This window comes from Vibrio sp. QJM3NY_39 (assembly GCF_057785895.1).
The window spans coordinates 977691-1035361 of sequence record NZ_CM173505.1 but is presented as its reverse complement, the minus strand read 5'-3'; the positions used below and the strand labels follow the sequence as shown (position 1 = coordinate 1035361).

Sequence of the window (57671 nt, the reverse complement as noted above, 5' to 3'; positions counted from 1 at the left end):
GGAGCTCTTAAGCCCGCTTTGATGATGTTTTCTAACGCCACACCTTCAGGTGCTGGATCAGAGAGTTTTGCGATTGAGCGTCTGTTGAGCAATAGATCCAAAGCATCCATTTGAAGTCCTTACTAATTTTATTGTTTGTATAGTTGAACTGTAGCACAAAACACAAACGATAATAAATCTCAACAGCTGTCCATTTAAAGCCATATTTGAAACGACACTAGAAACAATAAAGGCTCCTAAATCTATGACTTAGGAGCCTTGTTTAATAGTCTAGTTCAACGGATTGAACGAGCGTGTCTATCGATATAATTACAGTTTAATCGCTGATTCTATAACTTGATCGCTAACTCAACACCTTGACGGATAGCACGTACTGCATCCAGTTCACCCGCGTAATCGGCACCGCCTATCACGTGCAGTTTGCCACCAAACTCTTGCCACATGTCTTCGAATGGACGAACTGAAACCTGACCCGCACACACGATAACGGAATCGGCATCGAGTACCTGATCTTTCTTACCAACGCTGATGTGCAGACCTTGGTCGTCAATCTTGTTGTAGCTCACGCCACCAAGTAAATTCACACCACGTTTTTCTAATGTGCGTTTATGAATCCAACCTGTAGTTTTGCCCGGGCCTTTACCGACACGACCTGCTTTACGCTGCATCACCCAAACCGTTTTATCACTGAACGAATCAGGGTAAGGATAAAGTCCACCAGGGTGTTCCATATTTTTATCAATGCCCCACTCATGCAGCCAGTCATCCAAGCTGTGAGAGGTCGGCTCTGTCAGCATAGTTGCCACATCAATACCAATACCACCGGCACCAACAATCGCGACTTTTTCGCCTACTGGTGTCTTTTCGCGAATCAAGGTTTGATAGTCGACTACGTTTTCTTGATCTATCCCTTCAATATCAAGCTTTCGAGGTTCAACACCGGCCGCCATTACGACTTCATCGTACTTCAACAACATCTCAAACGTCGCTTCAGTATCCAGTTTTAAGTTCACGCCTGATGCATCTATTTGGTTAGCAAAGTAACGAATGGTTTCTCTGAACTCTTCTTTACCCGGAATCTGCATTGCCAATCTAAATTGTCCACCGATACGGTCATTTTTCTCAATCAGATCAACATTATGACCACGCTGTGCCAACGTCGTCGCACAGGCTAAACCAGCAGGCCCAGCGCCAACAACAGCAATAGTTTTGGTCGCTTCGGCAGGTTGCACAACAATTTCAGTTTCGTAACAAGCTCGAGGGTTCACCAAACAGCTCGCTCTTTTGCCTTTGAATACGTTATCAAGACAAGCTTGGTTACAACCGATACAGGTGTTAATGAACTGAGCTTGGTCTTGAGCCGCTTTATTTACGAAATCAGGGTCAGCCAAAAATGGACGAGCCATTGATACCATGTCGGCCTGTCCTGAGCTGAGGATACGTTCGGCCTCTTCTGGCGTGTTGATACGGTTACATGTCACCACTGGGATAGACACGTATGGTTTAACTTTTTCCGTCACCCAAGAGAATGCCCCTCTTGGAACTTGTGTCGCAATCGTAGGAACACGAGCTTCATGCCAACCAATACCAGTATTGATAATGGTCACGCCCGCTTCTTCTAGCTTCTGAGCCAGAAGTACAACATCTTCGAACGTGCTACCTTGCTCAACCAAATCCAGCATCGATAAGCGGAAAATAATGATGAAATCTTTACCCACCGCTTCGCGAATCGATTTAACGATCTCTAATGGGAAACGCATGCGCTTCTCATAAGAACCGCCCCATTCGTCATAACGCATGTTGGTACGTTTACAGATAAATTGGTTAATCAAGTAGCCTTCAGAGCCCATAATCTCAATGCCGTCATAGCCAGCAACCTGAGCTAGCTCTGCACTGTTGGCAAAAGCACCGATGGTCTTTTTAATTTGACGAGGGCTCATCTCACTCGGTGCAAACTTAGCGATTGGTGCTTTGATGCCCGAAGCACTTTGCGCGAATGGGTGCATTGCATAGCGGCCAGCATGCAGCAACTGAAGGGCAATTTTACCGCCATGCTTATGCACGGCCTCGGTAACAACTTGGTGAGCTTTTGCGTGCTTAACTTTACTGAACTCAGCACTAAATGGGGTCAATCTGCCACGTAAATTAGGAGAGAAACCACCGGTAACAATAAGGCCAACGCCTCCTTTTGCTCGCTCTTCATAAAACGCGGCAAGCTTGTGGAGGCCTTCTTTATTTTCTTCTAAACCCGTATGCATTGATCCCATCAATACACGGTTACGTAACTGAGTAAATCCAAGATCGAGTGGTTCGAGTAAATGTGGGTACATGGCAGACATCACTTCTATTATTATATCCTTGTGGTCTGACCACAATATAACTCAATCACCAAAAGTTCAAACAACCGTTTACATTTTTGTAACACTGATCATAATGCTGAAGGTATTAATCGTTCAGAAACCCTTAATTTGTCTACACTTAATGAGAATATATATCGATTAACAATTCTTGGTGTAGTTTGAGCTAGGGAATTATCGTAGGATACTAAGCAGTTCATATTATTGAGATTAATAGTACTGTTGCTTGTTAAAGCCACGTGATCTCACTGCGGAGACATAATGAAAAAGATATTCAAATTTATAGGTATGATCTTTAAAGGGATTTGGAAGCTCATCACGTTTGTGCGTCTTGCGCTCGTTAACCTCTTCTTTTTACTCAGTATCGCCATCATCTACTTTGTATACTTCCACTCAGACACAGCTCAGCCCACCGTTCCACAGGAATCGGCTTTAGTACTTAACCTGTCTGGTCCTATCGTGGAGCAAAGTCGCTATATCAACCCGATGGATTCGGTCACGGGTTCACTGCTTGGCAAAGACCTTCCAAAAGAGAACGTCCTGTTTGATATTGTTGAAACGATTCGCTACGCCAAAGACGATGACAACGTTACTGGTATCGTTTTAGCACTCAAAGAACTGCCAGAAACCAATCTAACCAAGCTTCGCTACATTGCTAAAGCACTCAACGAGTTCAAAGCAACTGGCAAACCAATTTATGCGGTGGGTGACTTTTACAACCAAAGCCAATACTACCTAGCCAGCTACGCAACTAAAGTCTTCCTATCACCAGATGGTGGGGTTCTTCTTAAAGGCTACAGCGCTTATTCGCTTTACTACAAAACGTTATTAGAGAAGCTAGACGTCAACACGCACGTTTTCCGTGTTGGTACCTATAAGTCAGCTATCGAGCCTTTCATTCGTGACGACATGTCAGATGCAGCGAAAGAATCTGCTTCTCGTTGGTTAGGCCAATTATGGGGCGCATACGTTGATGATGTGAGCAACAACCGTCAGATCGATGCTAAAACCTTGAACCCAAGCATGGACTCTTTCTTAAAAGACCTTGAGTCGGTTGATGGCGATATCGCAAAACTGGCAGAGAAGCTTGGTTTAGTTGACGAACTGGCAACTCGCCAGCAAGTACGACTAGAGCTTGCTGACGTCTTCGGCAGTGATGGTCAAGACAGCTATAACGCGTTTGGGTACTACGAGTACCGCACAACCATGCTTCCAGACCTAACAAGTGAATCGCACGATGTTGCTGTGATTGTTGCTAGCGGCGCAATTATGGATGGTAAGCAGCCACGTGGCACCGTTGGTGGTGATACGACAGCAGCACTACTTCGCCAAGCGCGCAACGACGACAAAGTAAAAGCCGTTGTACTTCGCGTAGACAGCCCGGGCGGCAGTGCCTTTGCTTCAGAAGTGATTCGCAATGAAATTGAAGCGATCAAGCAAGCGGGCAAGCCGGTTGTTGTGTCGATGTCTAGCCTTGCCGCTTCGGGTGGTTACTGGATCTCGATGGGTGCGGACAAGATCCTGGCTCAACCAACGACCTTAACTGGTTCGATTGGTATCTTTAGTGTTATCACAACTTTCGAAAAAGGGTTGAACGATATTGGTGTTTACACTGATGGCGTTGGTACGTCACCTTTCTCTGGTCTTGGTATTACGACTGGGCTTAGCGACGGCGCGAAAGATGCGTTCCAAATGGGCATTGAAAACGGTTACCGCCGATTCATCAGCCTAGTTGGAGAGAATCGCAGCATGGAAGTCGATGCTGTCGACAAGATCGCTCAAGGCCGAGTATGGACTGGCCAAGATGCAATCCAGAAAGGTCTAGTCGATGAAATTGGTGATTTTGATGATGCGATTGCGGCAGCGGCTTCACTTGCAGAGCTTGAAACCTACAACATCTACTGGGTAGAAGAACCACTTTCAACGACTGAACAATTTATTCAAGAGTTTATGAATCAAGTTCAGATGTCGATAGGCTTTGATATCCAATCAATGATTCCAAGCAGTTTACAACCTGTTACTCAACAGTTAGCTCAAGATAGCCAGCTGTTAGGCAACTTTAACGACCCACAAGGCCGATACGCTTTTTGCTTAAACTGCCAAGTTCAATAAGATAAGCTCAACGCTTTGTTATCAAGAGGCGCCTCTGTGTGAGGCGCCTCTTTTTATTGCATGATAATTCGCTATAATCGCCCCCCTGTTCCCTATATCACACTAAGTATTAATCGCCATGGAAAGAAAACACATCTATATCGCGTATACCGGCGGCACAATTGGCATGCAGAAGTCTTTGGACCACGGCTATGTCCCAGTCGCAGGTTTTATGGATAAACAGCTAGCTGGCATGCCTGAATTCCATCGCCCAGAAATGCCTGAGTACACCATTCATGAATACTCTCCATTGATGGACTCTTCAGATATGACGCCACTTGATTGGCAGACTATCGCTGATGATATTCGCGCGAACTACGATAAGTACGATGGTTTCGTTATCCTACACGGTACAGACACAATGGCTTACACCGCCTCTGCTCTGTCTTTCATGCTGGAAAACCTCGGCAAACCTGTGATTGTTACGGGCTCTCAGATCCCATTGGCAGAGTTACGTTCAGACGGACAAGCAAACCTGCTGAATGCTCTGCACATTGCAGCGAACTACCCGATCAACGAAGTGACACTGTTCTTCAACAACAAGTTGATGCGCGGTAACCGCAGCACAAAATCACACGCAGATGGCTTCAATGCGTTTACCTCTCCAAACCTAACCCCATTGCTAGAAGCGGGTATCAATATCCAGATCAGCAATAACGTAAAGGTAAACGAGCAACCTGAAGGTGCTTTCAAGGTTCATAACATTACTCCGCAACCCATCGGTGTAATCACTATGTATCCAGGCATCTCACATGAGGTGATTCGCAACACGCTACTACAACCTGTTAACGCAATGATTTTGCTTACGTTTGGTGTTGGTAACGCACCACAAAATCAAGAGCTACTTCAGCACTTAAAAGACGCATCAGAACGAGGTGTGATTGTAGTGAACCTAACCCAGTGTTTGGCGGGTAAAGTCAATATGGGTGGTTACGCGACGGGTTGTGCACTAGCAGAATCTGGAGTTGTCAGTGGTTACGATATGACACCAGAAGCGGCACTGGCGAAGTTACATTACCTGTTGAGCCAAAACTTAAGCTACGAACAAGTGAAGGATCAAATGCAACAAGTGTTGCGCGGTGAGATGAGTTTATAAGCTTGTTTAGCTATAGGTTTAGAGGTTTAGAGCTATAGGTTCAGAGGTGTAGCTATAGGTTCAGAGGTGTAGCTATAGGTTTAGCTATACGTTTAACCAAAACCTTCGCATTAACCCAGTCGTTTTATGGGAATCGCAGGCGTTTAACGTGAACTAAATCGTTTTATTGCTTATAAATAAACGGCTTAACAGCTAAAGGGGTGGCACAGTGCCGCCCCTTTGTTGTAATTTAAGCTTAATGATTCGGGTTAACCCTAACAATATCTTCTTGGTCTGACTTAAATTGCTTCTTAAGCTCAGACTTAGATTTAAAGCTAATATCACCACCAGCTGCAACTGTCATATGTTGAGCTTCGGAGTTATGTTTAGATTGATATAACATAACGGCTTGCATACACGAGTCGCGCTGTTCTTTAGAGAGCGCCGTACCTTCTGGCCATTTACCCGTCTCAACGGCGTAAGTTAAACGTTCGTAGACCTCGGGTGTCATTGCGCTAAGAAGTTGTTCTGCATCCATGATAAAGCCTTAGTTTTAACAATTTTCACCAGAAAATAACCCGTAACAGAATTGAGTCAAGAACCTGACCGATAATAAGTGCATTCGATCACAAGTGAAGGAATATGAAAATGATGAAACGGTTGGCAATTAGCCTATTACCTTTCACTCTGGTTGGGTGTCTTGAAGGAAATAAAAATACCGATCAACTCTGTCAAAGTAATCCGGGGCTGCAGTGTGAGGAATTGAACATGAACGATGGGCAATGTCGCGTCGCACGAACCGACCTCATCTGGCATCGATTTGAAGTTCAGAAGCAACCCTCAGAAGCCAATAAGATTAAAGAGTTCAAATTAGTCACGGCGTACAAAAAGTGCCTAGAGCTTGCGGCGCAGATCGAGACGATTGACCAATCTAAGCTGCAAGAGCGTCGCTTTACCTCTTTAATGCATAGCATCGAAGAGTCTGAGCGTATTGTAGATGAACTATCGCAATCCAATACACCGGAAACGCTTTACTTCTTGTGGTCGCAAACTGGGGATACCAATGCAAGGCGCAGTTTCTTACAGCTAGAAGGGAAAGAAGCGTTAAATACGGCAGAAATGCAATATGCCTTAGCCACCTTCTATACCACCCGTGATCATGCAAAAACGCTTAAGCTACTCAATAATGCGTTAACGCTTTCAAATGGTTCGGTCGTCAACACTGAAATCTTCAAGTCGATGGCCAGTATCAACCACAGCCTTGGTCATATGGAAAAAGCGTATGTGTGGGCAATGGTTGCCAAAGACTTTGATGTGCCCATTGCTTCTGAAGCTGAGCTCACTGTGCTGTATCGTTTCGACAAACCTCAATACAAACAATTCAATGATGATGCTGAAAAGATTGTCGAAGCCATTGAAGACGGCGTTTACACCGCGTCTATAGTGCCGAACTATTAGTTTTGATTTCTTAATGCATAAAAAAACAGCTACCGTCATGGTAGCTGTTTTTATTTGTACTAGAGTTAATTCTGAAATCTTGGGCTGTTCAGTAGTCCTTAATCGACAAGTACGACCTGTAAGGATTAAACAATAGTTACAAGTTATTTCGTACTTTTGTCATTTTTGTTGAAAATTAACGACACAGAATTAACACAGAATCGCTCACCTGTTGTCTGCGGGCCATCAGGAAAAACGTGACCTAAATGGCTATCACATGCAGTACAACGGATCTCCACACGCTTCATTCCGTGACTTAGATCCTCTATATAGCGTACCGCTTCATCACTTACTGGGGCATCAAAGCTTGGCCAACCGCACCCAGAGTCATATTTGTTATCCGACAGAAACAAAGGGCTTTCACAGCATGTGCAGCTATAGACACCAGTGTTATGGTTGTGCAGTAACTTACCGCTATATGGGGCTTCAGTACCACGTTCACGGCACACAGCAAATTCGTCGTCCGTTAGGCGCTCACGCCAGTATTCATCAGGCTTTATCATATTTCCTCCCTTTTGAACCACGTTAATATCTCTCCACATTCTCTGTTATTATATTTACTTTTTTCTATAAAGGCTTGCATATCAGTCGTTTTGTAGCACATACTTTCTCACCAGGAAACATTGTACATATACACTCATAAGTGAATCATCATTTAGGGGTATTTTACCCAACTGGAAGGGTACAGAGCCACTTGCAATGGTCAATTTTCAACCACTTACGCCCAATTGTTAAGAAAAGCGTCGCTTTTTTTTGACATTAAACAAGTTAAGTCGGATTATCTATTGCAGATGTATACTGGATTCTGTAATTTTACTACCAGTTATCTTTAATCAGAAATTAAGTTGTGGAGCAACTACAATGACTATCAAAGTAGGTATTAACGGTTTTGGCCGTATCGGCCGTTTCGTATTCCGCGCAGCTCAAGAGCGTGCAGACATCGAAGTAGTAGGTATTAACGATCTAATCGACGTAGAGTACATGGCATACATGCTTAAGTACGACTCAACTCACGGCCGTTTCAACGGTACTGTTGAAGTTGAAGGCGGTAACCTAATCGTTAACGGTAAAACTGTACGTGTTACAGCTGAGCGTAACCCAGAAGATCTTAAGTGGGATGCTATCGAAGTAGACGTAGTTGCTGAAGCAACTGGTCTTTTCCTAACTGACGAGACTGCACGTAAGCACATCACTGCTGGCGCTAAGAAAGTAGTTCTTACTGGTCCTTCGAAAGATGCAACTCCAATGTTCGTAATGGGCGTTAACCAAGCATCTTACGCTGGTCAAGACATCGTTTCTAACGCTTCTTGTACTACTAACTGTCTTGCACCTATCGCTAAAGTACTTAACGATAAGTGGGGCATTGAGTCTGGTCTTATGACTACAGTTCACGCTACTACAGCAACTCAAAAAACTGTAGATGGCCCTTCTGCTAAAGACTGGCGCGGTGGCCGTGGTGCTTCTCAAAACATCATCCCATCTTCAACTGGTGCTGCTAAAGCTGTAGGCGTTGTTCTTCCAGAACTAAACGGCCTTCTAACTGGTATGGCTTTCCGCGTACCAACTGCTAACGTATCTGTAGTTGACCTAACTGTTAACCTTAAAGCATCTGCATCTTACGAAGAAATTTGTGCTGCAATGAAAGAAGCTTCTGAAGGCGAAATGGCTGGCGTTCTTGGTTACACTGAAGACCAAGTAGTATCACAAGATTTCATCGGTGAAGTTCAAACTTCAGTATTCGATGCTAAAGCTGGTGTTGCTCTAACTGACAAATTCGTTAAAGTTGTATCTTGGTACGACAACGAAATCGGTTACTCAAACAAAGTTCTAGACCTAATCGCTCACATCTCTAAGTAATTTCTTTTTAGAAATAGCTTTAGATAAGCATTAGCGAAGACTGTTTTGAGCAGACTTTGAAAAAGGCGACCTTAGTGTCGCCTTTTTAATACCTGCTATCTTTTCGACGTCTTGTAAACAAAACAGTGAAGTTCAATTCCAATACTGTCTAAGCTTGTTAATCACCGACTCACAAGCATCACTCTAGTCAGCATTTGAATTCAATTTCCTTAGAAGGATCATGTAATGGATTTATCTACTCTACCTGCACTGACTGTACTTTCTGATAACGTGACTATCGTTGAACACGAAGATGTAAAACTGGTTCGCGTTATCCACGATAAAGCAAACGCAGCTATTTCATTGTTTGGCGGCCATGTGGTGTCATTCCAACCACAAGGCCAACAAGACCTTATTTGGATGAGCCAACAAGCTAAATTCGATGGAAAAACAGCCTTACGTGGTGGTATTCCAGTATGTTGGCCTTGGTTTGGTCGCATTGCTGCACCTGCTCATGGTTTTGCACGTTCAAGCGAATGGCAATTAATTGAGCACCGTGAAAGCGAAGCAGGCGTTATTGTAAGCCTAGGCCTAAAGCCTAGCGAAGCGACTCTGGCTGTGTGGCCGCATCAGTTCGATGCTCGACTGAATGTTGAAATTGGTGACCAACTAAAAGTAACGTTGGACGTGAAGAATACAGATTCACAACCATGGACTTTCTCTGGCGCACTGCACACTTACCTAAATGTAGGTGATATTCAAAACACAACCACAACCGGTATGGGTGCTGAGTACATTGATAGTCTGCAAGGTGGCAAGATCTGCCAAGGTGGTTCTGAACTGGTACTAACCGACACGATTGACCGCGTTTACACACAACCAGAAGCGCAAATCTTTGTTGCTGACAAAAAGCTGGATCGCACGCTAACCGTTGAGAACCACGGTCATAACTCTGCAGTATTGTGGAACCCGTGGGCGGAAGGCGCAACAGCTATGGGCGACATGCAAAACGACGGTTACCTAACCATGATGTGTGTAGAATCAACACTACACGCACCAAGCCTAGAAGCTGGTAAAACGCTGCAGCCTGGCGAGAGCCACCAGCTTATTACGGTTATCTCTTCGAACTAAGCTTCTAGCTAATCGAATTAAAAAAATGCAGCTCATAACGCTGCATTTTTTATTGCCCCGAACCTCACACGTACCGTCTAGTAATCAATGTCTTAACACAAGCCCGTAGTCCATCACCTCTTCGTTTAACTCCACGCCACATGGCTCTCATCACTCTAGTTTATAAATATAACTATCAATTCATTAATTATTATCAATTACTGCCGATAAATAAGTACCTATGATAGAAAGATCAATAACAAACTTCCTTAAAACCACTTAACAACACCTCAATGAAGACAGGATAGTGAATTCATGTTCGAGAAATACAAAAATCAAAGTGTTGGTTTCCAACTTAAGTTGGTCATTTTGCTGTGCTTGCTTATTGCCTTTGGCTCCATTGCAACACTCGTGTACCGCAATGCCTCACAGGTATTATTAGACAACACGTTAAAAGAACACCAATCCAAAGTAGAAGCGATGGCCAAAACCATCTCTGGTCAGTTTGATGCTTACCTGCATACCGCTAAAGTTTTAGAATCCACTTTTCGTAACGGTTACCTAGCAGGTGTTTATGTTGAAAGTTATGACGTTGAGTTCAACGGTCATTCAATTCCCAACATGACTCAATATGGTGAGAGCCTAATAAATGACACTAAACTCGTTGATAGCTTTACCCGCGACACCGGCGCCGTAGCAACCCTATTTGCCCCATTTGGCGACGACTTTATTCGTGTCTCTACTTCTCTTAAAAAACCTTCAGGCGAACGAGTCGTTGCGACCACGCTAGGGAAAAATCATCCAGGCTATAGCAAACTCAAAAATGGCCAGCCTTATTACTCTCAAGTTAAGCTCTTCGGTCAACGTTACATCACCTACTATGCGCCTTTGACCAATGCTCAAGGCAAAGTAAACGGTGTCTCTTTCATTGGTCTGCCAGTAGAAGAGGCGACTCAAAGCCTGTTTGAATCTCTACGCTCTGTTTCTTGGGGGGATACGGGATACACCATCATTGTTGATAACGAGAAAGAGCATCAAGGCCAGTACTTACTGCACCCTACTAACGTTGGCGGTGGTAAATCGATTGTTGATGTTGCTGACTACGACGGCAACAAACCTTTCTATCAGATCTTTGAACAGCAATCCGGTTTGATTCTCTACCCTTTTGAGTACCAAGGAACGGTAGGCGAAAAGTATCTCGTCTACACTGAAGTTCCTGGTTGGGATTGGAAACTACTTGGCGGTACTTTTATCAAGGAAGTGACCAAGGGCAGTGATGAATTACTCGAGCTCATCGCTATTATTGCTACCTTGATTGCTGCCGCTACCATCGTCGCGTTAACCTTCGTGTTAAACCGTACACTGACGCCACTAACGACGTTAAACGAGTACATGCTGCGTTTAGGAAAAGGCGAAGTAAGCCTGCATATCCCAAACAATGGCAAGCAAACAAAAAACGAGATCAGCAACCTAAATACCGGCGTTGCAAACATGGCTGCTCAATTGAATACACTCGTGGGCGAGATACGTACGACCAGTGATCAAGTTCAGAATAGCTCGAGCAGTGTGTCACAAGATGCCAGCCACAACCTGAGCCAGTCTGACCGCCAGCAAGCACAGGTTGAGCAAGTCGTTACGGCCATTGAAGAGATGGCCACCTCTGCTGAATCAGTGGCACAGCAAGTGAACAGCATTGCTGAAAATGTTCGCCTTGCCAATGAAGACAGCCAGAAAGGTTTAGAAGTCGTTGAAGGTGTGTGTATTGATGTTGCCCAGCTAAATGATCAATTAGACAAGTCAGCATCGGCCATCGAGCAAGTGAGTTCTGATAGCGAAAGCATTCAAACCGTCACCAAGATGATTGATGACATCGCAGAACAAACCAACTTACTTGCGTTGAACGCTGCGATAGAGGCTGCGCGTGCGGGTGATCAGGGTCGTGGTTTTGCCGTTGTCGCTGACGAAGTAAGAACATTGGCTCATCGTACACAAACGTCAGTGCAAGACGTAGTGAGCATCATCGAGAAGTTGAAATCTTCCACTAACAATGCCGTGAACCTGATGACACAAAGCCAATCGAATGCCAACCAAGTACTCGATAAAGCGCAAGAAGCAGGCACGGCTCTAGAGTCGATAGCCTCTCAAGTTGAGTCTATTGCTTCTCAAGCTGAAACCATCGCTGCGACATCAGAAGAGCAAGCTCAGGTTTCTCAAGAAATAGCAGCGAACGCGCATGCGATCAGCGATTTGAACCAACAAAGCCGTGAAACCAGCGCTAAGACTTCTCACAGTGCTGATGAACTTCAAAAACAAGCTGAGTCGTTAAAGAACCAAGTTAACTTCTTTAGCTAGAAACCGAGTTCACTGTTTCTATCAGTGACCTGCTCATAACCAATAGAGCCAGCCATACGTTGGCCCTATCTCTTCACTAACTGGCTCTACCTATTTACGGATTGCCGTTAGCCAAGACAACTGCGTTTATTCTAGCGCCCCACTATGCTTCCTGTTAAAATTTTGGACTTGAAATTTCTACCTCGAGTTTGCAATGACTTACCAATGCCCTTTGTGTCACCAACCTTTATCTCAAAACGATCGTACGTTTAAGTGTGAAAAGAACCATCAGTTCGACCTAGCGAAAGAAGGCTATGTCAATTTGATGCCAGCACACCACAAACGCTCAAAAGATCCAGGTGACAACAAAGAGATGATGCAGGCTCGTCGCCGCTTCCTTGAAGGCAACCACTACAATCCAATGCGCCAAGCCGTTGTTGGTTTATGCGCTAGCTATCTGCCAGAAACAGCCCCTAGCCTATTAGATATAGGTTGTGGTGAAGGTTATTACACCAATGAAATTGCGGTAAACCTTCAAGAAAAGAATGGCGCTACTTTTGGTCTAGATATCTCTAAGATTGCTATCAAATACGCCGCTAAACGCTACCCAGCGGTCGACTTCTCAGTCGCTTCTAGCCATCGCCTACCCTTTGCGGAAAATAGCTTAGACGGCATTCTACGCATTTACGCGCCTTGCAAGGCAGAAGAGCTGCAACGCACCATCAAAGACAATGGTGTGGTGGTCACCGTGACACCTGCTAGCCGACACCTTTATCAGCTGCGTGATGCGATTTATGATGGCGTTCGTTTGCACGATGAAGATCCAGAGATGATCGAAGGTTTTACTCTTGAGCACCAAGAGCAACTAAACTATATGATGGAACTATCGGGGTCAGACGCATTCGACCTGCTACAGATGACGCCGTTTGCTTGGAAAGCGAGTGAAGAATTTAAACAACAACTCACCGATTCAGAGCAATTCAACTGTGAAGCTGACTTTATGCTACGAGTGTACCGCAAACAACTTTAATTGATATTGATTATCGTTTGCATTGAAATCTCATCTTGCCTCCTTTAGTATGCGTGTTCTTCAAGGAGGCATTTCATGCAACGTATTATTCTTATCGGATTAGCTACCCTACTTACAGCTTGTGCTAATCAACCTTCAAACAGCACTTCTCAACAAGTGGCTAACACGCAAACGCAAGCCGTTTCCACATTCTACGACTACCAATTCGCGTCTCCACAAGGCGAAGCGCTTTCTCTCAATGCATTACCTAAACAGCTGATTGACGCTGATGTGGTTCTTATTGGCGAATGGCACACTCACTCGGCAATCCATCGCTTCCAAACCGATTTTTTAAAAGTGCGCCGCAACGCCACATCAAACATCGCGCTTTCAATGGAACAATTCACTCGAGAGCATCAAGACACATTAAACCGATACCTAAATGATGAGATTGGCGAACAAGTTCTTATGTCTCAAGCCGCTGCTTGGCCAAATTACGAAAGTGATTACCGCGCGTTAGTGGAGTTCGCTAAAACCAACGACGTCGATATCATTGCGGCAAACGCACCAAAACCCTTTGTACAGTGTATCGGCCGTAAAGGATTATCCTATCTAGATCAGCTAACGACGGAACAACGTCAATGGATTGCTTCAGAAGTGGATACTGGCGATAGCCCTTATAAAGAAAAGTTCATGGCTTCGATGCATCACGGAACACCAGAGCAAACAGAAAAACAGTTTGCGGCTCAAGTCACATGGGACGAAACCATGGCAGAATCGATTGTTGATTACCTCGCATCGAACCCAGACCAACAAGTGATTCATGTGGCCGGTAAGTTCCACACCGAAGGTGGTTTAGGCACTGCAGCATCGATTCTACGTCGTAACCCTGATTTGAAAATTGCCATCATCAGCCCAGTTGAAGAGATCTCATCGGATAGCAGTGACTATCAGCTTGAAGTTCTCGCGCCACCGGCTCGCTTTGTAAAGAAAGAGAACCGAATGAAGGCATATAAGCACCTATCTAAGCGCGGATCCGATCTCAAGTGCGACTAAACTCGCTATCCAGACTTAATCTTATTCAAGTTTAGGTCTGGCATGCTACAAGTCTGGCAAACTAAAAGCTTGTTCAATCGATCCCTAAGATAAATATTGATATCGGCATAGGAATTGCTTAATTACCAAGCAGTTTTGATTAAGCAGACGAAGATATATTGTGCGAATAAAAAAACATCACCACGGTGATTAAATGCACAAGTTTTTCACACCTCTGCCGATACTATATTTAAGGATAGGTAAGGAGAGCGATATGACGCCAGTAGGAACGAGTAACACTCAGCTGTATTCACCTTCGCAAATGAACGCACAAGCTAAAAGCATTGAAGCTGAAAAGCCTGCACCTCTTAAGGTTGAGCAAAACACCGTTAAACTTTCCGATGAGGGCAAAGCCCTATTATCTGCCCTTAAAGAAATCGATAAAGAAGCCAAGAAAGTCGAAGCTGAAAACGCGACCGTTACTGATAAGGTTGAGTCATTTGCTCACGGCGCATTAGGTATGGATCACCCAGATAAAATTGAAGAAGAGGACGATGGTTCTTATTCAGCAGGGCAATACTTATCCGCAGCGGCAACGGTTGGTGGTATTCTTCTCGCTCTTATATAGCCTTACTTTCCTTTACGGCATTACTTTCACTGCACCACGTGCATTGTTTGCACAGCACTGCTTACATTGACCCTATTGCTCTGAGCCTCTTTCATTGCAAAAAAGTGATTTATCGTCACGACAACACACCTGATTTGTCCTAAAAAACGAGTTCACGACATAATTCCGCTCTCATTTTAATGGAATAATACTCGTGAAAAACTCTTTTGCGCTTATTGATAAGCCAACCTTTTTTGGTGCGATAGCACTCCTACTCACGATCATCTTCCCGCTGATTATGTTCCCGACGCAAGGAGCAGACTGGATCGCGGTCGCTAAAACCTTTATGACAGACCAACTTGGTTTCTTGTACCTAGCGCTTGGACTCGCAGCTTGTGCCTTCATGGTTTACGTTGTGTTCAGTGATATGGGACAAATTAAACTGGGTGAAGCCGATGAAGAACCTGAATTTAAAACCGCTTCATGGGCAGCAATGCTTTTCTGTGGTGGTATCGGGGCAAGTATCTTGTACTGGGGCTGTATCGAGTGGGCTTACTACTACCAATCACCTCCTTTTCAACTAGAACCCGGCAGTGAAGAAGCCGTTCGTTGGGCTGCGACCTATGGTTTATTCCACTGGGGTCCAATTGCTTGGTCTATTTACCTAATCCCTGCTATTCCAATTGCTTACTTTTTCTATGTACGTAAACAACCTGTACTAAAAATTTCTAGTGCATTGATGCCAGTATTGGGTGAACACCATAGCCGCGGCGTTGCGGGTAAAGTTGTAGATATCCTATTCATTTTTGGCCTATTAGGTGGCGCAGCAACAACGTTAGGTTTAGCAGCACCTCTTATTACTGAAGGTCTTAACCACTTATTCGGCCTACCAAAAAATAACGTAACTCAAGTTATGGTGCTTCTGGTTTGTACTGCTATATTCGCATACTCATCGTATGCTGGTTTGGAAAAAGGCATCAAGATCCTCAGTAACATCAACTTCTGGGGCGCAATGGGACTATTGATATTCGTCCTAATCGCTGGCCCAACGATTTTCATGCTTGAGACGGGTCTAGACTCGATTGGTCGCCTATTGTCTAACTTCTTTGTGATGGCAACGTGGGCAGAACCATTCGGCGGCTACGGTACGTTCGAAAATACGCATTTCCCACAAGATTGGACCATTTTCTACTGGGCATGGTGGCTAGTTTTTGCACCAAGCATGGGCCTGTTTGTTGCGCGCATCTCTCGCGGCAGAACCATTAAACAAATGGTGTCAGGCTCTATCTTCTTTGGTTCATTAGGCTGCTTCTTATTCTTCATGATTTTAGGTAACTACGGTTTATCCCTACAGTTATCTGGTGAACTCGATGTCGTTGCAATCCTAAACGAAGAAGGCGCAACCAAAGCTATCTTCTCGATGCTGGCACAACTGCCAATGAGCACGTTAGTGATCGCCGTATTTACACTGTTGTGTATTATTTTTACTGCGACAACCTTTGACTCTATATCTTACATTCTGGCTTCTGTGGTTCAGAACAACGTAACCGAAGAGCCAATGCGTTGGAACCGTATGTTCTGGGCATTCACACTATCATTCCTACCAACGATCCTGATGTTCTTGGGCGGTCTAAGCACGCTTCAAACGGCTGCGATTGTTGGTGGCTTACCGCTACTGGCTATCTCTGTGATGTTGATGATCTCAGCCGTTCGTGCAACGAGCCTCGATTTACGTCACCAAGAGAGTTACATCGAACCGACGATTAACATCGAAGAGCTGCCAGACATGGATCCATGGTCGGCAGAAGGGATGGCACTGGCACAGTTCGAGAAAGAGAAAGACGCAGCACAAGAAGCCGCAGAACTTGAACGTGAAGCTTATAAAGCCCTTGCCGATGTGAAGAAAGAAATCCGCGCTTATGTTCTTGAACAGGGTGCACAAATGGAAACACATGAGCTTCCTGAAAACCTACAACAAGCACTTGAGCAGGCTGAAAACAACCTAAGCACAGCTCAAGCGAAAAAAGTTGAGTTATCAGAGCAAGCTCAGAAAGCTCGAGTCGCGTTCAATCAGGTGGTTGCAGAACTGCCACTTGCTTGACATTAGCCATGACACAGTCCATTTATTTGGACTCTCCTAAATACGACAAAGGCTCGCAGAAATGTGAGCCTTTTTTTATGCTTTTCTAAAAACTTGAGTTATTGCTCAATTTCATATTGATGAAACAAATATGAAACGACTTTGACACAAATCGGTGTTCTAATCATCCCGCTTATATAAAAAGGGATAACTAATGAAGCACTTTATGAAACCAATTGTTACCGCAGTGGTAACCTCTACACTCTCATTCAACGTACTTTCAGCAGAAATCAAAAATGTCATTCTGATGATCGGCGACGGCATGGGACCTCAGCAAGTTGGCTTATTGGAAACCTACGCAAACCAAGCGCCAAATTCCATCTATAAAGGGAACAAAACGGCCATTTATCAACTTGCTCAAGAAGGGGTTATTGGTTCATCCCTAACGCATCCGGAAGACGCAATCGTAGTGGATTCAGCTTGCTCTGCGACCATGCTTGCAACGGGTATCTACAGCGGTTCAGAAGTGATCGGTATCGATTCACAGGGTAACCATGTTGAGACCGTACTTGAGAAAGCGAAAAAAGCAGGCAAAACGACCGGCTTAGTTTCCGACACGCGCTTAACTCACGCGACCCCTGCTTCTTTCGCAGCTCACCAACCTCACCGCTCTTTAGAGAATCAAATTGCATCTGATATGTTAGCAACGGGCGCTGATGTGATGCTCTCTGGAGGGCTACGTCATTGGATTCCTAAATCGACCAACGACAAAGGTGAAACCTATAAGCAACTTGAGAAACTGACTCAAGGTGATGTTTATCTCAAATCGAAGCGTAAAGACGACCGTAACCTGCTGACTGAAGCAGAGAAAGACGGCTACCAACTGGCGTTTAATCGCAACATGCTAGACGACGCTAAGGGCGATAAACTACTTGGCCTATTCGCCTACTCAGGCATGGATGATGGCATCGCTTACAGCAACAAGAAAAAGAGTGGCGAACGAACTCAGCCAAGCCTGAAAGAGATGACACAAAAAGCGCTCAACATCCTATCCAAAAATGAAGATGGCTTTTTCCTAATGGTCGAAGGTGGCCAAATCGACTGGGCGGGACACAGTAACGATGCAGGCACTATGCTGCATGAACTGCTCAAGTTTGATGAAGCGATCCAAACGGTGTATGAATGGGCAAAAAATCGTGAAGACACGATCGTGATTGTGACCGCAGACCACGAAACAGGCTCTTTCGGTTTCAGCTACTCTTCTAACGACCTACCAAAACCACAGAAACGTTCTGGCGAAGCCTTCGCCGATCGCGACTATGCACCCAACTTTAACTTTGGCGCATTCGATATTCTTGATGGTCTATACAATCAAAAGCAAAGCTACTACGGCATGATCAGCGAATTTCAGAAGCTGGATAAAGCACTGCAAACACCTGAGAAGCTGACTGAGATCGTCAACAAAAACAGTGAGTTCCCTATCACAGCGGAACAAGCGAGAAACGTATTAGCCAGTAAGCCGAACCCATACCGATTGGCTCAGCACAAATACTTGTCGGCAGAAGAAGTGCCTGCTATCAACGATTTCGATGCTTTCTTCCCATATAACGACCGTGGCAACCTACTTGCTCGTGAACAAGCAACAGGCCAAAACATCGTTTGGGGCACAGGCACACACACTCATACACCAGTGAACGTGTTTGCTTGGGGTCCTGCTGAAAAGATACTGCCAGTTTCGAAAATCATGCACCACTCAGAACTGGGTGAGTACATAAAACAACAAGTAAACTAGCCTGAATCTTTTTTACTCGTTTCACTTAGCGCCCTTCGGGGCGTTTTTTGTTTTAAGTTTTTAAATCTTTTAGTCTTTAAGTTAAGCAAGTAAGCAAGTAAGTTTTAAACTTAGGCGACGCCAAATAACAAAACAGCCGCTCAAGAGCGACTGTTTTAGAATAATTAGCGATTCGGATGATTCAAAATGTGGTCTTCCCAATCCACCACATCGATTTCGTATACCACTTTGTTACGAACGCTTTCACCTGCAGCGTGCATCTCGGCTTTAGAACCCGTAATCAATGGGTGCCACTCAGGAATCGGCTTGGATTCTGATAGAAGGCGGTAAGCACAAGTGTCTGGTAGCCAATGGAATTCATGAATCTTGTCACGAGTAAGCTTCAAACACTCTTCACCTGAAGTGAAGCGGTTCGGGTAGTCTTTACACGAACATGTTTTGTCGTTTAACCAGCTGCACGCCACGTTGGTGTAGTAAACTTCATCGCTATCTTCATCCATTAGTTTATGTAGGCAACACTTACCACAACCGTCACACAGTGATTCCCACTCGTTCTCGGTCATTTGCTCTAGTGTCTTTTCTTGCCAAAATGGATTCGTCATAGGATTACTTCTTACTCTTTTACTGGGGTGCGTGTTATACCGCTAGCCCATAAAAAGTTCAAGGATAATAATTGTTCATTCTTTGATTCAATCAACAGCTGTCACTCTCATCATTTTTTGCTACTATCGCGCACCCTGTTATTTAGTGAGTTTGATTTGATGGAATGTCGCCTAGGTTGTGGAGCTTGTTGTATCGCTCCAAGTATTACATCTGCTATTCCTGGAATGCCTAATGGCAAGCCTGCGGGCGTGCGTTGCATTCAATTAAATGAACAAAATCTTTGCCAGCTATTTGGCCTAGCTTCACGCCCTAAAGTCTGTCACCAATTCAAAGCCTGTCCTGTCATTTGTGGCAAAACCGACCAAGAAGCACTTGATAACCTGATCGAATTAGAAGCCATTACTTAAGAGTATTTGCCCTTTTCTATCACCTATATGCCCAAGATCTCACAACTTCGTTAAATCTCAACTATCTTATTGATACTGGTAAAGATTAATAAGGATAGTTATGAATAGATATATCGCAGAGATGTTTGGTACATTCTGGTTGGTGTTAGGTGGGTGTGGTAGTGCCGTCTTGGCAGCTGGTTTCCCCGATGTTGGTATCGGTTTACTTGGCGTTTCTCTTGCCTTTGGTTTAACGGTATTAACCATGGCTTTCGCCCTTGGGCATATATCCGGCTGCCACTTAAACCCTGCCATTACTATTGGACTTTGGAGCGGTGGACGCTTCGATGCCAAAGACGTTGCCCCTTACATCATCGCTCAAGTGATTGGCGGCCTCATTGCTGGGGGAGTTTTATACGTTATCGCATCTGGGCAAGCTGGATTCGACGTAGTTGGCTCTGGTTTCGCGGCTAATGGTTATGGTGAACACTCTCCTGGTGGTTATTCGCTAACAGCTGCTCTGGTCTGTGAAGTGGTCATGACCATGGTATTCCTGTTCGTGATTATGGGAGCAACCGATTCAAAAGCACCAGCCGGGTTTGCACCTATCGCGATTGGTCTTTGTTTAACTCTAATTCACCTTATTAGTATCCCCGTGACGAATACCTCTGTAAATCCTGCGCGAAGTACCGGCGTAGCTGTGTTTGTCGGTGATTGGGCTGTGTCACAGTTATGGTTATTCTGGGTCGCACCGATTATTGGTGCCGTGATTGGCGCTGCGATTTACAAAGCCGTGCGTGGCTCTGATTAATCGTTTAAAAAGGTTTTAGAGTAGACGCGTTTCAGAATAGAGCTTTATAACAAAAAAGAAAAAGCCGCTTAGTGATTATTCACCAAGCGGCTTTTTTAGATCTTATGACGACCGAGTAAGGAGTGCGAAAGCGTGGTGCCATCCACCAGCTCTAGCTCACCACCGACGGGAACACCATGGGCGATACGGCTAGCGTTCACTTCATGGGCATTACATAGCTCAGCAATGTAATGCGCTGTTGCTTCCCCTTCTACTGTCGGGTTAGTCGCTAGAATTACTTCAGTGATATCACCACGACGTAAACGGTAATCCAAGACATCGAGACCGATATCACTTGGACCGATACCATCAAGTGGTGAAAGATGCCCCATAAGCACAAAGTAACGACCTGAATATTGGCCAGTTGCTTCAATGGCTGCAATGTCTGCAGGGCTCTCTACTACACAAATTTGACCGTTGTCCTGACGTTTAGGATTGGTACAAATGTGGCAAGTATCTTCTTCAGTAAAAGTACGGCACTCATTACAATGACCAATTTCGGTCATTGCTTGGCTAAGAGCTTCAGCCAACTGTAGGCCGCCTTTTCTATCGCGCTGTAACAAATGAAAGGCCATACGCTGCGCCGACTTGGGGCCAACCCCAGGTAGACAACGTAAGGCCTCCATCAAATGCTCCAGCATATGACTGGTACGCATATTTAACCGTTCTAACTTTTAAAGTAACGGCCTATTCAAAATAGGCCGTTGATCGAGACAAGTCTCTTATAAATAAGTCGCTTAGAAAGGCATTTTCATACCTGGTGGAAGTTGCATCCCACCAGTTACGCCAGCCATTTTCTCTTTTTGAGTCTCTTCAACACGACGAGCTGCATCGTTGAAAGCGGCTGCGATAAGATCTTCAAGCATCTCTTTATCGTCTTCCATTAGGCTTTCATCGATATCAACGCGACGAACACTGTGACTACCAGTAATCGTAATTTTTACAAGGCCAGCACCTGACTCACCTGTAACTTCCATATTTGCGATTTCTTCTTGAAGCTTTTGCATGCGCTCTTGCATTTGCTGGGCTTGCTTCATCATGTTGCCCATACCGCCTTTACCAAACATGTTATTACTCTCTGGTCTAATTGGTTTATTAAAATCATTTAAGCTACTAAGGGCTTAAATGGGGGTTAAAACACTGTGATTCAACCCCCACGAGTTCAGTTCTCTGATTTGCTTTCCAAGGATGATATGTCCATCACTAAATGAAAGGCATATCGATATTGGACGAACGCTATATTGGACGAACGCTATCTCTATCCAACTCGGCAGCAAAACGTCTTTCGATAAACTGTACGTTGGCATCGTTTTCCAAACTGGTAAACGCGTCTTTCAACTTGCTTTGATACAATCTTTCTCGCAGTTCTAGCGGTGTTTCTCCACCATCACCAATTTCAACACTCAAATGACACTCTTCTCCAAGCACAGTATTGAGAGACTGTAATAGCTCACTCTGTGCACGGTCCGTATTCAAGTGAGCCTGGCTCGCTCTTAACGTTAAGGTGATTGATGTGTCAATCTTAGTAAATACTGAGTTCAATGCTAACTGTTCAACAAGCTTAGCTGTCTCTAGCTTTTGAATCGTGGCGGACCATTCATCTTGAACAATCGACTCTTGAAGCAATTTATCGACCATTTCTGGTGTCTTAATATGCTCTAACGCACGCTTGATCTGAGTAGGTGTAAGCTCTTTGCTCACCTCTTTCACTACAGGTTTAGACGGTTTCCAGCGATAAGGTTCATTATCGTTGGTCACATTTTCTGTCGAAGAGGCTGATAAAGAAGCTGGCGACACCCGCTCAGAACCACCGTGTTGCTGAGCAACTCGGTCAAGAACTGAAGTTTTAGCTGGTGTCGCTTTAGCCTTTTTTGGCGCTGAACCTTTGTTTTCTGTTGCTGCACCACCTCTACGTTGAGAACGCAATTGGTGACGTAAACCACTCACAGGCGAAGTTGAACGCGCTGGTTGCTCTTGCGAAGCTGGTGAAACAGAAGGTGCAACGGGAGCAACATTTGGCTGCTTTTGATTCTGGTAATTCGTTTGCTGAGTCATGGGACTCATCGGCTGCTCCGCACCGTAGCTAGGACGTTCATCATAAGCAGGTGGAGCGTCATACTGACTGTGCGGGTAATCCTGTTCTGGATAACCTTGGTTGCCTGAATGATCAGCGTAACCTTGCGAATCTGAATATTGGTTCTGATTCTGCGGCGGTTGTTGTTGCACCGGCTGCTGAATAGGAGCTTGCTGAGGCACTTGAGGCTGTGAAACCGCTGGAGCCTGAGCTGACTGTCTCGGAGCTGCCATTGGCGCAGCTTGACTCACTGGCTGAGCAACACTCTGAACCGGATTCTGAGCTGCAGGAGCAGGCGCTGGGCTAGTCGACTCAGTCGAGATAGCCGTAGCAACAGTTTGTTCAGCAGGTCTGAATGCCAACATACGCAGAACCACCATCTCAATACCAACACGAGCGGTTGGCGATAATGGCAAGTCTTGACGCCCTTTCAGCACTATCTGGTAGTAGAGTTGGATATCTTGTGGGCTTAACGCTTTGCTCAACAGTTCTAGCCTTTCAGCGTCAGGCTGAGCCTTGTCTAAAGTAGACGGCAGAGCTTGATACATCGCCAAACGGTGTAATTGAGTCGCAAGTTGACTCAGCAATCCATCCCACTCAACGCCATTTTCAGCAAGAGCTTGAATGCAAGCCATCGCTAATTGTGGTTGTTTACTGCTAATCGCTTCAAGTAGATGAATCGCTTGGTCTGTATCCAGCGTTCCAAGCATGTGAGCAACAGTGTCTGTCACTACGTTGCCATTACCTAATGCGATAGCTTGGTCTGTTAGGCTCAGCGCGTCACGCATACTGCCATCAGCGGCATGAGCAATCATTCCAAGCGCACGAGATTCAGACGTCACATTTTCTTGTTCAAGAATATGATCGAGTTGCTCGTGGATATTATCAACGCTGATCGGCTTAAGATGGAATTGCAGACAACGCGACAATATCGTCACAGGAAGCTTTTGCGGATCCGTTGTTGCGAGCAAGAACTTCACATACTCAGGCGGCTCTTCTAAGGTCTTTAGAAGCGCATTAAAACTGTGCCTAGACAGCATGTGTACTTCATCGATTAGGTAAACCTTGAAGCGACCGCGTGCAGGCTTGTACTGAACATTGTCCAGAAGCTCGCGGGTATCTTCTACCTTAGTACGTGAGGCAGCATCGATCTCGAGCAGGTCAACAAAACGACCTTCATCGATCTCTTTACAGGTTGCACACTCACCACAAGGGGTTGCAGTAATGCCTGTTTCACAGTTGAGACCCTTAGCAAACAAACGGCCGATGGTCGTTTTACCGACACCTCGTGTACCGCTGAATAGGTAAGCGTGATGCAACCTATTTTGGCTAAGGGCATTCTCTAATGCTGTTAAAACATGGGCTTGACCAACCACTTCTTTGAATTTGGTTGGTCGCCATTTTCGCGCTAACGCAAGATAGCTCATGAATAATTCCGAAAAGGATTAGTGACCGTCGAATTCGCAGATGCTAAACACTTCTAGACCTAAGCCTTGTAAGCGCTTGTCACCACCGATTTCTGGAAGGTTAATAACAAATGCAGCGTGTTCTACCACACCACCAAGCTGACGAATCAGCTTTGTTGTCGCTTCAATCGTACCGCCTGTTGCTAGCAAGTCATCAACCATCAGCACTTTATCGCCTTCAACGATCGCATCGGTATGGATTTCTAGCGTATCAGTGCCGTACTCAAGCTCATAAGATTGTGCCACAGTTTGACGAGGCAACTTACCCGGTTTACGAACAGGGATAAAGCCGACACCTAGCTCAAGAGCAAGAGGCGCACCAAATAGGAAACCACGAGCTTCAGTACCAACGATCTTAGTAAAGCCCATGCCCTTGTATGTGTCCACTAACAGGTCAATTGTCGCTTTGTAAGCGGCAGGATCTTCCATCAAGCTTGTTACGTCACGGAACAAAATACCCGCTTTAGGGTAATCAGGAATGCTTTTGATGCTTGCTTTGATCAGAGAGATTTTTTCTGTGTTCATAATCTTATGCACTTCATTAGGCCGCTTTCCAAACTCTCGTTAGCGAATCAAACATCAACGCTCGGAATTAAGGAAAGGTACGATTGGTATTCATTGCAACGAGAGTCATAACTCTGATTGCTGAAATAATAAACGCCCGCTATACAAGCAGGCACACTGGCTTAATGGTAGTGATTTTCTTTGCTGTCAGCAACCAACTCATGGGTTGGAAGTCGCATAAACCATGTGAGAAGAATAACAAGTACACAAATTAGGAAAACCTTGACCCAAATGAGCGGGGCAAAGTAGATCGATAACGCAAAACTCAACAAGATAAAGAACACGCCACGCGTTTTAACTTGCTTGGTAACGGCACCGTGTTGATACCAATTGTTCAACAAGGGACCCAGCGTTTTATGCTCATGCATCCATTTGTGAACTTTGGGGTTGCTTCGCATGAAACATGCACTGGCAAGAAGGAGAAAAGGCGTGGTTGGCAGAACGGGTAAAACGATCCCTAGAACTGCAAGAATGATACAAAGGCCACCAGCAATATTGAGGCTTAAAACTCGAACGCTAATTGTGGCCTCCTTGAGTTAGCTATCACCAATCGGCGATGATAGCTTAACTAGAATGTTGCGTAACCATTGAATACTCGGATCAACGTAAGGGTTGCTGGTAGTAATGGAATCGCTAAAAATGCGGCTAAAAATCCTAAAAAATAGAATACATTAAACGGGTCTTGAAAGTCTTTGTTATCTGCCATGATTGCTTCTTGTTTTTGTTAGTAAAGGTAAGTATCTGGCGAACCAAACCCGCTTTGCTAAATCGACATTTAACAAAAAAGGCATAGCCACACCATTTGCGCAACTATACCTTAATCAATTATTCACAAAAACCGAGGAAATATAGGGTTAATCAGTGGACCCTTGGTGTATGTCTAAACTAAAACTGGCCGATCCAAGCAGGCTCAATGATAGCTGGCAGCCTTGTTCAATCGGAAGATCCCGTGTAATGAAGTTCTTCTTACAGTTCTCACCCAAGCGCTCGCCCGCCGCAATATGTTGATTCAATTCGCCATTTGACCATTGTCCATCTAAACCCGCAGGTAGAATAGAGATAGTTCCCACAGCAAGATCAGCAACACCAAACAAAGCATTCACAGGGGTCGAACATTTAGAGCAACGAATCCCCTTCTCCAAAATTTCCGCAATATCTTTGAGATCAACGTTAAAATCTTTTCTATTTCTGATGTAATCGTGGAATAACGCTCTCACCAACAATGTGGCCGCTGAGCCGCCGTTATCAGAAGACGACGAATCGACAAGGTAGAAAGCAAACTGCCCGTTCATCATCCACGCATAATCAAACACAAGCGGCATCATTTCTGTTGATTGCAGTAAACGGTAGCTGCAACGCCATGAGCCTTGTCGTGTGTCTTTCTCTGGAAGCAGCGCGTGCAATAAGTCTCTTGCAGCACTCGGGTTATCTTGCAGGTAGTTTAGATGCCAATGCAGCTCTTGGTCTTCAGGGATCTCGCCACCGTCATCAACACAGAACCATTGGCTTGAAAAATCTCGTTGGTCTGAAATGTTATCAAACGAATCTGTCAATGTATTCGCAATCGCACTTCCTAAGTGACCGTGATCCTCTAGAGGTTTCGCTAAAAAGTCTTTGATACCAAATCGTAATGCTTTCGCCACATCAGACATATCATCAGTGCCAGACACAACGATCATAGGCAGTGACGGATACTCTAAACTGAGCTCTTCTACAAGCTCAATGCCATCCAGTATCGGCATTGATAAGTCACACACAATTAAATCTGGCGCTGAGTCTCTAAGCTTTTGCAGAGCGTCCAGCCCATTTTCAGCCTCAACCACTTTATAACCAATCTTGTCTAAGTACGCGCTGGTTATCCGGCGAAAAATAGGATCATCATCAACCAACATAACGCATTTTTGATTGAGAACTTCCTGAGCCGAGGTCATAACTGGCTGACTATGAGTTTTGTACATAATCTCTAACCTCACAAAACTAAGTCGAATTATTATTGTTATCTGTTCTAAGAACTAATATAAAACTTAGTAATAAAATACTAAATACACAAATCTTCACTCTTTACTGGTAATTCGTGACAAGGGTTGGAATACTGGTAAATAGTGCAACGAGTTGACGTAACGCAAACATTGATCTCAATATTACGTATAAATTAGATGAGATTGTAAACAAATGTGTCTGGATTTATGAAATTAGATGATTTAAACCTCTTTCGACTTGTCGTTGAAAATGGGAGCTACACCGCAACATCGCGCAAGACTATGATTCCGGTTGCGACCATTACACGACGCATCCAAGCCCTAGAAGACTCTTTGAACCTAAGGCTTCTCAATAGACACGCGCGTAAACTCTCTTTGACAGAGGCTGGCGAACGTTTTTTCAATGAATGCTCACCGTTACTACAACGTCTATCTTCTACTGCAGAAGAACTCACTGACGTGTGTAAGGGTGCTTCAGGGAAGATTCGCATTACCGCCCCCTCAAACCTGACCAAGCGCATGATGATGCCGATGTTCAGTGAATTCATGACTCAATACCCTGATATCAATATTGAGCTGATGATGAACAACCAAGCTGATCAGCTTGATCCAACCGAGTGGGATGTCATTTTCAGAGTCGGCCCGCAGCGTGATTCAAGCTTAATCGCAAGAAAGATCAGTGAAGTGAAGGATATTCTTATCGCGAGTCCTGACTACTTAGCGAAGAACCCGGCACCGAGTCATGCAGAAGAGCTCGCGAATCATTCGCTACTTAAAGGCTATCCGCTGATTAAGTGGCAGCTGAGTAATTCGAATGAAGAGACGGTCGTGAATAGCGAGAAAGGTCGTTTCAATGCGAATGCGCTTAATGTCGTAAGACAAGCCTGTTCAGAAGGCCTAGGTATCACCCTAATGCCTGACGTGATGATCCGTGAATACATTGAAGATGGTAGCTTAGTGCAAGTCTTAGAAGACTGGAGTGCTAACCCTCGTGATATTTACATGCTTTATAACCACAAAGACCACCTGCCAGAGAAGGTTAGATTGTTTATCGATTTTGTGATCGCATACCATATTCACTAAGATTCAATCCCCTTCCCCCGCAAACAAAAAAGCCAGAGCCGATGCTCTGGTTTTTTATTACTCATTTTTTATGAGTACGCTAAGCGCCTTCGTTATGTAACTCTAGGTTCGCGAGATCTTGTTGGATCTCACGCTCAACCTTTGAATCGTCATTACGTAAAGAGTCTAGGAAATCTAGGTACGCTTGGTCGATATCGCCCGTTACATACTCGCCGTTGAATACAGATGTATCAAAACGAGAGATGTCTTGATTACCCATACCTACCGCCGAGATTAAATCTGGTAGCGTTTGGAAAATCAAAGCGTCTGCGCCGATCTGCTTACAAATCGTTTCGTTATCACGGCCATGAGCAATGAGCTCAGTCGCGCTTGGCATATCGATGCCGTAAACGTTCGGGAAACGAACCTCAGGAGCAGCAGAAACCATGAAGACTTTGCTTGCGCCAGAATCACGAGCCATCTCAATGATCTGCTCTGATGTCGTGCCACGAACAATAGAATCATCAACCAATAGAACGTTCTTACCTTTAAACTCAGAACGAATTGCGTTGAGCTTACGGCGAACCGACTTCTTACGCTGTTGTTGACCAGGCATGATGAACGTGCGGCCAACATAGCGGTTTTTCACGAAACCCTGACGGTATGGCTTATTGATCGCTTGAGCAATTCGTAGCGCAATATCATTCGATGTTTCAGGGATTGGAATTACCACGTCAATGTCTAGGTCTGCGTACTCTTCTTTAATACGCTTGCCTAACATCTCACCCATCTCAACGCGTGCGCTGTAAACCGAAATTTTATCGATGAATGAATCAGGACGAGCAAAATAAACAAACTCGAAAATACATGGGTTTAATTGTGGGTTATCTGCGCATTGTTTAGTGAAAAGCTCACCATTGAATGTTGCGTAGATAGCTTCACCAGGGGCAACATCGCGCATAAAATCAAAACCAACAGCGTCTAACGCTACCGATTCAGACGCAACCATGTACTCTGTTTTACCGTTAATTTCACGCTTACCAAGACACAGTGGACGAATACCATGTGGGTCGCGGAATGCGATCATACCGTGGCCGATGATCATCGCTGTCACTGCGTAAGCACCACGAATAGTACGGTGCACGTTTGCAACGGCGCGGAACACATCTTCTGAAGTCACATTACCTTTAACAGTATCGATTTCATGAGCCAATACGTTCAGTAGAACTTCAGAATCAGAGGTTGTATTGACATGACGACGGTCTTTTTCGAACAACTTCTCACGAACTTCACTTGCATTCGTTAGGTTGCCGTTGTGCGCCAACGTGATACCAAAAGGAGAGTTTACGTAGAAAGGCTGCGCTTCAGAAGCACTCGAGCTTCCCGCTGTAGGATAACGAACATGACCAATACCCACGTTACCTTGGAGGCGTTGCATGTGTTTTGCTTCAAAAACATCTTTAACTAAACCGTTCGCCTTACGCAGACGGAAACGATTGCTTTCTATGGTACAAATACCAGCGGCATCTTGGCCACGATGCTGCAATACCGTTAAAGCGTCATAAATAGATTGGTTTACAGGTGTTGAACCCACGATTCCAACAATACCACACATGTCCTAATCCTCGATTTTCGACATTAACTGGCGCTAAAGCGCGCCAGATAAGAAACTAGATGTTGCTTGTAAATGCTCAAAGAACGGCGCAATGATTCGGCTAAACTCCGGAACCAACTGCGAATTCTCCCACCACTCAGAACTTGGGAATGCAGTAAACGCATCCATGAAAAACAACACTGCAGAGACAATCAGAACACCACGTAAGCCGCCAAAGACGACACCGAGGATTCTGTCTGTACCCGACAGGCCTGTTTTCTGAACTAGCTGACCGATAACATAGTTAACTAAGGCACCGACAACTAACGTTGCAACAAATAATGCTGCTATCGCAGTTCCGTTTCGAAACATCTCATCTTCGATATTGGTGAAGTACATAGCTAATTTAGCGTAGTACTGGCTAGCAATAAAAAATGCTCCAAACCAAATAACAAGTGACAACGCTTCTTTAGCGAAACCGCGAACTAAACTGATCACGGCAGAGAAGCCGATCACGCCTAAAATGACAAAATCTAACCAATTCATGAATTCTTCATCTTAAGTTGGCGCGCATTTTAACAGAAAAAATGCTGACGCAAACGTTTTCTTATGGATTTAGCGGTTTAAATTTGAGCAATTGGCCTTTTGAACCCGTAATTTTTTCTAATTCCTTAATTTGTCGCTCAAGTTTGGATTTAGAGACATCCGGGCCAATAATTACTCGCGTAAACGTTTTTTCTTGCTTGGTGTGAGCCTGGTAACCACGCTTTTGTAAATCCTTAACAACGTTTTTTGCGTTGTCAGCATTCTTCAAAGCCATCAATTGAATAATCCAAGCACTGTCTTGGTATTCATTTTTTTCCGGTACGGGCTTAACCACCACTGCCACTTTATCCGCATCTTTGTTACTGGAAGCCGACGCAGTTTGCTTATCTGAATTATCAACACCACTTTCAACCACTCGCTCAACCGGAGAGTCCGGCAGTGCAATCTGATCTTCAACAGGGTCGAGTACTTCAAAAACTTCTACATTACTATCAAGCTCTGGCTTAATCGGAATGCTTGCAAACTCTTCTTTATAGTGGAGCTTCTTACCATCCAGCACATCGGGCAATACAATCACACCAATGGCCACTAAAATGATGGTACCGACTAATCGGCTTTGGAATTTACTTGCCATTTAGTTTCCTTTTTTCTGCCAATGCTCCAATACTTCACCCACAGTATGGAAAGAACCGACCACCAGTACAACATCGTCACCTTTAACAGAAGCTAAAGCCGCTTCAAACGCTGCTACAGGGTTTGAATGCTGCTCTACGCCTTGAGGTAAGCTTTGACACAATTCAGCAGCTGTTGCGGCTCGTGGGCCGTTCAGCGAAGCTGGGTACCAATGTGTTGTGATTGGTGCTAATACTTCCAATGTCGCAGGGATATCTTTGTCATGAAGCATGGCGACTACAACGTGTAAATTTTTACCTGCATACTTCTTCGTTACTTGCTGCGCAAAATATTCAGCCGAATGCGGGTTGTGCGCAACATCAAGCACAATCACGGGGTGTTTGCTAATTTGCTGCATACGCCCAGGAAGCTGTGCGTTCTTCATGCCATTAACGACGTTCACATCGCTAATGCTAAGTTCTGAAGTACCTAATGCCATCAATGCTGTTGCTGCGTTAGGTAGCGGTAGGCTTGGAATAGGCAGTGATTCTAGTTGGAATGCCCCACTGCGCCAGTTCCAAGTATCGCCGTCTACATCATAAGTGTATTGAATACCCACCTGATAGAACTCAGCCTTAATGTCATCAGCATGAGCAGCAACCGTAGCTGGTGGTTTAGGTTGACCACAGATAGCCGGCTTACCACTACGATAAATACCGGCTTTCTCAAAACCAATCACATTGATGTCATCACCTAGCCAATCAACATGATCGACAGCCAAGCTGGTAATCACAGAAACATCATGCTCAACGATATTCGTCGCATCTAGGCGTCCACCTAGACCCACTTCTAATAACACAACATCAACCGCTTCAATTTGAAAAGCACGTAACGCCGCTAAAGTCCCATATTCGAAAAAGCTAAGGCTGATCTCGCCGCGCTCTTTCTCAATGAAATTGAAAGACTGAACCATCTTTTCATCGGATAGATCTTGGCCGTTAATACGAACACGTTCGTTATAGCGAATTAAGTGAGGAGAACTGTAGACACCAACTGAGTAACCAGCATCCAACAGAATAGCTTCCATTAGTGCACACGTTGAGCCTTTACCATTAGTTCCGGCAACAGTAATAACGTGTTGAGCAGGTTTGGTGAGGTTTGCCTTAGAGGCGACGGCCTGAACTCGGTCTAATCCAAGATCAATAGCGCTTGTGTGGATGTTTGATAAATAATCAAGCCACATCTCCAAAGAGGATGTGGCTTGAGGAATAGGTTGTTGACTCATCTAACTCATAACCATGATTAAGTAGGTTTGTTAGAAGGTACTTTACCCTTTTTCTGGCGCTTCTGGTACTTCATAAGTAGCTTCATTCGGTGAATCGTTCACAGAAACTACTAATGGTGAAGGCTGGTTGGTCATTTTAGCAACAAGGCTTGCAACGCGCTGACGCATCTCACGACGGTCAACGATCATGTCGATAGCGCCGTGGTCGAGTAGGAACTCACTGCGTTGGAAACCTTCAGGAAGGTCTTCACGTACAGTTTGTTCGATTACACGACGTCCAGCAAAACCGATAAGCGCTTTTGGCTCACCGATGTTGATATCGCCAAGCATTGCCAAACTCGCAGAAACACCACCCATTGTTGGATCAGTCATGACTGAAACAAACGGTAGGCCTTTCGCAGATAAACGCTCTAGAGCAGCACTGGTTTTTGCCATTTGCATTAGAGACATCAATGCCTCTTGCATACGAGCACCACCACTTGCAGAGAAACAAACTAAACCACAGTTGTTCTCAATAGCCGCATCTACCGCTTTCACAAAACGAGCACCAACAACGGAGCCCATTGAACCACCCATAAATGAGAATTCAAAAGCACACGCTACGATTGGTAAACCTAGTAGTTCACCTTTCATTGCGATCAACGCGTCAGTTTCACCACTGTTCTTTTGAGCAGTAGAGATACGTTCTTTGTAACGCTTAGAATCTTTAAACTTCAGTTTGTCTTGTGGCTCAAGATCAGCACCTAGTTCAACGCGCTCACCTTTGTCTAGGAATGTATCCAGACGGCGACGTGCCTTCATGCGCATGTGATGGTCACATTTTGGACACACTTCTAGGTTACGCTCTAGTTCAGCATGGTAAAGAACCTGCTCACAAGAAGTACATTTAGTCCAAACACCCTCAGGGATAGACGCCTTACGAGATGTTACGATGTTGCTTTTTTCTAAAATCTTTTCAAGCCAACTCATGGAAGACCTTTTTGTTTCGATTCTTACGCTTGATTGCGAAAGAAATAAATTTGGGAATTATGCGTGGGAATTAAAGCACATAAAACAGCGACTGTAGATAAAAAACTGGTTGTACCTATTTTCTGGCACTATTTTACGCACGAAACCGTAATGTTTTTTGAACCTAAGTCTCACATTTAGTTCAAATTATCCGGTAAAAACAGAGGTCCAATTGGCTCTCGTGGTAACTCAAAATGTTCAGGATAATCAACATCTACCAGATACAAGCCTTCCGCTTTGGCGGTTGCGCCAGCCACTTTTCGATCTTTAGCCTCTAAAAGCCACTGGATCCACTCTGGTTTTTGCTCACCTTTACCTACTGCAATTAGGCTACCCGTAATATTCCTCACCATGTGGTGAACAAACGCATTCGCTTTAATATCGATCACTATGTAGTGTCCATGACGAGTCACGTTTAAGTGAATCATGTTTCTCCATGGACTACGAGATTGACAATGTGTCGCTCTGAATGAAGTGAAGTCGTTCTCGCCTAACAAGTACTGACCCGCTTCATGCATCTTTTTCTCATCAAGGTGACCATGGTAATGGCTCACGCCTGAATTCAGAATGCCAGGACGTAGTGCATGATTAAAGATAATGTAGCGATAACGGCGTGCAGTTGCAGAAAAACGAGCGTGGAAATCCTCATTCACTTCTGTCGCCCAACGAACCGCAATATCTTTTGGCATGTTGGCATTCGCGCCCATTGTCCAAGCAACCATTTTACGATCAACATTAGTTTCAAAGTGAACGACTTGTCCCGTACCGTGAACACCGGCATCTGTACGACCTGCGCACATAACCTCTACAGGATGATTCGCGACAACTGAAAGAGCCTTTTCCAATTCTTCTTGGACACTTTTCACGTCTCGTTGGCGCTGCCAACCAAAGTAGTGGGTACCGTTATATTCAATACCTAAAGCAATTTTCATGTTTTTGTTCTCTTTGAAAATGGGCAAGAAGTATATACGGAAATGAGTGCTAGCCCAAATAGGATGGGGCTAAAACTGCAATAAACAACCACTACCGCCCTAGACGGTGGTTTTAAGAAGCCAAATAAAACAAAGGCGCTTGGGCTCACCCCAAAATAAAGGGTAGCCAACGCTACCCTTTATGATTTTTTTAAACTTATCGACCGTTTAAGGTATCGATAAGATTCTTTGCCTCTCGACGAATATCATCGCTGCCGTCAACTATCGCCTCTTCTAGAAGCTTAATTGCACCTTGCGAATCACTCATCTCGATATAGATTTTAGCCAAATCGAGCTTACCAGCAGCTTCTGCATTGTTGTCGACATCATAGTTGCCGATATCACCAATAACATCAGGGAATTCATTGAGACCAACATCCAGCTTCAACTCTTCATCATCTGGATTAATGGCTTCTTCGCCTTCTTGCTCTACTTGAGCCATCAGTTCGTCAATCGTCATGTATTGCTTATCACGACTGTTACCTGACTCTGTTAGATTATCTTGTTGACCCCAATTCTCTTCTTTAATTTTAGGTTCAGCTTGTTTTTCAGCCGATGCCCAAATCTCTTGTTGATCGTCAGGTACACCATTGTGCATGCTTGATTGCTGCTCTGGAGCTAAGTTAAAGCCTTTCCAATCTTCACCGCCAACTTCAAGCATCGCATCGATATCGAGCCCTGCACTGTCAATCGATGTTGCATCTAGTGGCTTCTCAAACATATTGTCGACTGAGTCTTGGACATCTTCTGAAAGCAACTCAGCCAATGCTGTTTCATCAAAATCGTCAAAGCCTTCTAGTGGTTCGTCTTGAACCGCTGTAGGTGCTGAGTTTGATTCTAAAGGCGTTGAATTTAATCCTGAAGATGAACTCGGTGAATCATCTGGTTGTGCGAACGCTGCCAGTTCAGGTTCTTCTGTATCTGAGAGCCCTTCTTCGTCCGAGAAACCCTCTGTATCCGAGAAATCGTCAGCGTGACTAAAGCTTTGCGGGTTTGAGAACAAATCATGCAGCGCATCTTGCTCTTCACCTTGCGGACTAAAAGAAGTCAGTGGTGTCGGCTTCTCTGCAAACGCATCTGAGATGGCTTCGTCTTCACCGTATTCAGGCAAATCAAGCTCATCGAACTCGACGCCTTCTTCTTCCGCTACTGGCTCTGCGCTGCTTTGCTCAATATCATCTAAAACAGAGTCTGCTTTTGCGCTTTCTTCGTCATATTCAGGAAGGTCAAGATCATCGAACTCAAACTTGTCTGCCTCAGGAGCGAGATCTTGCTCTAACTGAGCTTCATCAGGCTCACTAACGACTTCCGCTAATGCATCTTCTTCACCAAACTCTGGCAGTTCGAAGTCATCAAACGAGAACTCGTCTTCTTGTCCTAGAACTTCAGCTTGCGGTGCCGATTCTGCTTGTGGCTCAGATGTTAATTGTGGTTCTAATACTGATTGAGGTTCAGCGTCTAGTTGAGGTTCAACAGCAGGAGTAATTGGTTCCGGTATTACTTCAACATCAGCTTCAACATCAGCTTCAACATCAGCTTCAGCATCGGCTTCTGCCAATGCGTCTTCTTCATTAAACTCAGGAAGTTCGAAGTCATCAAACGAGAACTCTTCTTCGCTGTCTTGTCCTAGAACTTCAGCTTGTCCCGTAGCGTCAACTTGCGGTGCCGATTCTACTTGAGGCTCAGCGTCTAGTTGAGAATCAACAGCAGGCGCTACTGGTTCTGGTATTACTTCAACATCAGCTTCAACATCGGCTTCTGCCAACGCGTCTTCTTCATTAAACTCAGGAAGTTCGAAGTCATCAAACGAGAACTCTTCTTCGCTGTCTTGTCCTAGAACTTCAGCTTGTTCCGTAGCTTCAATTTTCGGTGCCGTTTCTGCTTGAGGTTCAGTGTCTAGTTGAGGTTCAACAGCAGGAGTAACTGGGTCTGGTATTACTTCAACATCAGCTTCAGCGTCCACTTCTGCCAACGCATCTTCTTTAGCTGTATCGTCTCCAATCAGCCAATCATCGTCTTCTGGTACACCGAACTCATTTGGAATGATTTCTGGCATATGTGCAGCACGGGCTGGCTCTGGCTCTGGCTCTGGCTCTGGCTCTGGCTCTGGCTCTGGCTCTGGCTCTGGCTCTGGCAAGGATTCAACGATATTTTCAAGTTCATCGCTACCTTGAATTTTCGGTTCAAAGTCAAAATCAGAGTCTATATTCGCAGGAGATTCAACATCATCAATGGCTTCGGCTAACCAATCTTCTACCGTTTCTTCATCGTCTTCAGAGATATCATTCAAAGACGACGGCGAAGCTTGATCTTCAGTACTCGCAGCGATGTCTTCACGCTGATCTTGTACGTCAGCTTCTTCCGAATCTGATGCTTGTTGCTCAGTGTCTTCTTGAGTCGGCTCTTCAAAAGCTGGTTTGTCAAAGTCAGAATTCTCAGAGAGCAACGAGTCAACATCCAGTTCATCATCTTTAACAGACGACACCGCTTCTTCTGGTGATAATTCAGAACTATCAGAAAGAGACGTTTGTTCTGGTTCCAAAGCAATTTCAATTGATGCTTCAACTGGCTCTTCAGTAGCTTGCAACGAATCGTTGTCATCAGAAGTCATCAACTCATCAATCAATGCTTCATCTGTTGTTTCTAATGCGTCATCAAGCAACGCATCCGTTGCAGGCGCTACACCAAACAAGTCATCGATAAAGTCATCACGATTAAAGGCTTCATCATTTTCTGGCTTAACATCAGCACCGTCTTGAATCAGTTCTGAATCTAATGAAGCATCACCAACAAGTTCAGGTTGTGGTGTTTCAGTAATGTCCGTTATTTGCTCAGGCTCGACTTCAGAAGGCTCTGACGTTAATTGAGTATGTTCAACGTCTGAATCCTTGATAAGGTCGTCGTTGGTTTTATCAGAACCAAAGGCAACATCTAGATCTTTATCAAACGTCAGCTCTTCTGATTCAAGCTCGTCTTCAATGCCACTTGTCAGTAAATCATCAAACGGGTCTAAAGATTCCGATTTTGGTGAATTGGCTTGGTCCGCTGAAAGCGCATCATCCGATAGTTCACTATCAAGGAAATCATCAAGTAAGTCGGTGCTCTCTGCATCGAGTTCGAAGTCATCGTCAGAATCTCCGATTAATTCATCCAGAGTTTCCGTGCTGTCTTCTGCAATGTTTAGCTCATCATCAGTCGATAAACCAGAAAGCTCTTCAAGTTCGGATAAGGCATCAAAACCTAAAGGCTCACTTTCAAGCTCATCATCCGATTCATCGCCCAGCATTTCATCAAGGAGTTCGGTCGAGTTGCTTAGGTCAACGTCATCCCCTTCCAACTGCTCATCAAGTAGATCAACGCTGTCTTGAGTCTCTTCATCAACGATTGGCTTATCAAACTGAGACAAGATGTTTTCGATATCATCATCAGACGCCAAACCATTGTTTAGGTTCGTCGCTATCTCATCGTCGCTATCGAGGTTGAAAGGATCATTCGCTTGCTCGTTCTGAGCGGCAACCTGAGCAAAGATGTCATCAATATCATCCTCTACACTAGGAGCTGCAGATTGAGTGGTCTGTTGTTCAGAGATCAGAGCATCAATATCAAAGTCGTCATTGCTTATGTCCGAAGGTGTAGCATCGCTTTGTTGTTCTGAGATAAGCGCATCGATATCAAAATCATCGGTTATTGATGTGTCGGCACTAGAAGTAGAATCATTTTGCTCTTCCGAAATCAAAGCATCGATGTCGAAGCTATCATCATCTTCGTCATCAAGAGAAAACAGGTCATCTAATAGTGACTGGTCTAATTCGTTAGAGCCTAAATCTTCAGTCTCGGATTCTTTAGATAGCAGTGCTTCAATGTCATCAGCAGACATTGCGTTATCATCTGAGAGATCAAAATCGACTTCATCGGTATCAAGTGCGCTTTCTGCGCTTTTATCGAGCGCGCGCTCCATCTCTTCAAGGCCAAGCGCTTTATCTTCACCATTAACACTGATGCCGTTGCTGCTGTCCAAGTCCAGATCATCAAAGTTAGTGTCTAAATCACCATTTTCGCCAATGCTCGCAAATGGGTCATCATCTTCACCGTCGAGATTGAAATCGAGATCAGATTCATCCAATCCTGCAAATACATCATCTTCTTCAGCAAGAGCTTGGTCGTCAAACAACTTATTGGCATCGTCTTCAGTGCCAAACAAGTCATCGTCTAAAGACAGCTCGTTAAGGTCGTCCATCTCGTCGCCCAATGTAATAGGCGCGACGCTGCTTGGTTCAGGCTGAATCGGTTGTTCTTGAGTGGTTTGCTGTTGTTCTTCATTTTTAGAACGACGGCCTATCAGCATCACGATGATCAAGCCAAGTAGAAGACCCGGAATAATCGCAAGAGCCGCAACTAACCAACCATTAGATAACAGTTCATCCATGGCACTTGGTGCCATTTTTTCAATTTCGGCGTTCTTTCTACGCTCTTCATCAAGCAGCTTTTCCACTTCGCTACGAATGCGGTCTTCATCACTGAGCTCTGTTTTTAGCTCATCCACTTCCAATTGAACATTCGACAGCATCAAACGAAGTTGATGGTTTTTTTCTTCGAGTGACAGTAACTCAGTTTCTGAAAGCTCTAATTGCTTCTCAAGGTGGTTCATTTCCTTGGCACCGGTTAGCGGCTTGTTATTCACTATCTCTTGATTACCAATTATCGATTTATCGACAACTTTAGGTTCGCTAACCTTAGCTTTGGATTGTGCATTTTTAGGTGCTACATCTGGTCGACTTGACGCTTGCGCTACTTTAGGTTTTGAAGCGGTAGGCTTTGTCGCAGGAGCATCAAGCTTAGCAAGGTGCGAGTTCATGATGTTGATAGCTTGCTGCGTCGAACTTGCACGTGCTTGCTCTAAAGAAGGCACACGTAAATTACTGGCAGGCAGCAGGCTATGGATATTCTGATTTTCAAACGCTTGTGGGTTTAAGCGATAAATCGCCAACAATGTTTGTTGGACTGAAACGGAGTTATCAGGGCGTAACCTTGAAGCAATAGACCATAGCGTTTCTGAGCCACGAGTTGGACCATAGAAACGTGAAGGCTCAGCGCTATTCAATTGCGCTCTTTGAAGAGGTTCTGAAAACGTAGGCGCTGATTGTATCTGGCCATTAGGCCCTACAACTCGAATGGAATCTGCACGAACAACGGAAATCTGAGTCGCAATGATAAAGGCAAAAGGCATTAACCACGGCTTGAAAAATTGAAACATAAAAGGCTCAGCTAGGTGCTTAAATTCGGAAAAGTGATGATCTATTAAATATATCGGATAAATGACGTAAAACTATAGAGATGAAAACAAAAAATGTGTTGCAGCAACAATATTCGCAGCAATTTCACACAATTTGACTAACAATATTTTCAATCGATTAAAAAAGCCCCACTAAAGAGTGAGGCTTGATAATCAAAGCAATGAAGCTTAGAAGTAATCGCGAATCAGAACTTCAGCGATTTGAACTGCGTTCGTTGCTGCGCCTTTACGTACGTTATCAGCGACTACCCACATGTTCACGCCGCTGTGATGGCTGATGTCGCTACGAATACGACCAACCATTACGTGGTCTTTACCACCCGCATCACGAACCTGAGTTGGGAAGTCTAACGCTTGGAATACTTCAACGCCTTCCGTGTTCTCTAGAAGTTGAATAACTTGCTCTGCACCGATTGGCGCGCGAGTTTCAACGTGTAGGGATTCAGCGTGACCGTAGAACACAGGAACACGAACACAAGTCGGGTTCACCGTGATTGACGAATCAGCAAAGATTTTCTGAGTTTCCCAAACCATCTTCATTTCTTCACGTGTGTAGCCGTTCTCTGTAAATTCATCAATCTGAGGAATACAGTTGAACGCGATCTGCTGTGAGAATGCTGACTTGTCAGCTGGCATGCCGTTAAGAAGCTTAGCAGTTTGGCCTGCTAGCTCATCGATACCCGGCTTACCTGCACCAGACACAGATTGGTAAGTAGAAACGTTAATACGCTCAAGACCTACTTCATCGTGAATAGGTTTAAGTGCTACTACCATCTGAATAGTAGAACAGTTAGGGTTCGCGATGATGTTGCGGTTACGGAACTCAGCAATCGCTTCAGGGTTCACTTCTGGCACAACCAGAGGAACATCGTATTCATAACGGAAACGTGATGTGTTATCGATAACCACCACACCTTCGTCAGCCGCGATTGGAGCCCAACGCTCTGAAAGCTCGCTACCTGCAGAGAAAAACGCAATATGTACTTGAGACCAATCGAAGTCTTCTACATTTTGTACTTGTATTGTTTTGCCGTTAAAACGGGAAGTTTTGCCTTCACTACGTTCACTTGCTAGTAAGTGCATTTCACCGACAGGGAATTTACGCTCTTTAAGTACTTCAAGAATGGTTTCACCAACCGCACCAGTCGCACCTAAAATAGCAATATTAAATTCTTGGCTCATTGTTTCTCTCTTTTATAAAGTTGGCTTTACCATAAAACCGAGTTTAGATAACGGCGTTAAATTACAAGATTCATCGCCCGTTAACTCGACTGCACTGTACTCTCTACGGTCCCAATATTCTTTACGCATCTTGTCAAAAGAACCCGGCGTAGAGATATTGCGACGGAATAAGGCGTCGTCTTTGCGCACATCATAGATCAACTGAGTCAAATTGTGCAGTGTTGCTTCATCCCAAGCTCTATCTAATTTCATTTGAGGTACTGGGGCTGTCGGCAGAAGATCGCTTGCATAAGCACGCTGTTCAGTACCTAAAAACTCACAATAACTGTTGAAGATCATCGTGGTACCACGTGCTTTACCCTCTAAACCGTAGCCCGCTACGTGAGGAGTTGCAAAAGCAAGCAGTGGAAGCAGCTCAAAATCGACTTCAGGTTCAAACTCAAACACATCAAGAACGGCAGTAAAACCATCGGCTTTTTGCAAGCGAGCTTTTAACGCTTGGTTATCAACAACAGGACCACGAGCCGCATTAATCAAAATTTGATCAGCACGGAAGTTATTCAGCGCTTGCTCATTAATCAAGTGATGCGTTGGGAACTCACCCGTCTTAGTGATTGGCGTATGCAGAGTGATAACGTCTGACTGCTCAAGCAGTGTCTCTAATTCCGTAAACTCGCGAGTATCACCCTCTTGTTGTTTTAGAGGATCGTTCAGCAATACTTTAATGCCAATGCCTTCAAGGCACTTCGCTAAATAACTGCCCACTTGACCGCAACCGATAATACCGACCGTTTTGTCGAATACAGAGAAGCCTTGTTGCTGCGCAAGTACCATCATTGCGCTGAAGGCATACTCAGCGACACCCACCTTGTTACAGCCAGGCGCCGCAGTAAAGAAAATGCCACGCTCTTTCATCAATGCTTGGTCGACATGGTCCATACCAGCCGTTGCGGTTCCAACAAACTTAAGCTTGTTCGCTTTGCTGATCAGCGCTTCATTGACCTTAGTCACCGAACGAATCATCAGAGCATCTACGTCAACAAGATCGTCAGCGGTTAGCGTTCGACCGGACTTCATTGTCACTTCACCTAGTTGGCTAAAAAGCGCTTCAGCGTAAGGCATATTTTCATCGATTAAGATTTTCATTGGGAAGTTACTTTCGTTGGGGTCTGTCGACCTTAAATGTGAATTGAAATGATTGTGCAAAATTCCACACACGGTGTCGAGTCGCAATTGGAATACATTATAAATAAAGGGCTGAATCGCCTAGCCTACACATACAAGAACAGAACTAATGGTAAATACCCAAAATCACAAAGTTAAAAGCCAAAACGAAAAATGCCCGATTGAATAAACAATCGGGCAAACATCCAGAACAAAAGGATCCTATCTCGCTCTCCAGGAGACAGAGTCTTGCGTCTGTTCAACCAGTACTAACCAAAGTCACTACTGGTCAAGCTCTGGAAACCTTTTAATTTCTAAACCCAGATTTAAAAAGTCATGTTCAAAAAAACACGTATAAAACCTACATTTAAAAAGCTTTGTTCTGTTGGTCATGGTTAGTGGGCAACCTATGCGTGTTGAGTCTGCACTCACGTCACCCATTAACGATTAACCTTTATTAATTTAACCTTAGCTTCAATTAGCCTTGGTATTTTTTGATTACTAGCGTTGCGTTCGTACCGCCGAAACCAAAGCTGTTAGACATAACTGTCGTTAGCTCTTGCTCACGGGTTTCAGTTACGATGTCTAGGCCTGCGCCTGCTTCGTCTAGGTTTGCTACGTTAATGCTAGGTGCAATAAAGCCGTTATCAAGCATTAGCGTTGAGTAAATTGCTTCGTGTACACCAGCCGCACCTAGAGCGTGACCTGTCATCGCTTTAGTTGCTGAGATTGCTGGGCTGTTGCCGCCAAAGACTTCTTGGATTGCGCCAAGTTCTTTAACGTCACCAACAGGAGTTGAAGTACCGTGAGTGTTCACGTAGTCAACACCATCAACGTTTTGCATTGCCATCTTCATACAACGAACCGCGCCTTCACCAGAAGGAGCAACCATGTCGTAGCCATCTGAAGTTGCGCCGTAACCCACGATCTCGCCGTAGATTTTTGCGCCACGAGCAACTGCGTGCTCAAGCTCTTCGATAACTAGCATGCCGCCACCACCAGAGATAACGAAACCGTCACGGTCTGCATCGTAGGTACGAGAAGCCAATTCTGGAGTGTCGTTGTACTTAGTAGAAAGTGCGCCCATTGCGTCGAACATCATAGTCAGAGACCAATCCAGTTCTTCACCGCCACCAGCGAATACAACGTCTTGTTTACCCAGTTGGATAAGCTCCATAGCGTGACCAATACAGTGTGCCGATGTCGCACATGCAGAACTCATAGAGTAGTTCACGCCACGGATTTTGAATGGTGTAGCAAGACAAGCAGAAACCGTAGAAGCCATTGTACGTGGAACCATGTATGGACCAACGCGCTTAACGCCTTTTTCACGGATGATGTCTACAGCGTTAACTTGGTTTAGAGATGAAGCACCACCTGAACCCGCAACGATACCTGTGCGGTCATTAGATACTTGATCTTCAGTTAAGCCAGAGTCAGCAATTGCTTGCTCCATTGAAAGATATGCGAATGCCGCTGCATCACCCATAAAGCGCATTTTTTTGCGATCGATATGGTCAGCAGGGTTCATTTTCAGGTTACCCCAAACTTGAGAGCGCAAGCCATTTTCCTTGAACTGCTCTGAAGCGGTAATACCTGATTTACCCTCTTTCAGTGATGCTAAAACTTCTTCGACGTTGTTACCGATACTTGAAACAATACCCATACCGGTGATTACGACTCGTTTCATGTGACATTCCTATAATTCTAAATTCAGCTAGATGATAACTAAGAAGCCTAACAAAAGTGGTCAGCTTTCCTAGAAATTCGTACAATCCCTACCAACATATCGCTTCAAATCACAAAATGATAGATTTTATGACTTCAATTACTAATGCAGAACTGGAATGGAATGAGTCTGGCACGCCAGTTTCAGACCAATTTGACGACGTTTACTTCTCTAATGTTAACGGTTTAGAAGAAACTCGCTACGTCTTTTTAAAACAAAACCACCTTCCAGAGCGTTGGCTTGAACATCAACAACGCCGTTTTGTGATAGCTGAAACCGGTTTTGGTACAGGTTTGAACTTTCTCGCAGTCTGGCAATGGTTCGATGCTTTTATTAAAGATAACCCACAAGCAATGACCAAAGAGTTACATTTCATCAGTTTTGAAAAATATCCTTTAAATAAAGATGATCTGATCAAAGCGCACCAATCTTGGCCAGAATTAGCCCAGTACGCGACGCAACTCCAAGAACACTATCCGATTGCTCTGCCTGAATGTCACCGTATTGTTTTGGGCGATGGCGCGATCACACTCGATTTATGGTTTGGTGATATTAAAGATTGTATGCCAAACGTGCCGACCCCGCAGGAAGGTTTGGTTGACGCTTGGTTCTTAGATGGCTTTGCACCGAGTAAGAACCCAGAAATGTGGAATCAAAACCTATTCAACGGAATGGCCAAATTGGCAAAACAAGATTGCAGTTGTGCAACGTTTACCGCTGCCGGTTTTGTTCGCCGCGGTTTAATCGAAGCTGGCTTTGCGATGAAAAAAGTTAAAGGCTTTGGTACTAAGCGGGAAATGATTGCCGGCCGACTTGATGAGAAGCACGCTCACACCAACATTAAACCTTGGTATGGCCTAGCTCAACACAGTAATTCACAAGATATCGCCATTATCGGTGGTGGTGTTGCCAGCGCTGCGCTTGCAAAAACGTTAAGCCGACGTGGTAAAAACATCACCCTTTATTGTGAACACCAACAAGCCGCTGGAAATGCCTCTGGCAACAATCAAGGTGCCATTTATCCGCTACTCAGCGAAGCGACATCTAATGTTTCAAGAATATTTGGTCCGGGCTTATTGTTTGCCCGCCAATTTATTAGTCAAGCAGCACAATCAGTAAACTTCGATCACAACTGGTGTGGCGTAAATATCTTGATGTGGGATGAAGGTTCAACCAAAAAGCTCAACCGTATGTTAGAAGGCAATTTCCACACAGACTTAATTCAGCGCTTAACGCCCGAACAAGCCAACGAAAAGATTGGCTTACCGGTTGATAAAGAGAGTGTTTACTTCCCACTGGGTGGTTGGTTAAGCCCTCTTCAGCTTACTCAAGGTTTGATTGGCAAGTTAGAAGGGACCAACCAAGTAAGCGCACACTATCAATACCAAGTAACACAACTTGAATGGCTCGAATCTGAACAGCAATGGCAGCTGACGATTGATACACCTCAAGGTGAAATTCAAACTAAGCACGACCAAGTGGTTGTCGCGAATGGACACAAGTTCACCCAATTTGAGCAAACTCGCCCCGTACCTCTGACGCCAGTTAAAGGGCAAGTGAGTCATATCCCGACTACAGAAAACCTCAGCAAGCTAAAAACGGTGTTGTGTTTTGATGGTTACTTAACGCCACAGAATCCAAATAATGGTCACCATTGTATTGGCGCGAACTACGACAAAACCAATATCGACCAAGAATTTGATATTGAGGTTCAACAACATAATGGCGAGCGCTTACACGGCTCGTTGCCGGATCAAGCGTGGACAAAAGATGTCGACACCAGTGACAACTTAGCGCGCCAAGGTATCCGAAGCGTAAGCCGAGATCACCTACCATTCGTCGGTAATGTTGGCGATTTTGAATCCATCAAAAAGCAATATCAGAATCTGCACAACTTTAATCCGCAGCGTGATGCTATCGACGGTATCGAACCTGTTACCAGCTATCCGAACTTGTTCTGTTTTATTGGTTTAGGCTCACGTGGTTTGAGCTCGACCCCTCTTTTAGCAGAAGTCTTAGCCTCACAAATTTGTGGCGATCCTCTACCTCTTCCGGTTGATGTGCTCGAAGCCATTCATCCAAGTCGAATGTGGATTAGAAGATTACGCAAAGGCAAAGCGTTAACAGAAGGTTGGGTTTCAACGAAACAAGCCAGTGCGGACTAGTCGATTCTAGACTAGGTCTAAATATTCAAATAAGTATTAGGCCGTGTTGATCTTACGAGCTGATTTTTGCAGCGAAAGGTCAACACACCCTAATTCGACCCAAACAAAAAGCCCGAGCATATCTCAATGCTCGGGCTTTGTTTTTTCAATCTTGTTTACGTCGCTGCTTCTTATTCTAGAGCAGCACGTTATTTTGCAGCTATTCGCTTTACTTTCTGCTTTTACAGCTTAGCAATCGCGTCTTTAATTTGAGCGGCAATCTCTTCATTGCTGATTGAACCTGACTCAAAATCAAAGTTATCGTAGAAGCTAGGCACTGAAAGTGATGCTTTAACGTTACCGCCAAAGTATGGCGCTGAGCCTGTAGCTGCGCCAAGTACCGTCTGTGCACCACCTGGGCCCGGAGATGTCGCTAAGTAAACCGCAGGCTTCTCACCAAATACTGAACGCTCAATGCGTGTCGCCCAGTCAAATAGGTTTTTGTACGCTGCTGGATAATGACCGTTGTGCTCTGCGAAAGAGATAACAAATGCGTCCGCTTCTGCTAAGTCACGCAAGAATGCTTGAGCACCTTCCGCTTGGCCAATCTCTTTTTCAGTGTCTTCACTGAACATAGGCACGTTGTAGTCGTTGATGTTTAGGACTTTTACTTCAGCACCTTCAATCAAGTTTGCTGCGTAAGTTGCTAGTGCTTTATTGATAGAGGTAGAGCTGGTGCTTGCGCCGAATGCGATAACTTTCATGATGTGACCTTTTCTGTGATTCTGTTAAGTGGGATTAGAATAACGTAGTCAGAAAATGGAACCATCACAAGAAATGAACGGACTCATTCAAAAAATTCGAATGAGTCTCAAATTATTGGTTCGTTCAAAAATGAGGAGGAAGAGTAATGAGCGAATTACGGTAGACGAATAATGCTAGACGAATAAAATTAAGCTTGGTTTTGCAGCTCAACCCAAAGGTCATTAACGATCGTGCGATCGGCTGGCGTCAATTCAGAACGCGCATCTTCTAGGCTCTTCTCAATACGCAATTTAACTTCGGCTACGTCTTCAATGCCGTCTTCTTCACATGAAGCCACTGAAAGAGAAATATGACCACGTAAGTAACCACCAGCAAACAGTTCATCGTCTGATGCGTTTTCAATGCGAGCATCAATTACTTCAAGTAGTTTTTCTTCAAATTCGATAATCATAATATTCTCTTATTTCACAATAAATTGGCTAGTACATAAAGGCGCAACATCATAGAAGCTGCGTAATGCTTCAGAAAGCATTTTCACGCGAGGCGGAAGACCAGCTTCAAAGATACCCATGACTTCGCTGTGTACTTTATTCATAAAGGCCAAACGATCTGGCTCAAAATCGCCGTGTAGATTGTCACAGCTGACATTAAAAGGAAAGCCTGCACTGGTCGCAATGATCCATTCATACGCTTGTGGGCGAACTTCTACTTTTTCAAACTCAGCTTGAACCGACTCAGTTCGGCCATCAGGCTCATACCAGTAACCAAAATCTTCCAATAAACGACGCTCAGGACCAGCCACACACCAGTGTGCTATCTCGTGAAGTGCTGACGCGTAAAAGCCGCGAGCAAATACGATACGGTGATGAGCAACCTCCCCATCGGCTGGCAGGTAAATAGGCTCGTCCGCTCCCAGTTCTAGCTTGGTATTAAAGCTCTCGAAAAAGGTTTGATTGAAAATGTCGATGATATCTGGGTATTGGTGCGTCATAAGATCAAATTTAAATAAAAAGAACTGGGGCATTTTGCGTTTTTTTAAGCGCTCGGTAAAGCCCTATCACTGGCAATGACATTAGGTTCATCATAATACTTTACGATGACAATCGATTGCTGATCCCAGATTACACCATTTTGAGGTGAATGATTAGTTTAGCTAATCTGAAATGCCTATTCACGGTACAAATATTCATTCGTCAATCAGCGTTTTTACTACTACACTCGCGCTTCATTTTTATATCCCTATGGCCTATAAGACTCCAATTTATAGACCTAAATTATAGAGCTACAGCAATGCTACTAAGTGTTTTGTATATCATTGGCATCACGGCAGAAGCCATGACCGGCGCTCTCAGCGCTGGCAAACAAAAAATGGACTGGTTTGGTGTAATGTTGGTTGCAAGTGCAACGGCAATTGGCGGCGGTACAGTACGAGATATCTTACTCGGCCATTACCCTTTAGGTTGGGTTGAAAACCCACAATATCTGGCGATCACCTGTATCGCGGGTGTTATCACAACAGGACTGGCTAAATGGGTAATCAAGCTAAAAGGCTTGTTCATTCGTTTAGATGCTCTAGGTCTTATCGTGTTCAGCATCATTGGCACTAAAGTCGCGATGACCATGGGTCTGCACCCAATGATCTGTATGGTGTCTGCCTTGGTCACTGGCGTGTTCGGTGGCCTGTTGCGCGATCTTATCTGCCGTCAAACACCATTGGTTCTGCATGAAGAGCTGTATGCATCTGTCGCCCTTGTCGCTTCAGGTTTATACCTAGGTTTGCTTGAGCTTGGCGTTAACGACGTAACCGCAACGATTGTTACTCTTGTGGTTGGCTACTTGCTGCGTATGGCAGCTGTAAGATTCAAATGGCGCTTGCCGTCTTTCCAGCTTGATCCGGAAAGCTCTGTACATTAGATATTCTGCGTAATTGAGAATATAAAAAGGGTTGCTTCATTACGAAGCAACCCTTTTTGGTTTCTCTCAAATCAGTTTCAAATCTGTTCTGAATAAAACGAAGCAGAACTAGATTTTTGGCGTTTCTGTTGTCACACCAAAGTTTTGACCACGGTGACGTAGCAAGTGATCAAGCAGCACGATAGCCAGCATCGCTTCAGCAATAGGCACCGCACGGATACCCACACATGGATCGTGACGACCTTTAGTGATTAACTGCGTTGCTTCACCGTCTTTAGTGATCGTGTCACCAGGAACAGTAATGCTTGATGTTGGTTTAAGCGCAATGCTCGCCACAATATCTTGGCCAGTAGAAATACCGCCCAAGATACCGCCAGCATGGTTGCTGCTGAAGCCTTCTGGAGTTAATGGATCACGGTGTTCACTACCGCGTTGATTAACGACATCAAAGCCATCACCAATCTCAACACCTTTCACCGCATTAATGCTCATTAGAGCGTGAGCAATGTCAGCATCTAAACGATCAAATATTGGCTCACCAAGGCCTACAGGCACTTTAGTCGCAACCACTTGAATCTTCGCACCGATCGAGTTGCCTTCTTTTAGCAGGTCACGAATCAGTTGGTCAAACTCAGGAACTTTGTCGGCATCTGGACAAAAGAACGCGTTGTTTTCGATCTCATTCCAATCCACTTTATCAATTGAGATATCGCCCATTTGAGAAAGGTAAGCTTGGATTTCAACACCAAATTCTTGTTTCAGGTATTTCTTCGCAATTGCACCTGCCGCTACACGCATTGCAGTTTCACGAGCAGAAGAGCGACCGCCGCCACGGTAATCACGTACACCGTACTTTTGATGGTAGGTATAGTCAGCATGACCAGGGCGGAATTTGTCTTTAATTTCGGAATAGTCTTTAGAGCGTTGGTCTGTATTTTCAATCAATAGACCAATAGAAGTGCCCGTAGTTTGGCCTTCAAATACACCTGATAAGATTTTCACTTCATCCGCTTCACGGCGAGCCGTTGTATAACGAGAAGTACCAGGGCGACGACGGTCCAAATCTCTTTGAAGGTCTGCTTCGGTAATTTCTAATCCTGGTGGGCACCCATCTACGATACATCCTAGTGCGATACCGTGACTTTCTCCGAACGTAGTCACGCGGAAATGTTGTCCGATACTGTTTCCTGCCATTACTTCCTCTAAATCAGCCATCACTCAGAAGGTTTGATTCCTAAACCAACTAGCTAATAGCTTTACTTGTCTATTCTTCGTGAATTCATAGTGGCTTTATTACTAAATGATGTAAACCCCAAAAAACGAACAATTTTAACTTTCTATTACATAAGCCGAATGAAATGAATAACGAGGGAAAATGAGTGGCGCTTTAAAGTGGTGATTTTGAATAGTTTCATGTCCAGTTAACAAAGGTTAATGAACTCGGTTTGAATACTCTCTATGTTGTAGCCCAAAATAATTAGGAGAAAAGTGATGATCGAGTGGAAAGTTAAAAAATTTGCGGACCTGTCTGTTCAAGAGCTATATGATTTCTTACAGCAAAGAGTCGATATTTTTATCGTGGATATGAACACACCCTATAGTGACCTAGACGGCAAAGATAACCATCCAGAGACCTATCACATCATGGGTTATGAGAACGGACACCTAGTGGCTTACAGCCGAGTTATGGCTCAGAAGCTTGGATACCCCGTAGATGTTCTCCCTTTGCTCGATTCTGATGCAGATGATGTTTGTATCGGGCGAGTGATCGTAGCGAAAGAATGCCGAGGTAAACAGATAGGTAACCAGCTCATGCAAGTGAGTTTTGATGCCACTCGGAAGATTTACCCTGATTGCTCAATTTTTATTTCGGCACAAGCTCATCTTAAAGACTATTATGGTAAGTTCGGTTTCGACGTAGTGACCGATCATTACTTGGAAGATGGATGCAGTATGCTAGGCCTTAGATATACCCCACAGCTCGTTGCCGTTTAGCAAAAACTGAAAGATTAAGTCGTTCTGAAATGCAAAAAACCCGACAGCTCAGGGAGTTATCGGGTTTCTTTAAATAGTGGTACGCCCTGAAGGATTCGAACCTTCGACCACCTCCTTAGAAGGGAGGTGCTCAACTAACCCCCAAAATATCACTTACCACTTATTACCAGTTATTCCCTATTCTTTACCTTTTAAGTTAAATTAAAGACTTTTCAAGATGTTCCTTCACACCCAATGATTTGCGTAACCCCCAAACAAAAGTTACCATATAATAAATAGTGGCGGCTTAGGGAATCGAATGAAGGAACATGCACCGGTAGGTAGACACCATATTGTTATAAAACAAAGAATCGCTACTAACCCTGCGACAATATTTCCAGTCCTGCATATTGAAGGTTCTAGTGGCTACTCAATTATGTGGTCTCTTATTGAGTATTTCCTTGCCAACCAGTCCAAAAGTGATACATGGATGGGTGATACAGCTAGAGCTATTGGGCTATTTTATGATTACAGTATAGAAACCCATAAGCTAGGGCTGAATAAACGAGCTCAGTTTCATAAATTCCTTTCTAGTTTAGAGCGCGGAACCATAGATACTGAGACTCATCAAGATGAGACGAATCTGTACTGGGCGCCAACTGGGTTAGATAAAACCAAAAGACTTCGTACTAGACTTGTCGCTTTTATTGATTGGATTATGTATGAAGAGCTAGAAGCGAGTGGTAAGTCTACTTTCATAGCCTCAAAAAAGAAAAATGAGAAATTGACCCTTTCTCTGTTAAAAACTGCACGTGATATTATTAAACTAAGCCCTATGTCACATACTAAAGATGTGATGAAAACCGCTGGACAGTTATCCCAATCAAAAAAGGCTTTAGGCTACGAATTTGAGGATGACCCCAAAAACCATATTAACGCTCAGAGCGAAAATAAAGCGTTTCCTGTAGAGCTAATCTCACCTTTAATACAATTTGGTTTTGTCAAAAACCCAATCGCAGAGAACCCTTTTGAACGTGAAGACATCACTGCAAAAATGATCACCATTCTCCTGCTATTTGGTGGTCTTCGAAAAAGCGAACCTCTCCACCTTTGGTTTAACGATGTTTTCCCGTACTCAGACTTTCAATGTCAAGCAAAGCTATTTCACCCTAGGCTAGCAAAAACCAATCTATTAGGTGAAAAGGAAAAGACAAGAGAAGAGTACCTAAAAGAACGGCACATGAGACCCCGCCACGACAAAGTGAACTCTAAATCACTGAGAGCTCGTTGGAAAACACTAGCTGTTGATAAGACTACCTATTCTGCTGACATTTTTTTCTTACATCCTTCAGCAGAGGCTATGTTCGTAACTCTATACCAGATGTATCTGTCGTATAGAAGTAAGTTAATGGAAACCTACGTCAAGAACGAGGGGCATGATCATCCATTCCTTTTCGTATCAGCAGGCGTAGATAGGCGAACAGGCAAAAGCTATGTTGGCGCACCTTACTCAGTTAATAGTTTCACCGAAAGTTACAACAAAGCCTTGGACCGACTTGAGCAACATCTAGGTATGAGAATTGAACGTGGAAAAGATGCAGGTTTAAATCCTCATGCATTACGCCACTGCTATGCTCAATTCCTGACAGATGCAGGGGTTAACGAGAAGGTCATTCAGAAGTGTATGCATCACAGGACAATCAACGCGCAAGAAGCATATAAAGGAATATCATCACAGAAGGTACGAGATGTGTTAGCTAACTACTCTGTATCTAGTGTTATTCAAAACAAGGTTCAACTTACCGCATCATGAAGGATCAAATGACCACAACAAACTACCTACAATTTAAAGGTATAAATTACGGTGAATCTGTTACTCAAAAGGACTTAGCTCTACTTGATGGTCTATTTGCCCCTAGAAACAAACAAAAGACAAATCGACTACTAACTGCTTACTATAGAGCTAATGAAACTTTAAAAAAAATCGTAGCCAAGGGTGACTTGTCAGTTAACAGCCTATTTTTTTATCAAAAAATCAGTGTGGACAGCTACTATTTTTTAGGTGAGTTATTGAATGGAAGTGATTCAAAAATCCTTAATCAGCTAACGATGCTTTCGGACAGTGTTGAGCTGACAAACAATATTCGCACGTCAAATGCGATAGACACGGCTATTAGACAATTTAGTATTGCAGTCGAAGTTTTTCGTATCACAACAGGTGTAGAATCTTTAGAAGAAACTTCTGTAGAAGTATTTAAGCAGTTCATAGCACCTTTACGTACCGAAGATAACCGTTGGCACCCCGACTTAACCCCACATGCTCACAAGGCTATTAGATACCTAGCACGATGCTTTGATAAGCACCTCAACAGTACCGACTGTCTCAAACTGGTAGAGCTTCAACGGCGCGATACAAGGCATAAAACAAAGGATCTATTTGATAACCCAGAAAAGCACATGAAGGCTTGGGTTAACTCTTTCCATGAATTTCTGAACGCAAAAAATGCATTTGAAACCGGGCATCTCAAAGATCGATTTACTAAATTCAGGAACTTCCTTGAGTTTACCTATACATCCGACTTTCCTTCCGACCCGACACTGTACTTTTCCAAATTCAGGAACGATGAGTTTTATAATTGGTTGAAAGATGACAGAGATAAAAAGTCCATAAGCAGTAGTGTGTTGATTTTGACACTAACAACGATCGTCGACTTTAGTAACTGGTATATCGGTGGATACATGTCGGAAACAGATGAAACTGGTGAACTTGTAACTGTTGGCTACCCTATTTTGTCAATGCACAAATTCACTCAGGCCGTCTCAGAGTATGGTTCTGAAGATAACGGAAAAGACATTAAACTAAGTGAATCAGCAAAACCTACCCCACCTATTTGGATGATTTTAAAACTCAAAGAAATCTTAACCGAGAATGACTTTGCATGGCCTAAATCACTATCAGATCAATACAACGAGAATATCGTTGACGAGGACGGTAATCCTATTTGGATTCCGGTTATTACCTACGTTTATTTGGTTATGCTTGAAATACCCATCCGAAAAATTCAGGTCATACGACTTGACTCTGGAGAAGGGGATCAATGGAGATACAACCCAGAAACAGACGTGTGGGCAAAAAACGACCATCAATTAACAAACTATTGGAAAAACATTGGAGCCAAAGTTCATAATAGAGGTGTTCTAAGACGTAAATTGATCAGTGGAGTATTAGCTCCTCAGTTTGTATTTTATATCAACTCTAATAAAGTCTCAGACAAAGAAGTTGGCTTCAGTGAGAAGTCGGGATATGAAATACCTTGGAAGAATGCGACTGTTATTAAGTACCTTGATGACTTAAGAGATTGGCAGGAAAAGTATAATCCAGTGACTTATCCTGTAAGATTCCAAGATATTCCAAAGACAGTTTTTGAGGCCGAGCCATCGGAAAGTGTACTTGCAAGAATCCCTGACCGCTTTTATCTGTTCCGCAGTGCGAAAGATATAAAGAACGGTAATTGTCAAATGCCTCCAACTAACCGAAACCTGCATGAGTTCTGGGTTAAGTTGATGGCTGAACTTGAAAGACGACTCCACTCAGAAGGAATTGAGTGCCAGATTATTCTCACCAGAAATAAGACTACTAATGCACCACAAAGCGCTTTATACACTCCACATGGGTTACGCGTAGCAGGATTGACATCTTTAGCACAGCAAGGAGTTCCAATTGAGGTACTCAGTAAGATTGTCGCTGGGCACAAGAGTATCTTGATGACAATCTATTATGTGAAATATCACCCAAGCCACATTACAGAAATTCTTAACGAAGCTAGCAGAGATATTGAGTTGGACTACCAAAAGAGCTTTCAAAACTGGTTAAAAGAAGCTGCTTGGGATGAGGTGGCAAAATATGCAGCATTTAACTCAAGCGAAGCCATCAATAGTATTAAGTCTGATGCGGCAGGGTGCTTGGTGGGCTTATGGAATAGTACTAACCTTGGTATCTGCCCGTATAATGGTACAAGGTGTCATGATGGCGGAAAGTGTATTCGAAAGAACGGAAAGAAAAACACTTACCTTCCTGTTGAAGATAAAAACTGTGTCGTATGTAGGCACTTTATCACAGGTTTGCCATGGCTAACGGAACTATGGGTTCATGCGAATAGCCTTATTCTTCAGTCTGAGAAAAAAGCTGCTGAAATACAGGAGAATGAGCAAGTGGTTCAAACATTAAAAGTTGAACAACTAACCCTTAGAAAAAAAGGTCAGGACGTTTCCCCGCAGCTTGTTACTAAGCTCAAAAAAAACGAGACGATCCAAGAGCGATTGGCAATTGAAGAAGATAAATTATTCAATGCATTACACTCCACTCACAATTTAATCGAAAAGATTAAAAACCTCCCTAAACCACCTATATCAAGTGTTCAAGGGGATTCATCTGGTTGCGTGCCAGCACTTTTGATGGATAGTGACTCTGATTTTGATATCGACTATACAGAGGCTCCAAACAACTTTTCAAATCTAGATTTTGTAATTCAGGCAAGTCGTATTTACAAACATGAAAGAAATGAGGACTTCGAGAGAGAACGCGATCAGTTCATCGATACAATCCTTTTACGGAACGGTTTCGAACCCATGATGCTTATGAATTTGACCTCTGAAGAAAAGCAACAATCTGCGGACTCCTTTGCTAAATTCTTAGTAACAAGATTTGATGGAGAAACACTCCAATTACTGAAAGATGGCCGTAAGACTTTTGCAGAGCTTGGTATCGAGCAAGAATGCTCAAAGGCAGTACCCGTACAAGCCCTACAGAATATAGAAATCAAAGCATCGGCGAACCAATAAAATGAACAATAACAAAATCCTAACCAACAACGACGTTAAAGCTCTGTATCAATCACTAGAAGAGCGTACGACAAGAGGATCGGTTAAAGCGATCCTAAAAGATATAAATGAAGTTTGCTCCAAAATGGTCGATGTGAACGCAACCCCATCTGTACCAACTGTAATAAGCGCACTTGCTAGTAAGGGGGTCATAATTTCTGCGCAAACAGTTCATAATAGAAGACATGGTAAAAACCCTTATCCAATTCTTATCGACGCTTGGATTGAGGTGGCTCACGGCAAAAGCCTAAATTTCGATAAGGTTGTAAAATCAGCGACTGAACCACAACCTGACACTGGAATAAAAGTCACTGGAACTACGGGATTAATCACTGATGAAGATTTGCTAAAGATTCAAGACCCCGTATTGAGATACAAAATTTCAGTACTTTACGGCCAAGCAAGTTCTCTAAAAAAACAGAACTCTATGTTACGTGAAATACGAGAGCTCCCAGCTATTAAGCCAGATCATCAAGCAGAAGTTATATTGAACAATGAGAAATCCCTCAGCCATACAGAAAACAACCAGCTTGATAAATTTGACCTTGAGATTCTGAGCAATTTCTTAAACAATCAAGGGGCTAAAGGATTAGAATTCGACAGTACGGGAGCCCTTTGGGCAAGTAAAGCTATCCGAAGGGGTACAATATTATCTGACCCGGGACTAAAGGACGTTATCGAAAAAATTTTACAGCTAAAGTTATAATGATCTGTTTAATCGCTACTCTTCAAATTCCATCTAAAAGCTGTATTGTAGGGTTGACTAATACTTAACTACTTGTCTTAAATCAGCGCATGTAAAAAAGCAAAAGTGAGACAGCATAGCTACACTAGTCTGTCATTGTACAATGTGGCGAACCTGAACAAATTTAGCCTAACCTTTCTGGTCAGTTGTCCATCGTTGTCCACCAATGAACAACAATAAAGAGAAGTGAACCGTTAGTTTATAACTCGCTGTGATTTGCTGTAGAGAAGTTGGAAATAGCCTGTTTGAAGGAGGCACATCAACCCCCTGCTAACTTGTATAAATTATTTACTACCATCTTCTGCAAATAGCTCTTCGATTTCATCCCAGTCAGGTAGTTGATGTGTTTTTTCTACAACCTCAAACTGTAAATCAACAGCATTTAACAACCTTTCAAATATATCGAATGAACCTGTAAAACGACCATTTTCGATTTCTGAAATGGTTGTTTTATTAATTCTGGTCAGTTTTGATACTTGTACCTGTGTCAGCCCCTTATCAATACGTGCATGCTTAACCTTTAATCCTATTTCAGGCCTACAAGCCATAGTTCACCACCGTCTTGTTAGCTATATAGCTAACATTTTAGGTCATATTGCAATTATTAGCTATATAGCTAACAAGAAAATCGACAAGGCGTCCCATCAGTTTGGCTAATTTAAGAATTCACAAATAACCACAAGTATGGAAAGTCACTTTACTTGGTGTCGAATTGATGGTGTAGTTCAAAAAAGAGCCGCACTTCAAACTTGATACTAAGTGTGGAACCCCATTATTGTTTCGCTTGCTACAAATGCCAATCCAAACATGCCTAATATGAACGTAATAATTCCAAGCGCACCCAAAACCACTATAAGCACTTCTAATTTCGCTGGTTTACCAGATGCATCAATATTGGGGACTTTGTCTAAAACCTTACGCCAACGCTCACCAAACAGATAATCTCGAACAATAATAGTAGCTAGCATAATTACGCCAAACACTATTGTGGCGAATAACAACCACCATGAGTATTTTATCGCTATTAAAGCACTATCAGTTAAAGGTAAGCGATCACTTTTCAGAAATATACCAATCGATACAGTTAAAGCCCCACCGGAAAGAACAAATACAGCTTTACCCAATGAGTCAGCCCGAGTCCTAACGTCTTGTTGATGCTGGTTAAACATCTCATCTTCTTTTGTCACCATACCTCACTTTGAATTTACTGATGAACACCATATAGCCGCTTAAGTAGTGAGCGACACTACCACCAAACCTAACCTAACCTATAGTGCCGTAAACACTAAATTTAAAGCAAACCAAAAATGCCGAGCGTTGCGAATCTGTCTTAAACGCTTTGTTAGCTGTTTATTGCTACAGATTTACTTTTTAGCCTACAAATTTTTATTCAACCATTTTATCGTATGATCTCTCATGTCGTTGGAAAAATAATGCGATTCATCAGCTAAATTGAACTCAATTTCAGTATTATTTTTATCGTATTTACTCTTCACTTTTTCATAAAAGTCCTTCGCAAAATTGGCAGGAACCCAATCATCTTTCTCGCCATTTATAATCAACATAGGGCGAATTTCATTTTCTATAAGGTACAAGCATGGATCAATCTCTGCCATATGCCTAATAGCTAGCTTCTCATCATCACTAAGAATCTTATTCACCGAACCTGCTTGTAAGGCGAACTTCTCCAAACCGACAAAATCAGGAGAGCCGAGAATTGGTACTGCAACTTTAATAAGTTGATTTTGAGTCAAAGAATAAAATGTGGACATTGCGCCCATAGAGATACCCACAACCGCAATCCTCGATCGATCAATCCGAATATCTTCCTGATAGTGATCAATGAGTGTATTTATGTCATCTGAATTCTGCTTGATAACCCCCGTCATTCTTTTAATAAAGCTCGAATGACTACTAACATTTTGAGCATTACCATCACCTCTTTCGCCATGTTTATCTGCATCAAAGCAGATAACAGAGTAACCCTGAAGAGCTAAATT

Annotated in this window: 48 protein-coding genes and 1 pseudogene (2 of these 49 cut by a window edge); 21 read left to right on the top strand and 28 right to left on the bottom strand. The window is 43.9% G+C overall.

Annotated elements, in window-relative coordinates:
- Together AC3CHU_RS04785 and AC3CHU_RS04780 are read right to left on the bottom strand one after the other, a co-directional pair.
- A protein-coding gene (locus AC3CHU_RS04785; RefSeq protein ID WP_171308437.1) for an NAD(P)H nitroreductase crosses the window boundary here: on the bottom strand, positions 1–110 show its start. The gene continues 439 nt to the left of window position 1, outside the view; the window shows 110 of its 549 coding nt (coding positions 1–110); it begins with the start codon at positions 108–110; its stop codon lies off the left edge, out of view.
- A 219-nt stretch (positions 111–329) separates the two neighbouring features.
- Positions 330–2339, bottom strand: coding sequence for an NADPH-dependent 2,4-dienoyl-CoA reductase (locus tag AC3CHU_RS04780; protein WP_171308520.1), 2010 nt, complete (start codon positions 2337–2339; stop codon positions 330–332).
- Positions 2340–2618: 279 nt separating this feature from the next.
- On the opposite strand from AC3CHU_RS04780, the gene sppA reads away from it, so the two are divergent.
- Both sppA and ansA read left to right on the top strand, forming a co-directional pair.
- The gene (gene sppA / locus AC3CHU_RS04775; RefSeq protein ID WP_108093294.1) at positions 2619–4469 is read left to right on the top strand and encodes a signal peptide peptidase SppA; all 1851 of its coding nucleotides are present in this window, start codon (positions 2619–2621) and stop codon (positions 4467–4469) included.
- Positions 4470–4587: 118 nt separating this feature from the next.
- Positions 4588–5604: an asparaginase gene (gene ansA, locus AC3CHU_RS04770; RefSeq protein WP_004734091.1), complete on the top strand. Its 1017-nt coding sequence runs from the start codon at positions 4588–4590 to the stop codon at positions 5602–5604.
- A gap of 235 nt (positions 5605–5839) precedes the next feature.
- On the opposite strand, the gene AC3CHU_RS04765 is transcribed toward ansA, so the two are convergent.
- Complete coding sequence (locus AC3CHU_RS04765; RefSeq protein ID WP_017092496.1) at positions 5840–6121, bottom strand: YeaC family protein; 282 nt, start codon at positions 6119–6121, stop codon at positions 5840–5842.
- A gap of 113 nt (positions 6122–6234) precedes the next feature.
- On the opposite strand from AC3CHU_RS04765, the gene AC3CHU_RS04760 reads away from it, so the two are divergent.
- The gene (locus AC3CHU_RS04760) at positions 6235–7041 is read left to right on the top strand and encodes a DUF2989 domain-containing protein (RefSeq protein ID WP_029222678.1); all 807 of its coding nucleotides are present in this window, start codon (positions 6235–6237) and stop codon (positions 7039–7041) included.
- A 143-nt stretch (positions 7042–7184) separates the two neighbouring features.
- On the opposite strand, the gene msrB is transcribed toward AC3CHU_RS04760, so the two are convergent.
- Positions 7185–7622, bottom strand: coding sequence for a peptide-methionine (R)-S-oxide reductase MsrB (gene msrB / locus AC3CHU_RS04755; RefSeq protein ID WP_017072517.1), 438 nt, complete (start codon positions 7620–7622; stop codon positions 7185–7187).
- Positions 7623–7941: 319 nt separating this feature from the next.
- Between msrB and gap the strand changes: the two genes are divergently transcribed.
- The 8 genes from gap to AC3CHU_RS04715 all read left to right on the top strand — a co-directional run bounded on the left by gap (position 7942) and on the right by AC3CHU_RS04715 (position 18880).
- Positions 7942–8937 (top strand): type I glyceraldehyde-3-phosphate dehydrogenase, encoded by a 996-nt coding sequence (gene gap, locus AC3CHU_RS04750; RefSeq protein ID WP_026012234.1) that lies wholly within the window; start codon positions 7942–7944, stop codon positions 8935–8937.
- Between the two features lie 225 nt (positions 8938–9162).
- Positions 9163–10047 (top strand): D-hexose-6-phosphate mutarotase, encoded by an 885-nt coding sequence (locus tag AC3CHU_RS04745; RefSeq protein WP_488525168.1) that lies wholly within the window; start codon positions 9163–9165, stop codon positions 10045–10047.
- Positions 10048–10341: 294 nt separating this feature from the next.
- Entirely contained in the window at positions 10342–12378 is a 2037-nt protein-coding gene (locus tag AC3CHU_RS04740) for a methyl-accepting chemotaxis protein (RefSeq protein ID WP_237290297.1), read from the top strand.
- Positions 12379–12571: 193 nt separating this feature from the next.
- Positions 12572–13387 (top strand): 23S rRNA (guanine(745)-N(1))-methyltransferase, encoded by an 816-nt coding sequence (rlmA, locus tag AC3CHU_RS04735; RefSeq protein ID WP_488525167.1) that lies wholly within the window; start codon positions 12572–12574, stop codon positions 13385–13387.
- 75 nt (positions 13388–13462) lie between these two features.
- Positions 13463–14422, top strand: coding sequence for a ChaN family lipoprotein (locus tag AC3CHU_RS04730; RefSeq protein ID WP_488525166.1), 960 nt, complete (start codon positions 13463–13465; stop codon positions 14420–14422).
- Positions 14423–14675: 253 nt separating this feature from the next.
- On the top strand, positions 14676–15029 hold the full coding sequence (locus AC3CHU_RS04725) for a hypothetical protein (protein WP_102449379.1): 354 nt from the start codon (positions 14676–14678) through the stop codon (positions 15027–15029).
- A gap of 193 nt (positions 15030–15222) precedes the next feature.
- The gene (locus tag AC3CHU_RS04720; RefSeq protein WP_017079506.1) at positions 15223–17109 is read left to right on the top strand and encodes a BCCT family transporter; all 1887 of its coding nucleotides are present in this window, start codon (positions 15223–15225) and stop codon (positions 17107–17109) included.
- A gap of 193 nt (positions 17110–17302) precedes the next feature.
- Positions 17303–18880: an alkaline phosphatase gene (locus AC3CHU_RS04715; protein WP_488525165.1), complete on the top strand. Its 1578-nt coding sequence runs from the start codon at positions 17303–17305 to the stop codon at positions 18878–18880.
- Positions 18881–19044: 164 nt separating this feature from the next.
- Here the strand turns inward: AC3CHU_RS04715 and AC3CHU_RS04710 are convergent, their stop codons facing one another.
- Positions 19045–19482 carry a YcgN family cysteine cluster protein gene (locus tag AC3CHU_RS04710; RefSeq protein ID WP_065204973.1) on the bottom strand — a complete coding sequence of 146 codons (438 nt, stop codon included), beginning with the start codon at positions 19480–19482 and terminating at the stop codon, positions 19045–19047.
- A gap of 159 nt (positions 19483–19641) precedes the next feature.
- On the opposite strand from AC3CHU_RS04710, the gene AC3CHU_RS04705 reads away from it, so the two are divergent.
- Together AC3CHU_RS04705 and aqpZ are read left to right on the top strand one after the other, a co-directional pair.
- Positions 19642–19890 carry a YkgJ family cysteine cluster protein gene (locus tag AC3CHU_RS04705; RefSeq protein WP_145565595.1) on the top strand — a complete coding sequence of 83 codons (249 nt, stop codon included), beginning with the start codon at positions 19642–19644 and terminating at the stop codon, positions 19888–19890.
- A gap of 100 nt (positions 19891–19990) precedes the next feature.
- Entirely contained in the window at positions 19991–20680 is a 690-nt protein-coding gene (gene aqpZ, locus AC3CHU_RS04700; RefSeq protein WP_135458093.1) for an aquaporin Z, read from the top strand.
- Between the two features lie 95 nt (positions 20681–20775).
- Here aqpZ and recR read toward each other — a convergent pair whose 3' ends face one another.
- The 6 genes from recR to AC3CHU_RS04670 all read right to left on the bottom strand — a co-directional run bounded on the left by recR (position 20776) and on the right by AC3CHU_RS04670 (position 26781).
- The gene (gene recR / locus AC3CHU_RS04695) at positions 20776–21375 is read right to left on the bottom strand and encodes a recombination mediator RecR (protein WP_017111149.1); all 600 of its coding nucleotides are present in this window, start codon (positions 21373–21375) and stop codon (positions 20776–20778) included.
- An 81-nt stretch (positions 21376–21456) separates the two neighbouring features.
- Positions 21457–21786: a YbaB/EbfC family nucleoid-associated protein gene (locus tag AC3CHU_RS04690; RefSeq protein WP_004734156.1), complete on the bottom strand. Its 330-nt coding sequence runs from the start codon at positions 21784–21786 to the stop codon at positions 21457–21459.
- 169 nt (positions 21787–21955) lie between these two features.
- Entirely contained in the window at positions 21956–24220 is a 2265-nt protein-coding gene (gene dnaX, locus AC3CHU_RS04685; protein WP_488525164.1) for a DNA polymerase III subunit gamma/tau, read from the bottom strand.
- An 18-nt stretch (positions 24221–24238) separates the two neighbouring features.
- The gene (apt, locus tag AC3CHU_RS04680; protein ID WP_004734171.1) at positions 24239–24784 is read right to left on the bottom strand and encodes an adenine phosphoribosyltransferase; all 546 of its coding nucleotides are present in this window, start codon (positions 24782–24784) and stop codon (positions 24239–24241) included.
- Positions 24785–24945: 161 nt separating this feature from the next.
- A complete protein-coding gene (locus AC3CHU_RS04675) occupies positions 24946–25317 on the bottom strand; it encodes a YbaN family protein (protein WP_065204975.1) in 372 nt (123 codons plus the stop codon).
- 360 nt (positions 25318–25677) lie between these two features.
- The gene (locus AC3CHU_RS04670; RefSeq protein WP_004734168.1) at positions 25678–26781 is read right to left on the bottom strand and encodes a response regulator; all 1104 of its coding nucleotides are present in this window, start codon (positions 26779–26781) and stop codon (positions 25678–25680) included.
- A 228-nt stretch (positions 26782–27009) separates the two neighbouring features.
- On the opposite strand from AC3CHU_RS04670, the gene AC3CHU_RS04665 reads away from it, so the two are divergent.
- The gene (locus tag AC3CHU_RS04665) at positions 27010–27885 is read left to right on the top strand and encodes a LysR family transcriptional regulator (RefSeq protein ID WP_004734167.1); all 876 of its coding nucleotides are present in this window, start codon (positions 27010–27012) and stop codon (positions 27883–27885) included.
- Between the two features lie 79 nt (positions 27886–27964).
- On the opposite strand, the gene purF is transcribed toward AC3CHU_RS04665, so the two are convergent.
- The 9 genes from purF to AC3CHU_RS04620 form a co-directional block, all read right to left on the bottom strand.
- Positions 27965–29479: an amidophosphoribosyltransferase gene (gene purF / locus AC3CHU_RS04660; protein ID WP_004734166.1), complete on the bottom strand. Its 1515-nt coding sequence runs from the start codon at positions 29477–29479 to the stop codon at positions 27965–27967.
- A gap of 33 nt (positions 29480–29512) precedes the next feature.
- Positions 29513–30004 (bottom strand): CvpA family protein, encoded by a 492-nt coding sequence (locus AC3CHU_RS04655; protein WP_004734165.1) that lies wholly within the window; start codon positions 30002–30004, stop codon positions 29513–29515.
- 61 nt (positions 30005–30065) lie between these two features.
- Complete coding sequence (locus tag AC3CHU_RS04650) at positions 30066–30638, bottom strand: SPOR domain-containing protein (RefSeq protein ID WP_114633847.1); 573 nt, start codon at positions 30636–30638, stop codon at positions 30066–30068.
- Entirely contained in the window at positions 30639–31901 is a 1263-nt protein-coding gene (folC, locus tag AC3CHU_RS04645) for a bifunctional tetrahydrofolate synthase/dihydrofolate synthase (protein ID WP_488525163.1), read from the bottom strand.
- Between the two features lie 42 nt (positions 31902–31943).
- On the bottom strand, positions 31944–32870 hold the full coding sequence (gene accD, locus AC3CHU_RS04640) for an acetyl-CoA carboxylase, carboxyltransferase subunit beta (RefSeq protein WP_004734162.1): 927 nt from the start codon (positions 32868–32870) through the stop codon (positions 31944–31946).
- Positions 32871–33046: 176 nt separating this feature from the next.
- The gene (gene truA / locus AC3CHU_RS04635) at positions 33047–33841 is read right to left on the bottom strand and encodes a tRNA pseudouridine(38-40) synthase TruA (RefSeq protein WP_004734161.1); all 795 of its coding nucleotides are present in this window, start codon (positions 33839–33841) and stop codon (positions 33047–33049) included.
- Between the two features lie 196 nt (positions 33842–34037).
- Positions 34038–39134: a FimV/HubP family polar landmark protein gene (locus AC3CHU_RS04630; RefSeq protein ID WP_488525162.1), complete on the bottom strand. Its 5097-nt coding sequence runs from the start codon at positions 39132–39134 to the stop codon at positions 34038–34040.
- A 207-nt stretch (positions 39135–39341) separates the two neighbouring features.
- Positions 39342–40355, bottom strand: coding sequence for an aspartate-semialdehyde dehydrogenase (locus AC3CHU_RS04625; protein ID WP_004734159.1), 1014 nt, complete (start codon positions 40353–40355; stop codon positions 39342–39344).
- A 12-nt stretch (positions 40356–40367) separates the two neighbouring features.
- Positions 40368–41501 carry a 4-phosphoerythronate dehydrogenase gene (locus AC3CHU_RS04620; protein ID WP_488525161.1) on the bottom strand — a complete coding sequence of 378 codons (1134 nt, stop codon included), beginning with the start codon at positions 41499–41501 and terminating at the stop codon, positions 40368–40370.
- 48 nt (positions 41502–41549) lie between these two features.
- Between AC3CHU_RS04620 and AC3CHU_RS04615 the strand changes: the two are divergent.
- Positions 41550–41830 (top strand): annotated as a pseudogene (locus AC3CHU_RS04615) (hypothetical protein).
- Positions 41831–41997: 167 nt separating this feature from the next.
- On the opposite strand, the gene fabB reads toward AC3CHU_RS04615, so the two are convergent.
- On the bottom strand, positions 41998–43209 hold the full coding sequence (gene fabB / locus AC3CHU_RS04610; protein ID WP_017074539.1) for a beta-ketoacyl-ACP synthase I: 1212 nt from the start codon (positions 43207–43209) through the stop codon (positions 41998–42000).
- A gap of 128 nt (positions 43210–43337) precedes the next feature.
- Here fabB and mnmC point away from each other — a divergent pair, with 128 nt between their 5' ends.
- Positions 43338–45413, top strand: coding sequence for a bifunctional tRNA (5-methylaminomethyl-2-thiouridine)(34)-methyltransferase MnmC2/FAD-dependent 5-carboxymethylaminomethyl-2-thiouridine(34) oxidoreductase MnmC1 (gene mnmC / locus AC3CHU_RS04605; RefSeq protein ID WP_488525160.1), 2076 nt, complete (start codon positions 43338–43340; stop codon positions 45411–45413).
- Positions 45414–45634: 221 nt separating this feature from the next.
- Here the strand turns inward: mnmC and AC3CHU_RS04600 are convergent, their stop codons facing one another.
- The 3 genes from AC3CHU_RS04600 to AC3CHU_RS04590 form a co-directional block, all read right to left on the bottom strand.
- Positions 45635–46156, bottom strand: a complete 522-nt coding sequence (locus AC3CHU_RS04600; protein ID WP_065204979.1) for an NADPH-dependent FMN reductase — start codon at positions 46154–46156, stop codon at positions 45635–45637.
- 188 nt (positions 46157–46344) lie between these two features.
- A complete protein-coding gene (locus AC3CHU_RS04595; RefSeq protein ID WP_004734185.1) occupies positions 46345–46608 on the bottom strand; it encodes a YfcL family protein in 264 nt (87 codons plus the stop codon).
- A gap of 9 nt (positions 46609–46617) precedes the next feature.
- Positions 46618–47148 carry an elongation factor P hydroxylase gene (locus tag AC3CHU_RS04590; protein ID WP_488525159.1) on the bottom strand — a complete coding sequence of 177 codons (531 nt, stop codon included), beginning with the start codon at positions 47146–47148 and terminating at the stop codon, positions 46618–46620.
- 299 nt (positions 47149–47447) lie between these two features.
- Between AC3CHU_RS04590 and AC3CHU_RS04585 the strand changes: the two genes are divergently transcribed.
- Positions 47448–48071 carry a trimeric intracellular cation channel family protein gene (locus AC3CHU_RS04585; protein WP_108196203.1) on the top strand — a complete coding sequence of 208 codons (624 nt, stop codon included), beginning with the start codon at positions 47448–47450 and terminating at the stop codon, positions 48069–48071.
- A 108-nt stretch (positions 48072–48179) separates the two neighbouring features.
- Here AC3CHU_RS04585 and aroC read toward each other — a convergent pair whose 3' ends face one another.
- Complete coding sequence (aroC, locus tag AC3CHU_RS04580; protein ID WP_004734182.1) at positions 48180–49265, bottom strand: chorismate synthase; 1086 nt, start codon at positions 49263–49265, stop codon at positions 48180–48182.
- 297 nt (positions 49266–49562) lie between these two features.
- Here aroC and AC3CHU_RS04575 point away from each other — a divergent pair, with 297 nt between their 5' ends.
- The 4 genes from AC3CHU_RS04575 (at position 49563) to AC3CHU_RS04560 (ending at position 55632) form a co-directional block, all read left to right on the top strand.
- Positions 49563–50066, top strand: coding sequence for a GNAT family N-acetyltransferase (locus AC3CHU_RS04575; RefSeq protein ID WP_488525158.1), 504 nt, complete (start codon positions 49563–49565; stop codon positions 50064–50066).
- Between the two features lie 298 nt (positions 50067–50364).
- Positions 50365–51858 carry a tyrosine-type recombinase/integrase gene (locus AC3CHU_RS04570; RefSeq protein ID WP_488525157.1) on the top strand — a complete coding sequence of 498 codons (1494 nt, stop codon included), beginning with the start codon at positions 50365–50367 and terminating at the stop codon, positions 51856–51858.
- Positions 51859–51866: 8 nt separating this feature from the next.
- The gene (locus tag AC3CHU_RS04565; protein ID WP_488525156.1) at positions 51867–54887 is read left to right on the top strand and encodes a VPA1269 family protein; all 3021 of its coding nucleotides are present in this window, start codon (positions 51867–51869) and stop codon (positions 54885–54887) included.
- Between the two features lies 1 nt (position 54888).
- Positions 54889–55632, top strand: a complete 744-nt coding sequence (locus AC3CHU_RS04560; RefSeq protein WP_488525155.1) for a hypothetical protein — start codon at positions 54889–54891, stop codon at positions 55630–55632.
- A 323-nt stretch (positions 55633–55955) separates the two neighbouring features.
- Here AC3CHU_RS04560 and AC3CHU_RS04555 read toward each other — a convergent pair whose 3' ends face one another.
- From AC3CHU_RS04555 to AC3CHU_RS04545, 3 genes are all read right to left on the bottom strand, one after another.
- A complete protein-coding gene (locus AC3CHU_RS04555; protein ID WP_488525154.1) occupies positions 55956–56219 on the bottom strand; it encodes a helix-turn-helix domain-containing protein in 264 nt (87 codons plus the stop codon).
- Positions 56220–56426: 207 nt separating this feature from the next.
- Positions 56427–56861 carry a hypothetical protein gene (locus AC3CHU_RS04550; protein ID WP_488525153.1) on the bottom strand — a complete coding sequence of 145 codons (435 nt, stop codon included), beginning with the start codon at positions 56859–56861 and terminating at the stop codon, positions 56427–56429.
- Positions 56862–57047: 186 nt separating this feature from the next.
- Positions 57048–57671 carry the 3' portion of an alpha/beta hydrolase family protein gene (locus AC3CHU_RS04545; RefSeq protein ID WP_488525152.1) on the bottom strand. The gene runs 144 nt beyond the window's last position, so only the last 624 of its 768 coding nucleotides appear in the window; its start codon lies off the right edge, out of view; the stop codon is at positions 57048–57050.

What these genes read in the sequence shown, in the direction of transcription:
- accD (WP_004734162.1), bottom strand. Translation starts at nt 32,870, where the DNA reads ATGAGTTGGCTTGAAAAGATTTTAGAAAAAAGCAACATCGTAACATCT.
- aroC (WP_004734182.1), bottom strand. Translation starts at nt 49,265, where the DNA reads ATGGCAGGAAACAGTATCGGACAACATTTCCGCGTGACTACGTTCGGA.
- AC3CHU_RS04740 (WP_237290297.1), top strand. Translation starts at nt 10,342, where the DNA reads ATGTTCGAGAAATACAAAAATCAAAGTGTTGGTTTCCAACTTAAGTTG.
- ansA (WP_004734091.1), top strand. Translation starts at nt 4,588, where the DNA reads ATGGAAAGAAAACACATCTATATCGCGTATACCGGCGGCACAATTGGC.
- AC3CHU_RS04730 (WP_488525166.1), top strand. Translation starts at nt 13,463, where the DNA reads ATGCAACGTATTATTCTTATCGGATTAGCTACCCTACTTACAGCTTGT.
- sppA (WP_108093294.1), top strand. Translation starts at nt 2,619, where the DNA reads ATGAAAAAGATATTCAAATTTATAGGTATGATCTTTAAAGGGATTTGG.
- msrB (WP_017072517.1), bottom strand. Translation starts at nt 7,622, where the DNA reads ATGTGGAGAGATATTAACGTGGTTCAAAAGGGAGGAAATATGATAAAG.
- rlmA (WP_488525167.1), top strand. Translation starts at nt 12,572, where the DNA reads ATGACTTACCAATGCCCTTTGTGTCACCAACCTTTATCTCAAAACGAT.
- gap (WP_026012234.1), top strand. Translation starts at nt 7,942, where the DNA reads ATGACTATCAAAGTAGGTATTAACGGTTTTGGCCGTATCGGCCGTTTC.
- mnmC (WP_488525160.1), top strand. Translation starts at nt 43,338, where the DNA reads ATGACTTCAATTACTAATGCAGAACTGGAATGGAATGAGTCTGGCACG.
- purF (WP_004734166.1), bottom strand. Translation starts at nt 29,479, where the DNA reads ATGTGTGGTATTGTTGGAATCGTGGGTTCAACACCTGTAAACCAATCT.
- dnaX (WP_488525164.1), bottom strand. Translation starts at nt 24,220, where the DNA reads ATGAGCTATCTTGCGTTAGCGCGAAAATGGCGACCAACCAAATTCAAA.
- AC3CHU_RS04670 (WP_004734168.1), bottom strand. Translation starts at nt 26,781, where the DNA reads ATGTACAAAACTCATAGTCAGCCAGTTATGACCTCGGCTCAGGAAGTT.
- AC3CHU_RS04725 (WP_102449379.1), top strand. Translation starts at nt 14,676, where the DNA reads ATGACGCCAGTAGGAACGAGTAACACTCAGCTGTATTCACCTTCGCAA.
- AC3CHU_RS04765 (WP_017092496.1), bottom strand. Translation starts at nt 6,121, where the DNA reads ATGGATGCAGAACAACTTCTTAGCGCAATGACACCCGAGGTCTACGAA.
- AC3CHU_RS04760 (WP_029222678.1), top strand. Translation starts at nt 6,235, where the DNA reads ATGAAACGGTTGGCAATTAGCCTATTACCTTTCACTCTGGTTGGGTGT.
- AC3CHU_RS04620 (WP_488525161.1), bottom strand. Translation starts at nt 41,501, where the DNA reads ATGAAAATCTTAATCGATGAAAATATGCCTTACGCTGAAGCGCTTTTT.
- AC3CHU_RS04575 (WP_488525158.1), top strand. Translation starts at nt 49,563, where the DNA reads ATGATCGAGTGGAAAGTTAAAAAATTTGCGGACCTGTCTGTTCAAGAG.
- AC3CHU_RS04600 (WP_065204979.1), bottom strand. Translation starts at nt 46,156, where the DNA reads ATGAAAGTTATCGCATTCGGCGCAAGCACCAGCTCTACCTCTATCAAT.
- AC3CHU_RS04745 (WP_488525168.1), top strand. Translation starts at nt 9,163, where the DNA reads ATGGATTTATCTACTCTACCTGCACTGACTGTACTTTCTGATAACGTG.
- AC3CHU_RS04715 (WP_488525165.1), top strand. Translation starts at nt 17,303, where the DNA reads ATGAAGCACTTTATGAAACCAATTGTTACCGCAGTGGTAACCTCTACA.
- AC3CHU_RS04550 (WP_488525153.1), bottom strand. Translation starts at nt 56,861, where the DNA reads ATGGTGACAAAAGAAGATGAGATGTTTAACCAGCATCAACAAGACGTT.
- AC3CHU_RS04590 (WP_488525159.1), bottom strand. Translation starts at nt 47,148, where the DNA reads ATGACGCACCAATACCCAGATATCATCGACATTTTCAATCAAACCTTT.
- AC3CHU_RS04665 (WP_004734167.1), top strand. Translation starts at nt 27,010, where the DNA reads ATGAAATTAGATGATTTAAACCTCTTTCGACTTGTCGTTGAAAATGGG.
- recR (WP_017111149.1), bottom strand. Translation starts at nt 21,375, where the DNA reads ATGCGTACCAGTCATATGCTGGAGCATTTGATGGAGGCCTTACGTTGT.
- truA (WP_004734161.1), bottom strand. Translation starts at nt 33,841, where the DNA reads ATGAAAATTGCTTTAGGTATTGAATATAACGGTACCCACTACTTTGGT.
- AC3CHU_RS04780 (WP_171308520.1), bottom strand. Translation starts at nt 2,339, where the DNA reads ATGTCTGCCATGTACCCACATTTACTCGAACCACTCGATCTTGGATTT.
- aqpZ (WP_135458093.1), top strand. Translation starts at nt 19,991, where the DNA reads ATGAATAGATATATCGCAGAGATGTTTGGTACATTCTGGTTGGTGTTA.
- AC3CHU_RS04655 (WP_004734165.1), bottom strand. Translation starts at nt 30,004, where the DNA reads ATGAATTGGTTAGATTTTGTCATTTTAGGCGTGATCGGCTTCTCTGCC.
- AC3CHU_RS04650 (WP_114633847.1), bottom strand. Translation starts at nt 30,638, where the DNA reads ATGGCAAGTAAATTCCAAAGCCGATTAGTCGGTACCATCATTTTAGTG.
- AC3CHU_RS04555 (WP_488525154.1), bottom strand. Translation starts at nt 56,219, where the DNA reads ATGGCTTGTAGGCCTGAAATAGGATTAAAGGTTAAGCATGCACGTATT.
- AC3CHU_RS04630 (WP_488525162.1), bottom strand. Translation starts at nt 39,134, where the DNA reads ATGTTTCAATTTTTCAAGCCGTGGTTAATGCCTTTTGCCTTTATCATT.
- fabB (WP_017074539.1), bottom strand. Translation starts at nt 43,209, where the DNA reads ATGAAACGAGTCGTAATCACCGGTATGGGTATTGTTTCAAGTATCGGT.
- AC3CHU_RS04565 (WP_488525156.1), top strand. Translation starts at nt 51,867, where the DNA reads ATGACCACAACAAACTACCTACAATTTAAAGGTATAAATTACGGTGAA.
- AC3CHU_RS04710 (WP_065204973.1), bottom strand. Translation starts at nt 19,482, where the DNA reads ATGACGAATCCATTTTGGCAAGAAAAGACACTAGAGCAAATGACCGAG.
- AC3CHU_RS04560 (WP_488525155.1), top strand. Translation starts at nt 54,889, where the DNA reads ATGAACAATAACAAAATCCTAACCAACAACGACGTTAAAGCTCTGTAT.
- AC3CHU_RS04625 (WP_004734159.1), bottom strand. Translation starts at nt 40,355, where the DNA reads ATGAGCCAAGAATTTAATATTGCTATTTTAGGTGCGACTGGTGCGGTT.
- AC3CHU_RS04570 (WP_488525157.1), top strand. Translation starts at nt 50,365, where the DNA reads ATGAAGGAACATGCACCGGTAGGTAGACACCATATTGTTATAAAACAA.
- folC (WP_488525163.1), bottom strand. Translation starts at nt 31,901, where the DNA reads ATGAGTCAACAACCTATTCCTCAAGCCACATCCTCTTTGGAGATGTGG.
- AC3CHU_RS04690 (WP_004734156.1), bottom strand. Translation starts at nt 21,786, where the DNA reads ATGTTTGGTAAAGGCGGTATGGGCAACATGATGAAGCAAGCCCAGCAA.
- AC3CHU_RS04595 (WP_004734185.1), bottom strand. Translation starts at nt 46,608, where the DNA reads ATGATTATCGAATTTGAAGAAAAACTACTTGAAGTAATTGATGCTCGC.
- apt (WP_004734171.1), bottom strand. Translation starts at nt 24,784, where the DNA reads ATGAACACAGAAAAAATCTCTCTGATCAAAGCAAGCATCAAAAGCATT.
- AC3CHU_RS04705 (WP_145565595.1), top strand. Translation starts at nt 19,642, where the DNA reads ATGGAATGTCGCCTAGGTTGTGGAGCTTGTTGTATCGCTCCAAGTATT.
- AC3CHU_RS04585 (WP_108196203.1), top strand. Translation starts at nt 47,448, where the DNA reads ATGCTACTAAGTGTTTTGTATATCATTGGCATCACGGCAGAAGCCATG.